Here is a 52,397-nt window from a genome sequence, read left to right as displayed (position 1 = left end):
TGCACGCTGTTGGGTCCTGAGGGACCGGATGCGATCTTCGGATCGTTTCTGTACCTCTGGGCCTCTTGTTGTTTCCCCTGTGGGGGTGGCGAGAAGGGGTACCGCCCGTACTTTGAGAACTACACAGTGGACGCGAGCATCTTGCAGCCGGCTTCGGTCGGTTGCACAAGATGATCTTAAAGATCATTAGTCAATTTCATGCCAGGCCTTCGGGTCTGGTGTCGATTCTGATTCAAACTCATGTGATTTCAAGTCTTTAAGAGCAAACGGTGGATGCCTTGGCATCTGGAGCCGAAGAAGGACGTAGCAATCTGCGATAAGCCTCGGGGAACTGATAAGCAAGTTTTGATCCGAGGGTGTCCGAATGGGGAAACCCCGCTGGGCGGCGTGCCGACCTAGTGACTCCCGCCTGAATATATAGGGCGGGTAGAGGGAACGTGGGGAAGTGAAACATCTCAGTACCCACAGGAAGAGAAAGCAACCGCGATTCCGTTAGTAGTGGCGAGCGAAACCGGAACAGGCTAAACCTAGCGTGTGTGATAGCCGGCAGGCGTTGCACGTTGGGGGTTGTGGGACTTTTCAGTCATCTCTGCCGAGATGGCGGCGTTACACGATGGTATAGACGAACGGTCTTGAAAGGCCGGTCATAGAGGGTGCCAACCCCGTAGTCGAAATGCCAACCGTGGCGCGAAGAGTATCCCAAGTAGCACGGGGCCCGTGAAATCCCGTGTGAATCTGTCAGGACCACCTGATAAGCCTAAATACTCCCAGATGACCGATAGCGGACAAGTACCGTGAGGGAAAGGTGAAAAGTACCCCGGGAGGGGAGTGAAATAGTACCTGAAACCGTTTGCTTACAAACCGTTGGAGCAGCCTTAGTAGCTGTGACAGCGTGCCTTTTGAAGAATGAGCCTGCGAGTTAGCGATATGTGGCGAGGTTAACCCGTTGAGGGGTAGCCGTAGCGAAAGCGAGTCTGAATAGGGCGATTCAGTCGCATGTCCTAGACCCGAAGCGAAGTGATCTATCCATGGCCAGGTTGAAGCGACGGTAAGACGTCGTGGAGGACCGAACCCACTTAGGTTGAAAACTGAGGGGATGAGCTGTGGATAGGGGTGAAAGGCCAATCAAACTTCGTGATAGCTGGTTCTCTCCGAAATGCATTTAGGTGCAGCGTTGCGTGTTTCTTGCCGGAGGTAGAGCTACTGGATGGCCGATGGGCCCTACAAGGTTACTGACGTCAGCCAAACTCCGAATGCCGGTAAGTGAGAGCGCAGCAGTGAGACTGTGGGGGATAAGCTTCATAGTCGAGAGGGAAACAACCCAGACCACCAACTAAGGTCCCAAAGCGCGTGCTAAGTGGGAAAGGATGTGGAGTTGCCTTGACAACCAGGAGGTTGGCTTAGAAGCAGCCACCCTTGAAAGAGTGCGTAATAGCTCACTGGTCAAGTGATTCCGCGCCGACAATGTAACGGGGCTCAAGCACGCCACCGAAGTTGTGGCATTGACATTATTGGTAGGCCTTCGTGGTCCAGCCGTGTTGATGGGTAGGAGAGCGTCGTGTGGCCAGCGAAGCGGCGGTGTAAACCAGCCGTGGAGGCTACACGAGTGAGAATGCAGGCATGAGTAGCGAAAGACGTGTGAGAAACACGTCCTCCGAAAGACCAAGGGTTCCAGGGTCAAGCTAATCTTCCCTGGGTAAGTCGGGACCTAAGGCGAGGCCGACAGGCGTAGTCGATGGACAACGGGTTGATATTCCCGTACCGGCGAAGAACCGCCCAAGCTAATCCAGTAGTGCTAAGTGTCTGAATCCCAGTGACTGATCCCTTCGGGGTGACGCGTTGGGCCTAGCGCACGACCCCATTCTGGTGCGGTTAGCGTATTAACAGGTGTGACGCAGGAAGGTAGTCCAAGCCAGGCGATGGTTGTCCTGGTGCAAGTGCGTAGGCCGAGAGATAGGCAAATCCGTCTCTCACATAGGCTGAGACACGATGCGGATAAAAAGTGGATGATCCTATGCTGCCAAGAAAAGCATCGACGCGAGGTTCTAGCCGCCCGTACCCCAAACCGACTCAGGTGGTCAGGTAGAGAATACCAAGGAGATCGAGAGAATCGTGGTTAAGGAACTCGGCAAAATGCCCCCGTAACTTCGGGAGAAGGGGGGCCTTCGACGTATTAGGACTTGCTCCGAAAGCGTTTGGAGGCCGCAGAGACTAGTGGGTAGCGACTGTTTACTAAAAACACAGGTCCGTGCCAAGTCGCAAGACGATGTATACGGACTGACGCCTGCCCGGTGCTGGAAGGTTAAGAGGACCGGTTAGCCGCAAGGCGAAGCTGAGAATTTAAGCCCCAGTAAACGGCGGTGGTAACTATAACCATCCTAAGGTAGCGAAATTCCTTGTCGGGTAAGTTCCGACCTGCACGAATGGCGTAACGACTTCCCAACTGTCTCAACCGCGAACTCGGCGAAATTGCATTACGAGTAAAGATGCTCGTTACGCGCAGCAGGACGGAAAGACCCCGTGACCTTTACTACAGCTTGGTATTGGTGTTCGGTGTGGCTTGTGTAGGATAGGTGGGAGACTGTGAAGCATGGACGCCAGTTCATGTGGAGTCATTGTTGAAATACCACTCTGGTCACTCTGGATATCTAACTTCGAACCGTAATCCGGTTCAGGGACAGTGCCTGGTGGGTAGTTTAACTGGGGCGGTTGCCTCCCAAAAAGTAACGGAGGCGCCCAAAGGTTCCCTCAACCTGGTTGGCAATCAGGTGTCGAGTGTAAGTGCACAAGGGAGCTTGACTGTGAGACTGACAGGTCGAGCAGGGACGAAAGTCGGGACTAGTGATCCGGCAGTGGCTTGTGGAAGCGCTGTCGCTCAACGGATAAAAGGTACCTCGGGGATAACAGGCTGATCTTGCCCAAGAGTCCATATCGACGGCATGGTTTGGCACCTCGATGTCGGCTCGTCGCATCCTGGGGCTGGAGTAGGTCCCAAGGGTTGGGCTGTTCGCCCATTAAAGCGGTACGCGAGCTGGGTTTAGAACGTCGTGAGACAGTTCGGTCCCTATCCGCTGCGCGCGTAGGAAATTTGAGAGGATCTGACCCTAGTACGAGAGGACCGGGTTGGACGAACCTCTGGTGTGTCAGTTGTTCCGCCAGGAGCACCGCTGATTAGCTACGTTCGGGATGGATAACCGCTGAAAGCATCTAAGCGGGAAGCCGGCCTCAAGATGAGATTTCCATACCTTCGGGTGAGAGGCTCCCAGCCAGACTACTGGGTTGATAGGCCAGATGTGGAAGTGCAGTAATGCATGCAGCTGACTGGTACTAATAAGCCGATGACTTGATAACACACCGTTTGTTGGTGCTACGCGTCCACTGAGTGGTTCTCGATGTACGGTCGAGAACCCTACAGACAACAATGATTTGTCTATAGGTTTGATTGAAACATCAATAGTGTTTCGGCGGCCATAGCGTGAGGGAAACGCCCGGTTTACATTCCGAACCCGGAAGCTAAGCCTCACAGCGCCGATGGTACTGCAGGGGGGACCCTGTGGGAGAGTAGGACACCGCCGGACTTCTTTTAAGCAAATGGCCACCCATCGTTGGGTGGCCATTTTGCGTTAACAACATCTAGAACAGGGAGCATCATGCCGGAAGAGGAAGAGCGCCGTCCGCGTCGCAACGACGACCAGGGATCGCGCAGTAACCGACCTTCCGGAGGACGCTCGGAACAGAATCGCAGCAGCGGTCCGCGTCGCGACGACGCACCCCGCCGCGAGGGCGGTTACAGTCGTGACGGAGGAGCCCCCCGTTCTGGTGGGTACAACCGCGACAACCGCGATGGTGGCGCTCCCCGTTCCGGCGGCTACAGCCGCGATGGTGGTGCCCCCCGTTCTGGTGGGTACAACCGCGATAACCGTGATGGTGGCGCTCCCCGTTCGGGCGGCTATAACCGTGATGGTGGCGCTCCCCGTTCGGGCGGCTATAACCGCGATGGTGGTGCCCCGCGCACTGGTGGGTACAACCGTGATAACCGTGACGGTGGCGCTCCGCGTTCGGGCGGTTACAACCGTGATAACCGTGACGGTGGCGCTCCGCGTTCGGGCGGTTACAACCGTGATAACCGTGATGGTGGCGCTCCGCGTTCGGGCGGTTACAACCGTGACAGCCGTGATGGTGGCGCACCCCGTTCGGGCGGCTACAGCCGTGATGGTGGGGCTCCCCGTACCGGTGGGTACAACCGTGACAACCGCGATGGTGGGGCCCCCCGTTCGGGTGGGTACAACCGTGACAGCCGTGACGGTGGTGCTCCTCGCACTGGTGGGTACAACCGTGACAGCCGCGATGGTGGTGCTCCTCGCACTGGTGGGTACAACCGTGACAGCCGCGATGGTGGCGCTCCGCGTTCGGGCGGTTACAACCGTGACAGCCGTGACGGTGGCGCTCCGCGTTCGGGCGGTTACAACCGTGATAGCCGTGACGGTGGCGCACCTCGTACCGGTGGCTACAACCGTGACGGTGGCGCTCCCCGTACCGGTGGCTACAACCGTGATAGCCGTGATGGTGGCGCTCCCCGTACCGGTGGGTACAACCGTGACAGTCGCGACGGTGGTTCTCCGCGTTCGGGCGGCTACAACCGCGACAGTCGCGACGGTGGCGCTCCCCGTACCGGTGGGTACAACCGTGACAGTCGCGACGGTGGTGCTCCTCGCTCGGGCGGCTACAACCGCGACAACCGCGATGGCGGGCCCCGCACGGGTGGCTACAACCGCGATGACCGCGCGCCGCGGCAGGACCGCGACTCGTCGCGCTCGTACCCGCAGCGTGGGGGAGTGGACCGTGAGCGTCCGGTGCAGGCATCGGGCGATCGTCCTCGCTTCAACGACCCGCACATCCCCGATGACGTCACGGCCCGTGACCTGCACACGTCGGCGCGCAATGAGCTGAAGACCCTGAGCAAGGAGAACGCCGACCTCGTCGCTCGTCACCTCGCGATGGCGTCGCGTCTCATCGACGAGGATCCCGCTCTCGCTCATGAGCACGCTCTCGCAGCATCCCGCCGTGCCGGCCGCATCGCGATCGTCCGCGAGACCCTCGGGATCACCGCCTATGCGACCGAGGACTTCGCTCTTGCGCTGCGTGAGCTGCGCACGTACCGCCGCATCTCCGGCAAGGACGATCAGATCGCCCTGATGGTCGACAGCGAGCGGGGCATCGGCCGCCCCGACCGTGCGCTCGAGACCGGTCGCGCTGTCGACCGGACCGCTCTGACCACGCCCGTCCGTGTCTCGCTGGCGATCGCCATGTCGGGTGCACGTCTGGATCAGGGCGACCTCGAACTCGCGCTCGGCGAACTCGAGATCCCTGAGCTCGACCCCGACCGCGCATTCGAGTGGAGCCCCGCACTCTTCGCTGCGCGCGCCGCCGTGCTCGAGGACCTGGGGCGCACCGACGAGGCAGAGTTCTGGGCGCATCGCGCCGAGGTCGCTGCGGAAGCGCTGGGCGTCGACGAAGCCGGTGATGAGGAGATCATCATCGAAGACGGTCTCATCGAAGGTGACTTCGATGACGACCATGCTGAAGACGGCCGGTCCGATTCTGAGTCCGACGATTCTGAGTCCGACGACTCGGAGTCCGACGATTCTGAGTCCGACGATTCTGAGTCCGACGATTCGGAGTCCGACGACTCGGAGTCCGACGATTCTGAGTCCGACGATTCTGAGTCCGACGACTCGGAGTCCGACGATTCTGAGTCCGACGACTCGGAGTCCGACGATTCTGGCTCTGACGATTCTGAGTCCGACCTGGAGCCCGCCGAGTCCGACGAGACCATGGCGGCTGCAGATGCTGAAGAGGCGGACACCGAGTCCGATATCGAGTCGGAACCGTCGATCGACGACGAGGTGCGTGAGCTTCTCGGCGAGGACGAGGACGAGGACGGCGACCTCGCCGACACCGACGCGAAGCGCACAGCATCCGAGCCCTCTGAGGAGGCGTAGTGGGGCTGTTCTCCAAGAAGCCCGCGCTGCGCACGCCGCTCGACGGTGTCGACGCGGTGCTCGCTGACCTGGATGGCGTCGTCTATGCGGGCCCTGGCGCGCTGCCCTACGCGGTGGAGAGCCTCAACGCGGCCGGTGAGACCGCGAGACTCGGTTACATAACGAACAACGCGTCGCGCACCGACGCGTCGGTCGCCGAGCACCTCAGCAGCCTGGGTCTCGACGTCGCCCCGGCTGATGTCATCACCAGCCCGCAGGCCGCCATGCGGCTGCTCGCCGGGATCGTGCCCCCTCCGGCGACGCTGCTGATCGTCGGGGGAGCCGGGCTCGTGGACGAGGCCGAGAAGGCCGGGTACACGGTGACTCGCAGTGCTGAGGATGCTCCGGATGCGGTCGTGCAGGGCTTCGCCCCTGAGGTCGCCTGGACGGACCTCGCAGAAGCGGCATTCGCCCTGAAGCTCCCCGAAGATGAGGGCGGCATCCCGTGGATCGCCACCAACACCGACTGGACGATCCCGCGCGAACGCGGCGTCGCCCCGGGCAACGGGACGCTCGTGTCCGCCGTGCACACGGCGATCGGCCGGCTCGCGACAGTCGCAGGCAAACCGGAGACTCCGATCTTCGAGGAGGCCACGTCGCGCTTCGGCGCGACGAAGCCGCTGTTCATCGGCGACCGTCTCGACACAGACATTCTCGGGGCGGTCAGGGCGGGTATCGACTCCGCGCTGGTGCTCACGGGCATCGACCGGCCGAAGCATGTGCTCGCGGCACCGGAAGGATCCCGTCCGACGTACATCCTGAGCGATCTGCGGGAACTGCACCAGCCGTACCCGGAGGTCACGTCCAAGGACGGCGTCTATTCGGTCAACGGCGCGTCTGTCCGCGTCAGCGGTGCGGATGTCGAGATCATCGCCGAGGGCGAGGCGCAGATCGATCTGCTGCGCGCCGGGGCAGCCGCGATCTGGGCTTCCGGGACACCGGTGTTCGTGCTTCGCGTCCCTGAGCGCCTCTACGACGACCCCTTCCACCGGCCCTGACGGGCAGCCGGGCCCTCGCCGTGGATCCGCCGACGTGTCGGCCCTGCCGCGTACAGTAGAAGCGTGAGCGAAGAGACGACGAACGCACCGACCGATGGTCTGTGGAGTCGCCTGCGCCTGATCGAGGGGCAGCCTCTCGCTGCCAGAGCAGACGCGTACTCCGGGCTGCATGACGAGCTGTCCCGCCGCCTCGACAGCGGCGCGAGACTCGATCAGCGCGATGCGCCGGGCGCCCGATGACGCGACTTGACGCTGCCCTCGCCGCGCGAGGACTCGCCCGCTCACGCACCCACGCCGCAACCCTGATCGCTGACGGTCTGGTGAGCATCGACGGCCGACCGGTCGTGAAGGCGTCGACGCCTGTCAGCGATGAGGCCGAGATCTCCGTCGCGGGTGCCGACCACTATGTCGGTCGCGGCGCGCACAAGCTGGTCGCCGCGCTCGACGGCTTCGGTATCTCTGCCGAAGGGCGCCTGGCGCTCGACATGGGCGCCTCCACCGGTGGCTTCACCCAGGTGCTGCGTGAGCGCGGAGCGCGCCGTGTGCTGGCCGTCGACGTCGGACACGATCAGATGGCCGCTGCCGTGGCATCCGATCCCGGTGTGGTGCGCGTCGAGGGGTACAACGTCCGATACATGACCCCGGAGAACCTGAGGGACGTGACCGGGGAGGACGCAGCCCCCGACCTCATCGTGGGCGACCTCTCGTTCATCTCGCTCGAGCATGTCCTGCCGGCCGTCGCGAGCGTGGCAGCGGCGGGATCCGACATCGTGCTGCTGGTCAAACCCCAGTTCGAGGTCGGTCGAACGGCCGTGCGCGGGGGACTGGTGACAGATCCCGCCACGCGCGCCGACGCCGTCGCGCGGACGGCGTGGAGCGCTTGGGACGCGCGGCTCGGCATGCTCGGCATCCTGTCCTCCCCGCTTCTCGGGACCCACGGGAACACGGAATACCTTCTGCACCTCGCACCGGGCCGCGGCAGTGATCCGTCAGAATGGTCGGACCGCATCAACGAACTGACAGGGAGACGATGAACGAGCGCAACATCCTGGTCGTCGCCCATGCCGGCAGGGAAGACACGGTCGAAGCGGCCCTCCGCGTGGTCGATGCGCTGCGTGGCGCGGGGGCGCGCCCCGTGCTCGCCGCCGACGACAGCCTCGACCTGCGTGCCGTCGATGCCCGCTTCGCGGATGTCGACGTGCTCGGCGAGACGGTGCAGCAGGAGCAGCTCGAGCTCGCGATCGTCCTGGGCGGCGACGGCACGATCCTGCGAGCCGCTGAGCTGGTGCGCGGCTGCGCGGCTCCCGTGCTCGGGATCAACATGGGCCACGTCGGATTCCTCGCGGAGATCGACCGCGATGACATGGATGCCGCCATGCGCCGCGTCATCGACCGCGACTACGAGGTCGAAGAGCGTCTCGCGCTGTCCGTCCGGGTCAAGGACGTCGACGGCGAGGTGGTCTACGAGACGTTCGCCCTCAACGAGGCGACGGTCGAGAAGGCGAGTCGGGAGCGCATGATCGAGGTCGTGCTCGAGATCGACGGACGCCCCCTCTCGAGCTTCGGATGCGACGGAATGGTCGTGTCCACTCCGACCGGGTCCACGGCCTACAACTTCTCCGCGGGCGGTCCGGTCATCTGGCCGAGCGTCGAAGCCATCGCGGTGGTGCCGCTCTCGGCGCACGCGCTCTTCGCCAAGCCGCTGGTGGTCAGCCCCGATGCCGCCGTGGCCATCGAGATGCTCGAAGGCACGTCCGGCGCCGGCATCCTCTGGTGCGACGGGCGACGGTCCCACGACCTGCCGCCGGGGGCCCGAGTCGTCGTGCGGCGATCATCGCGCCCCGTGCGCCTCGCGCGTCTGCACCCGACCGCGTTCACCGATCGTCTGGTGCGCAAGTTCCAGTTGCCGGTCGCGGGATGGCGCGGGCAGGGGGCAGCCTCATGATCGAGGAGATGCGGATGCAGGGACTCGGCGTGATCGCCGACGCCGTGCTGCCTCTCGGGCCCGGATTCACCGCGATCACAGGTGAGACCGGTGCCGGCAAGACGATGGTCGTGACCGGCCTCGGCCTTCTGCTCGGTCAGCGCGCCGATTCCGGAGCGGTGCGCGCCGGTGCCACCCAGGCCTCGGTCGCGGGCGTGTGGATCGTCCCCGAGACCGGCGACGTCGCGGACATCGTGGCAGACGCCGGGGGCGAGCTGGAACCCGCCGGTTCCGGTGCCGCGGAGCTGTACGTCTCACGCACGCTGAGCGCCGAGGGACGCAGCCGTGCGAGCGTCGGAGGACGCGCGGCGCCGGCGGGTGTGCTGTCGGCCCTGGCCGAGGAGCTGGTCGTCGTGCACGGTCAGTCCGAGCAGCTCAGGCTGCGCTCTGCCGCTGCGCAGCGCGATGCGCTCGATCGCTTCGGAGGAGCGTCGATCGGCCGGGCGCTCGACGCCTACGCATCGTCGTTCACCCGGTGGCGCGAACTGGATTCCGAGATCGCGGACATCACCGAGAACCGTGATCGCCGAGCCGACGAGGCCTCCCGGCTTCGGGAGGCACTTGCTCTCATCGAGGCTGCCGCCCCCGAACCGGGCGAGGACGTCGAGCTGTCGGCACGGGCCGAGCGCCTGGCGAACGCCGAGGAGCTGCGCCTCGCGGCCTCGCTCGCCCACGGCGCGCTCTCGAACGAAGAGGGCGAGCCCGACGCATCCGCGTTGATCGCCGAGGCGCGTCGCGCGCTCGAACGGGTCTCCGACGCCGCGCTCACCGAGATATCCGCAGGCCTCGCCGACATCGGCTACCGGATCGCCGACATCGCCGGACAGCTCTCCGCCTACCTCGCCGATCTCGACGAATCGGGACCGCACGAGCTCGCGGCTGTCGAGGAGCGGCGCGCGGCACTGAGCACGCTCATCCGTGCGCACGGTTCGCTGGACGAGGCGCTCGAGCTGTGGCAGACCGGATCGACCCGGCTCGCCGAACTCGAAGACGACGGCGAGCGGCTCGCACGCCTCGAGGCCGAACGGGACGCCGCTCGTGCAGAGCTGGATTCCCGGGCCGAGGCACTGACCGCGGAGCGCACCGCAGCCGCAGCACGACTGGGCGTCGCCGTGAGCGATGAGCTGCACGAGCTCGCCATGCCGGACGCGACTCTCGAGGTCGCGGTCACGCCCGGGGCGGAGAGCGCTCACGGCCGCGACGACGTCGCCATCCTGCTCGCGCCCCACCCCGGTGCCGAACCCCGCTCCGTCTCGAAGGGGGCATCCGGCGGTGAGCTGTCGCGCGTGATGCTCGCCATCGAGGTCGTGATCGCCGGCACCGACCCCGTGCCGACCTTCGTCTTCGACGAGGTCGATGCCGGCATCGGCGGTGCGGCGGCGATCGAGGTCGGCCGACGACTCGCCCGACTCGCAGAGAAGTCGCAGGTGATCGCCGTGACCCATCTGGCTCAGGTCGCCGCGTTCGCCAACAACCACCTCTCCGTCGTGAAATCCCACGACGGAGCAGTCACCGCATCGAGTGTCCGCCGTCTCGAAGGCCAGGAGCGCGAGGCCGAGATGGCCCGACTGCTGTCCGGATTGACCGATTCGGATGCCGCGATCACCCACGCCCGAGAACTTCTCAGCCTCGGCGCCCTCACCTCCTGATAGGATCGAAGCCCGTGATGAACTCTTCTTCTGCGGGGCCCAAGAACGACACGACCAAGCACATCTTTGTGACGGGTGGTGTCGTTTCGTCTTTGGGTAAGGGGCTCACTGCCGCAAGCCTCGGCAACCTCCTCACCGCACGCGGACTCCGCGTCGTGATGCAGAAGCTCGACCCGTATCTCAACGTCGATCCGGGCACGATGAACCCGTTCCAGCACGGTGAGGTCTTCGTCACGGATGACGGTGCCGAGACCGACCTCGACATCGGCCACTACGAGCGCTTCCTTGACATCAACCTGTCGCAGGCGGCGAACGTCACGACCGGTCAGATCTACTCGCAGGTCATCGCCCGCGAGCGTCGCGGCGAGTACCTCGGCGACACCGTGCAGGTCATCCCGCACATCACCGATGAGATCAAGCGCCGCATGCGTCTGCAGGCGACCGAGGATCCTCGCCCCGACGTGATCATCACCGAGGTCGGCGGAACGGTCGGCGACATCGAGTCGCAGCCGTTCCTCGAGGCCGCTCGTCAGCTGCGTCACGAGCTCGGACGCGACAGCGTGTTCTTCGTGCACGTCTCGCTGGTTCCGTTCATGGGCGCATCCGGTGAGCAGAAGACGAAGCCGACCCAGCACTCGGTGGCGGCCCTCCGTCAGGTCGGCATCCAGCCCGATGCCCTCGTGCTCCGCAGCGACCGGCCTGTGAGCGAGAGCAACCGCAACAAGATCGCACTCATGTGCGACGTCGACGCCGAGGGCGTCATCAACACGGTCGACCTGCCGAGCATCTACGACATCCCCTCGACGCTCAACGACCAGGGGCTCGATTCGTACATCGTGCGCCGCCTCGGACTCGACCAGAAGGCTGCCGACGAGGTGGACTGGTCGCGCTGGAGCAAGGTCCTCCACGCCGTGCACAACCCGAAGCATGAGGTCACCATCGGCCTGGTCGGCAAGTACATCGACCTGCCGGACGCCTACCTCTCGGTCACGGAAGCGCTGAAGGCCGGCGGTTTCGCACAGGAGACCAAGGTCAACATCCGCTGGATCCCGTCGGACCGCTGCGAGACCCCCGAGGGCGCGCGCGAGCAGCTCGCCGCACTCGACGGCATCTGCGTTCCCGGTGGCTTCGGCATCCGTGGGATCGAGGGCAAGCTCGGTGCGCTGAAGTTCGCGCGCGAGCAGGGAATTCCGACCCTCGGCCTCTGCCTCGGCCTCCAGTGCATGGTCATCGAATACGCCCGTGATGTCGCCGGCATCGAGGGCGCGTCGTCGAGCGAGTTCGACCCCGAGACGACCGAGCCGGTCATCGCCACGATGGCGGAGCAGATCGAGATCCTCGACGGTGGAGACCTGGGTGGCACGATGCGGCTCGGCCTCTACAAGGCGACGCTGGCGGAGGGCTCCCTGGCGAGCGAGCTGTACGGCGGCCCCGAGGCGTCGGAGCGTCACCGCCACCGCTACGAGGTCAACAACGCCTACCGTGCGCGTCTCTCCGAGGCCGGTCTGGTCTTCTCGGGTCTCAACCCCGAGCTCGACCTGGTCGAGTACGTCGAGCTCCCGCGGGACGTCCACCCGTACTACATCGCCACCCAGGCGCACCCGGAGCTCCGCTCGCGCCCGACCGACCCGCACCCGCTGTTCCGTGGCCTGGTAGGGGCTGCGATCGAGCGTCACCGCTCGAGCGAGCTCTTCGACGTCGAGGCCGATGCCGAGTTCGGCGAAGCCGTTGCCTGAGCGTGGCGAAGCCCGTGTCTGAGTTCGATGAGCTGAGAGACGAGTCCTTCGAACCGGAGGTTCTGCAGAGCGACCTCGTCTACGAGGGGGCCGTCTGGAATGTGCGCGACGACCGTGTGCGTTACGGCGACGGGGAGATCCGCCGTCAGTATGTCGCGCACACCGGCGCCGTGGCGATCCTCGCGCTCGATGACCAGGGTCGTGTGCTGCTGATCCAGCAGTACCGGCATCCGATCCGTCACCGCGACTGGGAGCTGCCGGCAGGTCTGCTCGACATGCCGGGGGAGGAGCCCCTCGCGGCAGCTCAGCGCGAGCTGGCGGAGGAGGCCGATCTCGTCGCCGCGCACTGGGAGCCGCTCGTATCGTCGTGGACGACCCCGGGTGGCAACGACGAGGTCATCCACGTCTTCCTCGCGAGTGGTATGTCGACGGCGAACGAAGCGCACGCGCGCGTGGACGAAGAGGCTGACATCCGCGTGGAGTGGGTGCCGCTCGATGCCGCGGTCGCCGCGGTGCTCGATGGGCGGATGCGCAACGGCATCCTCAGCATCGGCGTCCTCGCGGCCGCGCAGAGGCTGCGCGACCGGAGCTGAGCATGCAGCTCGACCGAGCGTTGGACACGTATCTGCGCCACGTCACGATCGAGCGCGGTCTCAGCGAGCACACCATCTCGGCGTATCGACGCGACCTCGACACGTATCTGGAGTGGCTCGTGTCCGAGGGGGTGACGGACACCGCTGAGATCAGCGCTGCGGTCGTCGGACGCTTCATCGCCGATCGCTCCGGGGCCGATCCGGCTCCTGCGGCGACGAGCCTCGCCCGTCTGCAGTCGTCGGTGCGCGGATGGCACCGGTTCCTGGCGCGTGAAGGGATCGAACCGGATGACCCGAGCGGCCGTCTCCGTCCGCCCAAGGCCCCGCGGCGTCTGCCGAAGGCCCTGACGATCGACCAGGTCGAGAGCCTCCTCAGCGCCCCCAGCGCGGAGGACCCGCTGGGCATCCGTGACCGGGCCCTGCTCGAGCTGCTCTACGCGACCGGCGCTCGTGTGTCGGAGGCCGTCGGGCTCGACGTCGACGACCTCGCTCATGGCGATGTCCTGCGCCTCCGCGGCAAGGGGTCGAAGGAACGTATCGTGCCGATCGGCTCGTTCGCCCGCGCAGCGGTTGACGCGTACCTCACCCGGGTCCGTCCCGGGCTCGCAGTGAAGGGTCGGGCGTCGGCGCGGCTGTTCCTCGGCGCGCGCGGTGCGCCCCTGTCGCGCCAGAGCGCCTGGCTGGTCATCCGCGCGGCCGCGGAGAACGCGCACATCACCGCCGAGGTCTCACCGCACACGCTGCGGCATTCGTTCGCCACGCACCTGCTGCAGGGCGGCGCAGACGTGCGCGTCGTGCAGGAGCTGCTCGGACACGCCTCGGTCGCGACGACCCAGATCTACACGCACGTGTCTGTCGACACGCTGCGCGACATCTACGCGACGTCGCACCCTCGCGCCCGGTGAGCCGAGCTGCGGCCAAAACGCGGGATCGCCGCGGGCGAGGCGTGGAACCCTCCGGGCGATCGGTAGACTCGATCAAGCACGAAACGAGCAGGAGAATCGGTGGCTGAGAACGCGGCGAAGTCCAGGGCGAAGACGTCGAAGACCGACGACACCCCCATGGGACCCACCGGGCGTCCCTATCACGGCTTCGCGACCCCTGCTCCTCTCGCCTCGCATGGTCCGGCCCGCATCATCGCCCTCTGCAATCAGAAGGGCGGCGTCGGCAAGACCACGACCTCGATCAACCTCGCCGCGGCCCTCGCCGAATATGGCCGGAAGGTCCTCGCGGTCGACTTCGACCCGCAGGGCGCACTGTCGGCAGGTCTCGGCATTCAGACGCACGATGTGCCGACGATCTACGATCTGCTGCTCGACACCAAGCGCGACGCACATGATGCGATCGTGCACTCGGGTGTCGAAGGCCTCGACGTCATGCCGGCGAACATCGACCTGTCGGCCGCTGAGGTGCACCTCGTGAACGAGGTCGCCCGCGAGACGATCCTCGCCCGTGTCCTCCGCCAGGTCGCGGGGGAGTACGACGTCATCCTCATCGACTGCCAGCCCTCGCTCGGTCTGCTGACGGTCAACGCGCTGACCGCCGCTCACGGCGTCATCATCCCGCTCGAGTGCGAGTTCTTCGCGCTTCGCGGTGTGGCGCTGCTGATCGAGACGATCGACAAGGTGCGCGACCGGCTGAACCCGTCGATCACCATGGACGGCCTCCTCGCCACCATGTACGACCCGCGCACCCTGCACTCGCGTGAGGTTCTCGAGCGTGTGGTCGAGGCGTTCGGGGACGACGTCCTGGAGACCGTGATCGGTCGAACCGTCAAGTTCCCCGATGCATCGGTGTCCGGTGTGCCGATCACCGAGTTCGCTCCGGAGCACGCTGCCGCGCAGGCGTACCTGCGACTGGCGCGGGAGCTGGTCGCCCGTGGCGCTGTCGCCTGAGCTCGAGCCGCCAGACACCCCGGCTCAGTCCGTCTCGCCCGTTCAGTCCGTCGCGGACATCGGCTCAGACATCGCTGACACCGCACCGCCGGCGGATCCCGGGTTCCGCGTCTCCCTGTCGAACTTCGACGGCCCGTTCGACCTTCTGCTGAACCTCATCTCGAAGCACGAGATGGACATCACCGAGGTGTCGCTGAGCGCCGTCACCAACGAGTTCATCGCTTACCTCAAGGAACTCGACGACGACGAGGAGCTCGATCAGGCGTCCGAGTTCCTGGTGGTCGCAGCGACGCTGCTCGACATGAAGGTGGCGGGACTGCTGCCTCAGGGCGAGCTGGTGGATGCCGAAGCCGTCGCTCTTCTCGAAGCACGTGACCTCCTCTTCGCGCGACTCCTGCAGTACCGCGCCTTCAAAGAGGTCTCGGCGTGGTTCGCCCGATGCCTGCAGCGCGAGGACCGTCGGCACGTGCGTGCTGTCCGGCTGGATGAGAAGCACAGGCGAAAGACCCCCGAGCTCGTGTGGTCGCTCAGCGCGGATGACTTCGCCGCGCTCGCGCTTCTCGCGTTCGCGCCGAAGGAGATCCCGCATGTCGGCCTCGAACACCTGCACGCTCCGCTCGTCAGCATCCGCGAACAGGCCGCGATCGTGGTCACTCTGCTGCGCGCGGCGGAGTCCGTGAGCTTCCGCGAGCTGGTCGCGGGTGTGAGCGAGCCCGGGATCGTGGTCGCTCGGTTCATCTCCGTGCTGGAGCTCTACCGGCACGCCGCACTGTCCTTCGAACAACTGGAACCGCTCGGCGAGCTCACGCTGCGCTGGGCTGCCGACTCCTGGTCGGACGAGACACTGGCATCCCTGGGAGCCGACTATGACCGATGACACCGTTGACGCAGTGACCGGAGCCGTGACCGAGCCGGCCGTGCGTGACACGCCCCTCTCCGAGCGCATCGAGGCGATCCTGCTGATCATCGACGAGCCGATCGGACTCGTCGCTCTCGCCGCTGCCGTCGGATCACCGGTCGCTGCCGTCCGACAGACGATCGAGACGCTGGTCGACGATTACGACGGCAAGGGTCACGGACCGCGACGGGGTTTCGAGCTGCGTGAGGTCGGCGGGGGCTGGCGCCTGTACGTCCGGGAGGATCACGACGACGTCGTCGCGGAGTTCGTCGGGGGACAAGCGCCGGTACGACTCTCGCAGGCGGCGCTGGAGACGCTCGCGGTGATCGCCTACAAGCAGCCCGTCACGCGCAGCCAGGTGGCGTCGATCCGCGCGGTGAACGTCGACTCCGTCGTGCGGACGCTCCTCGCACGAGGTCTCATCACCGAGCTGTTCGCGGACTCCGAGACCGGCGCCATCAACTACGGCACGACCGACGCTCTGCTGCAGCACCTGGGCATCAACTCGCTCGACGAGCTGCCCCCCATCTCTCCTCTGCTCGACGACGGCGCGGACGGCTTCGACGAAGGGACCATCCGATGATCTCGGTCGTCCTGACGGCGGCGACCGGCCGCAACGGCGCGACGCGCAGAATCAGTTTCAACGAAGGGACCATCCGATGAGCGGCTTCGAGACACCAGAGGGCATCCGCCTGCAGAAGGTGCTGTCGGCGGCGGGCGTGGCCTCGCGACGCGTGATCGAGCAGTACATCGTCGAAGGGCGCATCCGTGTCAACGGCGTGACCGTCACCGAGCTCGGCCGTCGCGTCGACCCGGAGACCGATCTCATCGATGTGGACGGCACCGCTGTTCAGCTCGACGTGTCGAAGCGCTATGTGATGCTGAACAAGCCCACCGGGGTCGTCAGCAGCATGCGGGACGAGAACGATCGCCCCGATCTGCGCCGGTTCACCGAGGACTACGAGGAGCGGCTGTACAACGTCGGTCGGCTCGACGCGGAGACCAGCGGGCTGCTCGTGCTGACCAACGACGGAGACCTCGCTCACGTGCTCGCTCACCCGTCATTCGGGGTGACCAAGGTCTACATCGCCAAGGTCGAAGGCGAAGTGACCGCGCAGACGATCTCGAAGCTCACCCGGGGCATCGAGCTCGACGACGGTCCGATCGCGGCAGACAAGGCGAGGCTGCTCGACACCTCTCGCGGGTCGAGTCTCGTCGAGCTGACACTGCACTCCGGGCGCAATCGCATCGTCCGACGGATGCTGGCAGCGGTCGGCCACCCGGTGACCGAACTCGTGCGCCGCCAGTTCGGCCCGCTGCACCTGGGAACCCTCCCGGTTGGGAAGACGCGCGAACTGACTAAAATCGAACTCGGCGCACTCTTGACTCTGTCGCGCCGTGATTCCGGTGTCGCCGAGGCGCCAGGCGAGCAACAGGAGAACGAGTGACCGATACGACGAGTGCGCCCACGGGGGCTCGGAGTTCTGTCGCGCCACGAATCGCGGCCAGACTCTCGGGAACCGTTCGCGTCGTCGGCGCCGGGCTGCTCGGCGCGAGCATCGGACATGCCCTTCGTGCGAAGGGTGTCGACGTGGTGCTCGCCGACACCTCGCCCGCCCAGCTGCGTCTCGCGATCGACTACGGGGCGGGCCGCTCGGCCGCCGAGGACGATTCGCCGGTGCTGATCGTGGTCGCCGTGCCGCCGGATGTCACCGCGGATGTCATCGAGTCGGAGCTGAGTCGTTTCCCTCACGCTGTCGTCACCGACGTGGCGAGCGTCAAGCTCGAGCCCCTGCACAGCCTGCAGCACCGTGGCGTCGACCTCACCCGCTACATCGGCTCGCACCCCCTCGCCGGACGCGAGCGCGGCGGAGCGATCTCTGCGCGCGCCGACCTCTTCGTGGGCCGCCCCTGGGTGGTGTGCCGGGATGCCGACACGACCGCCACCGATCTCGCGCTCGTCGAAGCGCTCGCCCTCGATGTCGGAGCGATGCCGCTCGAGATGACTCCCGAGGAGCACGACCGCTCGGTCGCTCTCACCTCCCACGTTCCTCAGGTCGTCGCGAGCCTGCTCGCCGGCCGTCTCGCCACCGCCGACGAGGGTGCGCTGCGCCTCTCCGGCCAGGGCGTCCGCGACACGACGCGTATCGCGGCATCCGCACCCGAACTCTGGGTGCAGATCCTCGGCGCGAACGCCGGGCCCGTGGTCGAGATCCTCGACGCTCTGGCATCCGATCTCCGCGAAGTGTCGGACGCTCTGCGCGCGCCCGAGGCCCCCGGGGCTCGGCGTGTGGTCGCCGAGACGATCCGGCAGGGCAACGACGGCGTCGAACGTCTTCCCGGAAAGCACGGGCAGAACCAGCGATTCGAGTCCCTGGTCGTGATGGTCGACGACACCGCCGGCCAGCTCGGTCGACTGTTCGGCGAACTCGGAGAGCTCGGCGTCAACGTCGAGGACCTCCGTCTCGAGCACTCGCCGGGCGCGCAGTTCGGCCTGGCCGAGATCAGCGTCGACCCTGCTGCGCTGCACGGGGCGATCACCGGACTTCAGGAACGCGGCTGGCGGATTGCAGGTACGACCAATGACTGATTTCATCGCGATCGACGGGCCCGCCGGCTCCGGCAAGTCCAGCGTGTCCAAGGCGGTCGCTCGGGCTCTGGGCTTCGGCTACCTCGACACCGGCTCCGCGTACCGCGCTCTCGCCTGGCATGTGCTGGATCGAGGCGCCGACACGGCGGATGCCGCGGCGGTGCTCGACGCCGTCTCCGACTTCCCTGTGCGCCTCGGCCTCGACCCCGACGATCGCACCGTGCTCGTCGGAGAGGTCGACGTCACGGACGCGATCCGCGAACCATCGGTCTCGAGCGCGGTGAGCGGCGTCGCCCGTGTGCCCGAGGTGCGGGACCGGGTCAATCGTCTCTTCCGCACCCTCGTCGCCGAGGCGCCGTACCCGGCGGTCGTCGTCGAGGGGCGGGACATCACCACCGTGGTGGCTCCCGACGCCCCGGTGCGCATCCTCCTCACGGCTGCGCCCGAGGTGCGCGCCGCACGACGTGCCGGCGAGCTCGCCGGCGAGAACGCCGAGGCCGTCGCGGCCGCACTGCACAAGCGCGACGCATCAGACAGCGCCGTCGTCGACTTCCTGAACGCCGCAGACGGCGTCGAGGTCGTCGATTCGACGGAGCTCGATTTCACACAGACCATCGACGCCGTCCTCGCGGTGATCGAACGAATCCGAGGAGTACACCATGGCTGACGACGAATACGAAGGCGGCCCCGACCAGCTCGCCGAGAAGATGGAGTCGCTCGACGAGCAGCTCGCCGAGGCGCGCGCCGAGACCCTGCGCGCAGGCCTCGCCGACTACGACCTGGACGATGAAGATGCCGCCCTTCTCGCCGGCATCACGATGGGCGAGGACGGGATCCAGTTCTTCCCGGCCCTGCCGGTCGTCGCGATCGTCGGTCGACCGAACGTCGGCAAGTCGGCTCTCGTGAACCGCATCCTCGGCCGTCGTGAGGCAGTCGTCGAGGACACCCCCGGCGTGACCCGCGACCGCGTGACGTACAAGGCCGAGTGGGCGGACCGCCGCTTCTCGCTCGTCGACACGGGCGGCTGGGAACCCGACGCCCGCGGCATCGACCGCTCGGTCGCCGCGCAGGCAGAGGTCGCGATCGACCTCGCCGACATCGTGCTGTTCGTCGTCGACGCCATGGTCGGCGCCACGTCGACCGATGAGCACGTCGTGAAGCTGCTGCGCAAGAGCGGCAAGCCGGTCTTCCTCGTCGCCAACAAGATCGACGACGCTCGTCAGGAGCCTGAGGCTGCGGCTCTCTGGAACCTCGGCCTCGGCGAGCCCTACCCGGTGTCGGCGATCCACGGTCGTGGCGTCGCCGATCTGCTCGACCAGCTGCTGAAGAAGCTGCCGGATGTCTCCGCGGTCGCGAAGGCCGAGATCGGCGGGCCGCGGCGCGTCGCGATCCTCGGTCGTCCGAACGTCGGCAAGTCCTCGCTTCTCAACAAGGCGGCCGGCGAAGAGCGCGTGGTCGTGAACGACCTCGCGGGAACCACCCGTGACCCGGTCGATGAGATCGTCGAGCTCGGTGGCAAGCTCTGGCGCCTCGTCGACACCGCCGGCATCCGCCGCCGGGTGCACATGGCGCAGGGTGCTGACTTCTACGCGTCGCTGCGCACGTCCGCTGCTCTCGAGAAGGCGGAGGTCGCGGTCGTCGTCCTCGATGTGTCCGAGACGATCAGCGAGCAGGACGTCCGCATCATCGATCTCGTGCTCGAGTCGGGCCGCTCTCTCGTGCTGGCATTCAACAAGTGGGATCGTCTGAACGATGACGACCTCGAGAACGCCGATCGACGTCGGTACCTCGAGCGTGAGATCGAGCAGGACCTGGCGCACGTCGCCTGGGCGCCCCGAGTGAACATCTCGGCCAAGACCGGTCGTCACCTCGACAAGCTCGTGCCGGCGCTCGAGACGGCGTTGGAGAACTGGGACCGTCGCATCCCGACGGGCAAGTTCAACGCCTTCCTCGCAGAGCTCGTCGCCGAGCACCCGCACCCGCTGCGTGGCGGAAAGCAGCCGCGCATCCTGTTCGGCACGCAGGCATCGACGCGTCCGCCGACGTTCGTGCTGTTCACGACGGGATTCCTCGACCCGGGCTACCGCCGCTTCATTCAGCGTCGTCTGCGCGAGCTCTACGAATTCGACGGAACTCCGATCGTCATCAACATGAGGGTCCGCGAGAAGCGCCAGCGCTGATCGCACCCGATTCGACAGCTGTGCCCGCGCGATTCCGCGCGGGCACAGCTGTTCCCGCGTATGACCCCGGCGGATGCCGACAGCCGGATGCTGTGACAGGCTGAAGGGGTGACTGTCGTACCTCCCGCCGCAGGTGAACCCCGCCGCCCAGATGGGCCGCGAAACCCGGGCGACGCCTGGGTGATCGCCCCCTCGGGGGAGAAGTACTGGGGGCGCTTCGGCGCGGCTGGACTGCTCGCCGTCGATCCGGAATGCGGGATCCTTCTTCAGCACCGGGTGTCCTGGTCGCACTTCGGTGGGACATGGGGGTTGCCTGGCGGCGCCATGCACGAGGGCGAGAGCGCGATCGTGGGCGCAGTGCGCGAGGCGCAGGAAGAGGCCGGGGTTCCGGATGCGGCCGTGCGACCCCGGTTCACCAGCGTGCTCGATCTGGACGTGTGGTCGTACACGACCGTCATCGCCGATGTGGTGCGTCCGTTCGACCCCGTGATCAGTGACCCCGAGAGCGTGGCTCTCGAGTGGGTGCCCGTCGATGAGGTGGACGCACGGCCGTTGCACCCCGGTTTTGGTAGCGCCTGGCCTGCTCTGCGCACCCTGCTCGATGTGCGCCTGTCGCTCGTCGTCGACGCCGCCAACGTGGTCGGCTCTGTGCCGAACGGATGGTGGAGAGATCGTGCCGGTGCGACGGCTCGTCTTGCCTCGCGCCTCGACGGACTCGCTGTGCCCGCGGCTGACCTCGGGGTCGGGGGAGCGACCTGGTTCCCGGAGATCGCTCTCGTCGTCGAGGGACAGGCGCGCGGGATCGTGACTCCGTCGTCGGACGCCGATGCGGAGGTGCCCGAGCTGCTTCCCGCAGGTGGCGTCTCGATCGTCCGCGCCGACGGGAGCGGAGACGATGCGATTGTGGCTGAGGTGGAGCGTCGGACGCATGCTGGGCAGCATGTCGTGGTCATCTCGAGCGACCGCGAGCTGCAGAACCGCGTCGACGCAGCGGGCGCGGCGCAAGTGCGCTCGGCGGGCTGGCTGTTGAGCGTGCTCCCGCAATAGTCGGGGCCGCATTCGTGTCAGCGCGTGCTCCGCTTTCGTGATAGCGCGCGCTCCGCTTCGTGTTGGCTGTGCTGCCTCGCCCGAAGGTGGCTGCGCTCAGCGTGAGGGGTGTTGCGCTCAGCCTGAGGGGTGTTGCGCTCAGCGTGACGCGTGCTGCGCTCAGCGTGAGGATGCTGCGCTCAGCGTGACGTGTGATGCGCTCAGACGAACATCACTCTTCGTCGCGGTGGGTCGACATACTCGCGGCCGAGCGGACTCGTCCACGTGAGCGACCCGTCAGAAGTCTGGCGCGCCGTCCACCGATGCCGCTCATGGATGTCCGGATGCTTGAGCGAGTGGTGCGTCGTGCAGAAGTGGCTGAGATTGTCGACGCGCGTGCGTCCACCACGGGCGTGGTCGTGGTTGTGGTCGATCTCGCAACGATGCACCGGCATCCTGCATCCGGGAAACCTGCAGTGCTGATCGCGCGCTCTGAGGAACCGCCGCATCTGCTCTGTCGGGGAGTAGGAGTCGGTCTCCGTGACCAGTCCCTGCGCGTCGAGGAACAGACGCGCCCACCCGGTGCGATGTCCTGCGAGTCCCCGCGCGACGTCGGGATCGAGCGGCCCGTGTCCGTCGAGTTCAGCGGGACGATCGTCCTCCCCGGCGAGAGTGCTTGCAGCGACGGTGACCTGGATACGGGCGGAGATGTTCTCCAGCCCTGTGCCTGTAGCTTCGCTCGGATCGGCAGTGAGGAGCAGGTCAGCCAGCACATCGGCGCGCATCTGGTCGAATGTGCGAGCGTCGCCGGAGAGGTGCTCGATGTCAGGGCTCGAGGGGTCGGCCATCGGGTCGATCAATCCGGCAAGCGGGTCGGTGACGAACGTGCCGTCGGCGGCGATCACCGCTGTGTCGAAGTAGGACTCGTATCGGGGATCATCGGGCGAGAGGTCGTCGAGGTAGAGCGAGCCCTCCGGTTCGTCCAGCGGCTCGAGGATAGGCTCCTGCTCGTTGCGGGTGCGAGTGATGTGCCGGGCCATCTGCGTGAGTCGATCGGAGATCGCCACCGCGACCCACTCGGGCAGGATCGCCGTGAGGGCAGCAAGCCCGTCGCCGACGGACTTGACGGTGACACACCGTTCCGCGGCCGCTCGGCGATGCTGCTCGACGACGGTCTCGCCGACGAGAGCTGCCGCCACCTGACGTGCATGGGTCTTCGTTCTCGGTGCCGTGTCGTTCTCAGCGACCACCAGAACAGCAGCCTCGTAGAGGCTCATCGTCTCGGCGTCCACCCGCCCATCGCGGATGGCGTCGTCGACGATCTCGCTCGCACGCACGATCTCACGGACATGACGCACGCTGATCGACCCGACAGAGAAGGCGGCCTGCACGGCCGGGAGCGTGCGCGTCAGAGTGCGTGCATCGGTGAAGGCGTACTCGACCGAACCTTTCGGGATGTGACCGGCCGCGGAGTACTCTGCGACCATCGAGCGGTAGATCGCCTCGCGATGGTGCGGGCTCTCCGAGACGTCGCTGTCGTGCATGCCGATCCGCTCGACCAGCAGCGCGTAAGACTCGGCCTCGAGCGCAGCGATCTGGCGGCGCGTGGCGACCCATTCGTCGAGCAGGCGGCAGCGCTCCTCGAGATCGAGGTCGAAGTCGGTACGCCGGGTCATAGGTCCACATTAGAACCTATGTTCGACAGCATCCAGGCTCAACCCTGGAATATGCCGTCATCCTCGTATCCTCGCCCGCGCAGCTTGTCGATGTCGCGACGCTCACGCTTCGTCGGTCGCCCCGCCCCCCGATCACGCAGTCCGAGAGCCGCCTGCGGTTCGCGCTCCGGTGTGCGATCCTCATACGCCAGCGCAGCGAGAGGGGCGCCGACGCGCTTGACGAGCAGCTGACGCACGATGAGAATCCGATCGAATCCGGCGATCCGGATGCGCAGTTCGTCGCCGACGTGGATGTGCTGAGCAGCCTTCACTTTGACGCCGTTCACGCGCACATGCCCCGCACGGCATGCAGTGGTGGCGGCCGAGCGCGTCTTGTAGACGCGGATCGCCCAGAGCCAGCTGTCGACCCGTGCTGCATCCGCCATCAGATGTCTCGCTTTCTCAGTGCGATCAGGGTGCCGGCGATGATCAGACCCTGCCCGAGCGTGTAGGTGGCCATGATGGCGGGGCTGCTCCAGTCCGGCAGGGAACCGGGCAGGAAGAGCCGAAGAGCCAAGAGAGTGTCGCTGGCGAGGAAGAAGGCGCCGCCGATCGACACGAGCCCAGAGCATCGAGTGGCGGTGGCCGCTGTGCTCGCGAGGACGAGACCGTAGACAGCCACCGCGATCAGCAGCCCACCGGCGTGCGGACCGATGAACACCAGCATCGCCACCCACCACGCGGCGTAGACGAGCGCCCACCACGGCATCCGCCGCGCGGCGAGACGGCGGATGAAGAGCGCGATGTATGCCAGATGCGCGATGCCGAAGAACAGGAGCATCAGAGGCACTTCTGGCGCCGCGGGGAAGAACACCCCTGCGCTGTCGCCGAGCCACGAGAACAGGAGCGCCGCGATGGTCAACGCCAGCGCGGAGCGCTCCGCGGCGCGACCCACCGACACGAACACGGGCACGGCGAGCAAAGGCATGAGCAGGAGCTTCGTCGGCCCGGCTGCGGGGCTGCCCACGCTCAGCAGCGCCACGTGAGCCGCCGATGCCGCCGCATAGGGCAGAAAGGCCCAGAGAAGCGGGTCGGACGGACGGCGTCGCTGCATCTCACCATCGTAGGGCGGGATCGAACGCGGTCAGCCTCGCTCAGGATTCGACCGTGACCTGGGTGATCTGACCGTCGGCACCGAGGTGCACGGCGGGCCAGTAGCCCTCGGGGAAGTGCTGGCCGCAGGTGTCGATGAAATGGAGCACGACCGTGCCATCGGACGAAGCTTCGAGCGTCTCGAGGGTGAGGTCGGTCGCCGCGTCGTCGAGCTCGTGCTGCTCCGGGGCCGCATTGCTGAAGGCGGCGACGACCGCATCCGTCGCCAGTCGTCGCAGGACGCCGAGGGCGGCTATGGTCTGATGCACATGGGGGAGCAGTGCGGCAGCCTCATCGGCATCGGTGCCCTCGATCATGAGATCGAGAGGGGCGCCGGCGACGACCGTGCCGCCTGCATACCAGTCATGGGTCAGTACCGTTCCGTCGGACAGCTCGGTCGTGGCGCGCGTGAGGGTGCCCAGTTCGGGATCTTCGATGGTCGGGTTCTCGTCGCTCATGTCACCACGCTAGCGCTCGCTCACGGCCCGAGAGTCGAGCCGCGGGACTCGAGGTGCTCGCGCAGGATGCGAATGGCCTTGGGCCCGACTCCGTGGATGGCGAGCAGCGCCGTCTCGGACGCGCCGTCGAACTGGTCGAGACGGGTGAACCCGTGGAGCGCGAGCCCTCGTCGTGCGACCTTGCCCATGGACGCCGGTAGGTCCGTCTCTTCGTTCATGACGACAGATCCAGTGCGACCAGGGTTCGGCCGGGCTTCATCTCCGCGCGTTCTTCGAATCCCGCCGCCAGGAACGTGGCGAGCGTGCCGTGGAACAGATCGTTGGTGCGCTTCTTCTCGCCACGGGTGTCGACGGGGTACCCCTCGACCAGTCCGGCGCCGGAGCGTCGAGCGAGATCGACGGCGGCGCGCAGCAGCTCGAGGGTGATGCCCGAGCCGCGGTGTTCGCGACGGACCACGAAACACGTCACAGCCCATACCGACTCGTCATCCAAGGGTTGGGTTGATGCCGCCGCGATCATGCGCGTGCGTGGCACCCGCTGCTGCAGAGTTCGCGGCCCGATCCTGATCCACCCCGCGGCCTCGCCGTCGATGTATGCGATCAGACCAGGCGGAGGGCCCGCCTGGATCTCATCGCGCAACATCTCTGTGCGTTGCGGCGTGGTCGTCTCATTCCATTCCTTGTTGCTCAGCATCGGCCAGATGCACTGGCAGCTGGCACCGTCGCCGCCGCCCGTCAGCGCATGCTGAACGTCATCCCATCGGGCGCTGGTCGCCACCTCGGTCGTGATCGTCACCATGGATGCGACCGTACGCCGGGGCTCCGACACCCCGCAACGCCCGGCGCTCACCCGGTTCGCGGAGATCCGTCGAGTGGGGCTAAGATAGGGGAGTTGCCTGCGCGAGAGTGCAGAACAACGGGCTGTGGCGCAGCTTGGTAGCGCACTTGACTGGGGGTCAAGGGGTCGCAGGTTCAAATCCTGTCAGCCCGACCAGAGGGCTGTTGGCAATACTGATTGCAGAACAGCTAGAGAAAAGGGAAGGGCACCTGCTTCGAGCAGGTGCCCTTCCCTTTTCTGCGTCTGCGAGATCGGATTCGGGTTCAGATGGTCGAGTCCGAACGATTCTGGGGACGAAAACAAGAACGCGCCCGGTTTTCGGGCGCGTTCGATTGTCCTGGTGTAGCGGGGAGCGTGCCGGGCGTGCCGCCGGCGGGCGTCGTCAGTGAACGGAGCCGTTCAGGTGCGCATTGGTGTCAGCGCGAGCTGGTCCCGTTGGTCAGGCGGTGTGTTCGTCGGCGACGAGGCTCGACCGCCTCGAGGGATGCTGAGGTCGCCGTTGCCTGTGGTCTTCGTGTAGCGGTTGGCCCAGACGCGGTCGCGGCGGCGGATGGTGTGGACACGTGGAGTCGTGCGCGCTCGTTCGATCTCTTGGTCGCTGAGGAACGCCGCGATCTTCCGGATGTTGTGGGCCACGATGAGGAGTGTGACTAAGATCTGTGCGGCGGCGATTCCGCGGACGCGGCGGCGACCGGCGGTTTCGATGTCTGCGTCGCCTGATGCCTTGAGCTGATGGTTTCCGGACTCGACAGTGTTGCGGGCGTGGTCGTGAAAGGTCTCCCACTCTTCGGTGCCGTAGTCGAAAGCCTGCTGTGGGGCCTGCATCTCAGTGAGGTCGAACGCGGCCGAGTGCTTCTTGCAGATGGTGTCGAGGAACTCTTCTTCCAGCGTCTCGGGCTCGACCTCGGGGCGGGCCTTCTTGGCCGCGCTGAGCATCATCTCGCGGAGAGGACAGACGACGGTCGGACTGGGGCCGAGGGCTGGGCAGCGCAGCATCACCTTTCCGTCAGGCGTCTTCGCCTTGTCCTTGACGTGCAGCTGGAAGGCCTTCCGCTCTTCGATGCGGGCTCGATGCGTTGCGACGTCGATCACGTCGCCGAGACGATCCGGCGTGGCGTTCAGCAGGGGCTTTGGCGTGCTCGGGCAGTACGCGTCGCCTTCGACGAACAAGGCGCCGTGCTGGCCACCCTTGACTCCGACGCGGTCGGATCGGTAGTCCGTGGACGGAGTGAACCCGGTCTTCAACGCCGGCTTCAGGAGTCGGAAGGGCTTGGCGTTGGCCCAGTACTGCTTGTCCGCGTCGGCGACACCAGGGGCGAGGTCGAGCATCGCTGCGGCTTGAAGGAGGTGCGCGGCTTCTTCGGCGACCTCCATGTTCGGGATGCTGAGCGACGCGGCGACCACGAGGCTCGGGAACCTCTTTGAGCTGGGCTGCTCAGCGTCGACGCGAACGGCCAGGTTCGCCACCCATCCCCAGTCGTAGTCCGCCGACTTTCCGCGTTCAGGTGCGGTCTGGTCGACCTCGCCCTTCTGGTTGTCGACGCGCTCGGCTTTGCCGCTCTTGACGTGCCACCCGGCGAAGGCGTCCACGGGGCCAGGGGAGAGCTCGCCGAGGTTGGCGCTCCGCTCGGCCTTGACCTTGCTCGCGAGGTGCTTGCGGCTGTACCCCTTGGTCGTGGGGGTGCCGATGTAGGTCTGGTCGAAGGAGAGATCCAACTGCTTTGAGGCCCGACGCACATCTCGCGACTGGAGCATGAACGTCATGCGAATGAACAGTCGGGTGTACTCGTCCAGACGCGCCTTGTACTTCTCCGCGCGCTCCGCGTCGTGATTGCGAAGGATCTCCTGGATCTGAGTGTGGGTCTTGGCGGTGTAGAGCTCCTGCGGGAACGGGTCCATCAACGCCTTCATCCGGTGGAACGCGCGAATCGTGTTCGTGTACCAGCGCTTCGTCGAGGCGACATGGGTAGCGAAGCTCGTCGGCGTCTCGGGCAGGTCGAGGAGCTCACTGGACTTCGTTGAAAGCCTGTGCTGCAGCACGTACGCGGCCCGCCTGATGTGCAGAGGCGCCCCCTCCTGGGCAAGAAGGAGAAGCGCGGTGAGCAGCGCGCGGTATGAGATCCTCGCGGGTCGGCCGCCCATTCCGTCGCGGTTGGCATCCTCGGCGGCCCAGCGGTCGAACTGCTCGAGGATGCCGGACTGCCGCACGCGGGTTTCTGCCAAGGTCACAGTGGCGTCGTCGAACTGCTGAAGGTCGCGTCCGCGGCCGAGGACCTCACGCTCGGTGATACCGCATTCGTCGTTGTCGTCGAAGGCCCGGTAGTAGTCGATGTCGATGGAGGTCATCGGGTGACCTCCGCTCCGACGAGCTGGGCGGTGAAGTCAGCGACATTGAGAACGTTCGCGTGCTCGTAGTAGCGGACGAGGGTCGAGTAGTGCTCGAAGCCCGCCACCTCACGAAGAACGGGCAGCGGCACGTTGTTGTTGATGTGGTGCAGCAGCCATGCCGCGCGAAGCGCTGCCGGGGTAGGACGGACGGGCGCGGGATGGTCGGTGAGGAAAGACTGGATGATGCGGGGCGGGTACTCTGCGATCCACGGGCCACGGAACACCCGCGCACTGGCATCGACGCGGCCGTCGATGCTACGCAGCAGTACGCGAGCCCAGGCATGCCGCACGGGGACCCGTCGAGCCCTCTTGCCGACAACATCTACGAAGACGACATCACCGTCCCGGTGGATATCGCAGACGCGGACCTCGACGATCTCGGCCGCAGTCAGCCCGGCACCGCCGGCCAACCCAAGAAGCGCCTGAGCGTTCTGACGCTTCTTCACGGTGGTGAGCGAGTTCGCCCAGCTGTGCATCGAGGCGATCTGCTTCGTCGTGAACGGGGAGCGGACCATCCCGTGTGGTGCTGCGATGGCGACGAGATCGGCATCGGCGAGCTCGCGGCCGATCTTCACGAGCTGGCGAGACACGCCCCACCGGTGACCCTCGGAGCGGTTCTTGTGCACCGTCGCGAGGAACCGGTCGATGTTGCTCTGGGTGTAGACGCGAGGGATAGTCAGCTGGCTGCCTGTGCGCGCCCAGACCCACATGTGGAAGGAGGCGGACATCGTCATCAGGCGACGGGTCACATCGAACGAGTGCGGCAACATCAATGCGGCGGTCTCGACGGTGAAGGACCGTGTGGCCGCCCAGGCGCCAGCCATCGTCGCACTGTTCGGGCGGAATTTGACGATGATGGGCGCTGCCAGCTCGGGCAGCTGCGGGTTAGCGGCGAGCAGCTCTGCAGTCTCGGCGACGATGTCGCTGAGTCGGTGGTTTGAGTTCATGACCACCCTGTACGCGGCCAGTCGACAGAGTGTGCGTACGGCGTGTCGCACTACCCGACGCACAGCGCACCGACCTAGTCCAGAGAGCGTTCGACGTCGGACTTCGATGGCGGAAGCGGTGCCCTCGAAGGGAGGAACAGTCGAATCCGATCCAGCGCCGCGAGGTGCTCGAGTCCGGCGATGCGGAGCAGATCCCGCGGCGGTGTTCCGGACTGCAGGTGGGCAAGCAGCCAGGTGGTCCGCATCCGCGCTGGCCGAACATCCAGCTCTGTCGTGTGTCCGCGATGGAGGAAGTCGGTCACCTGCGCTGACCGCACACCAGTGCGTCCGACACGGAACACCCACTGGTCGTCGCCCAGTTCTCCTATCGCTGTGCGGAGTCCGGGTTGCCACGCGGGGAGCACCGGGACGAGCCGTGGTCGCCCCGACCAGACGAGGATGTGAATCTCGTCTCCGCGGATGTCGATGTCCCCGGTACGCACGGACAGCAGTTCCCGGGTCGCGAGTCCTGCTCCGAATCCCAGGGCAAGGAGGACGGCGGCGTCACGACGGCGGACAGTCGACCCCTGAGCGCCGGCCCAGCTCCGGAGGGCGGCGATCTCGGCTGCCGTGTATGGCGGGGTGGGATCGGACCGAGGGATAGGGAAGGGGGCCTCTGAGGGCGGGGTCACGGCGTCGACGATGGTGAGGAGGACGGACCGATAGGTGGCGCGGCTTCCGCGCGTGAAGGACGCCATTCCCCGGTGGACGTACTCTTCGACCACTCGACGCCGGAACATCCGCGCGACGTCGAGTTCCAGGCCCTTGGTCTGCCACGCCCAGAGCACGAACGCCGTCGCGACCGGATACAGCGAACGTGTCTCTCGACCGGTCCTGTGTGCGGTCTTTGTGACCGCGGCCGTCACTACCGGCGCGAGCGTGGTCCAGTACCGCGCCGCCTTCTTCGGCGCGAAGGTTCCGTTGCCCGCATCGTCTCCGTCGCCGGGATGAGTCATCGTCAGGCCGCTCCTACCGCGGCAGCGGTTTTCGTGCCACCTGGTTGATGCCCAACACCGTGGCGGACGCACGGCGAGTCAACAACACTCCGGGGATGTCGCGGTCGATGAGGAGAACCATTGGGGCGCCGACTCGGCAGGTCGCGACGGCGACCAGCGCGGCGGATTCGGGATCGAGCACCGCACGGACCCCTGTGCCCACCTCTACCGTGCGGGTGACCTGACGCTTGTTCATGTCGAGACGATAGGCGACACCGTCCTCCGTGGTCACGACGAAGACGCCGTCCATCTCGTCGAGCACCCGGTCCTGCGGCTCGTCGTCGATCTGCACGATGGCGCCTCCCTTCAGGTGCCAGCAACCCTACGAAGCCGTCGACGGCGACTCCGCCGACTCAGCGACACTGCCGCGTGCACTCGGCGTGGTCTGACAGCAGGGGCACACCGCGCATAGGTGCATTGGGCGAGCCGTCTCGCCCATGAAAGGACCCTGTGCGCGCGTCGACCCCTGCAGAACTTCACGCTGAAGCCGAACGACTACGACGGGCCGAGGGGCCCATCGATCCCGTGGCCGACCGGTTCGCCGCGGTCGTTACCCTGGTCCTCGACGACCAGGTCGTAGCTCAGCGTCGCGCCCTGAACTGGATCAGCTCACTCCACGCGTACGAAGATCACTGGCGAGAACTCGGCCGCGCGCCCCGCGAGAACACCCGGGCGAGGACGACCCTCACGGATGAGGAACGCCACCTCGGCGAGTGGGCTCGATACCAGCGTCGCTTCGAAGGCGGCCTAAACGCGTACCAGCGCGCTCGGCTCGATGTCTCACCCGCGTTCGAGTGGGACCCCCTGGACCGCGTGTGGAACGAAAGGTTCGAAGCATGCGAACGATTCGTCGCCGCCCACCGCACGCTCCCTCGACTACACGCGGCAGATCGAACGGAGTTCCTGCTCGCACGCTGGCTTGGCCGCCAACTGCTGAGACTACGAAGCGGTCGCCTGGAACAGGTTCGTGCTCATCAGCTGCACCGACTCCTCCGAGAAGCGCGACGAGATTAGCTAGGTCGCACCGTGTGGTCACTCGCCGCTGGAGGTCTCTTCATGAACTCCAAGACCACGCGTCGTGCGTCGCCTCGAGCAGTATCTCGTCGAGCCGACCGGCGAGCATTTTCTCAATAGCGGTGGGTTCGCCATGAGGGTAGGGCGTGTTCAACCACTGCGCCCATGTCCAGCGGCCCTGAGTCCCGGTCTGGAGAACGCGAAGAACGTTAGTCAGCCCTTCGATGACCCTGCCGTCGCGTAGCTGGAACGCAGGGAAGAGGTAGACGTCGTCGTCTGTGAGCAGCATTAGAAGTCGGAGCGTGTGTCCGGCTTCTACAACCTCGGCCTCTGTCCATCCGAGGGTGCGGGCCATGCTCGCCACTGTGTAGCAGGGGCCGATGATCCGAGCCCAGGGGTTCGGTTCATCTTCGGTCACTTCTCATCCTCTGGGTTTCGAGTGTGGCGCTGGCGGACGTCCTCGATGATGTCCTCGAGGCTGCGGAGTCCGTCGATGTAGTCCTGGGCATCACGAAGCGCTTGAGCCGAGGGCCTCAATCCGTCCAAGACTCCCGAGTGCAGGGACTTGGCCACGCTCTTCATCCGCTGCTCCCGCGCTTTACGAGAACCGTCGTCGTCGGCAAGTCCGCGGAGGATGGCCAGGCTCGGCGTCGCCATCCTGAGGTTCGTCATGTCGAGGATCCCGAGGTTCCACTCGTGACCTTCGCGCCCGAGACTCGCCACGCGACGACCATCTGAAGTCTGTCCGCCCGCCCCGACATGCAGGTGCCCATGAGCGAGGAGTTCGGGATGCACAGCATCCCAGACCTTGCTGACCCGCGCACGCGACGCCGCGGACGCCTCCAACGCCGCCTTCGGGAACCGATGCGGGTTCGTGCGGAGGATCTCACGGACAGGGCGGACAGGGGTGTTGGCTGGTGACTCGTGGGCGAGCATCAGGTCGGCGGGGCCGCCGGCGATGGCCTCGGCGACACTCTGGTCACTGATTGCCTCTTGCGGCCACCAGGTCAGCCCTTCGATCCTCGACTCGCGGTCGACAGAGGTGGCGCCACCCAGTGACAGCACGGAGCGCCCACCGATGGTGAGGCGCGCAGGCCGCGGGAGCAGCCACACGAGCTTGGAGACCCGCACGGCTTCGCCGGGGTACTTGTTCATGAGTGGGGTGATCTCACCCCACGGCTCATGATTCCCTCCGGTCACGTAGATGCCTGTGATGCCCGTCTCAGTGAGCGCCTCGTCGACCTCGTCCGGGGGCATCCACCAGTCGCCGAGCTGCAAGATAGTCGTCACGTCCGGCGCGAGGTGGGGGAGTGCCCTCGCCAGCATCCGGATCCAACCGACGTTGCCGTGAACATCCCCTAACACCGCGACTCGTTGATCTGGCAGCGTGACCTCTGCTGCGTGTTCCAAGGCATCCACGGCGTCTCCCATCTAGATAGCGACGCGATACATCCCTCTCGCGCGCACGATGACGACCAGCGTCACATGTGGGTGGAGTGCAAGCACAGAACCGCCGCTCAATCTGTCGTTGAGTCGGCGAATCGAGGACAGTTCCGACGTCTCCTAATCGCGCGTGTCATCGTCCTCTGCCGGAATCCAACACGGGGCGCGTTTCGGCAGTGCCTGCCTACGGCGTGAGGTCTGACGCCAACCCGGTCTCAGTGGAAGGGTGATCAGACCGTCGAAGCCGACTTCTTCGGAGAGGCGTCGATGATCACGACCTCCATGGCTTCCGGCTTGTTCAGCCCGAGGTCCAGAATCGCATCCTCGGTCTTCTCAATCTCCTTCGTCGTATACGCGATGACGACGAAGACCGCCGAGTCGGTGTCGTTTGCCTTCTTGTAGACTTCGACCTGGTTCTTCATGTTGCGCTTCAGGGAGCTACTCTTTGCGAGCTTGAACTCGATGAGGCTCTTGTCGAGCCCCTCCGAGATCTTGAAGTCGACCGCACCGCTACCGTTGTTGACTTCGCGATTGATGTCGAACCGGGACTCTTGAAGCAGGAGCCCGAAGAACAGCTGAACATCCTGCTCGCTGGAGAGGCCCTTGCTATCGCCCTTGTTGAGCAGACGCCAGCCACCCTTGTCCTCGACGTAGTGCTTGAAAGTCTCCACGGCTTGACGTGCCTCCTGAGCAGATGTCCAAGGCTTTTCGTAAAGGTCCGTCTTCTGAGCGATGTCGTGAGCGGTTCGTTGAACCTGGTCGCGCAGGAGCGCCTGTGTGTCGTCGACTTTCTCGCGGCTCTTGGAGACGGCCTCGTCTCCGGCGTCTTCCTTCAGTTTGATGTAACAGTCCACAAGGTCGGGGAAGTAGCGCAGGGCCAGCAGACGAGCCTCCCGCTGTTCCTTGTCAGAGGACTGCTTCGTCAGCCGCTGCGCCAGGTAGTTGTTCACGTCGGCCCGGAGCTGAGAGTTCTCCACGGCCTCGAGCACCGCGTCGAAGGAGCGTTCCATATCGGACCGGTTGATCCAGGTGTCGTCCTTGGTGAGGAGGTCGACTGGGGTCAGGATGACGAAGTCGCCGTCCGTGTAGGGAAGCTCGTATGACTGGGCGGCCCAGGTCTGAGTGTTGTAGTTGAACTTGGCACGCGCAACCGGAATTGTCTTCCGGTCCTCCTCGGCGAGGTGCTTCAGCGCGAAATCGCTCGTGTAGCGCAGCAGAAAGTGTTTGATCAGGTTTGTTGTGAGATCCGAGATCGTATCTCTGCCGACACCGTTACTGATGAGCGCGAGCTTCTCCATATGACTGGAGTCGGTGATTGGCTCACGACCGATGTCTCTGAGTAGCCCGCCGAGCGCATCGTGCAGGGCGACCGCGAACTTCTTCCCGAGACCATGTCCGGCGTTGCCGTCGACCGTGAAGCCGAGCCAGTTCTGCCGCACCTCGCTGAATGTGTACCAGCTCTTGGTGCGCCCGGGGGTGAGGGGCTCGTGTGCGTGGTCTCGCAGGAATCGAAGGTAGTCAACGATCTGTTCGTGCAGCGCTAGGGACTCTTCCTTGTCGCTGTTGAAGAGCAAGAACGGGTCGATGAAGACGGGGAGGTCGGTGACCACGGAGATGTCAAACGCGCCCCAGTCTTCGAGCACCTGTGGGGCGACATTGAAGCGGTCACTGAAGTAGATGCCGGCGGGGTCAGCGGTCCACGACGTCAGCGGGTTAGCCACGTTCAACCAATCGCTTTTGTGCTTGATCGTAGACGTAGTCCGTGATCTCGCCGGACATGATCATGGCGACGGCCTGGTTGATCACATCGCGAGGCGCGATGAACCATTCGGAGGGGTCGTATTCTTGACCGTTTCGGCCGATCTGCGTCAGGTCGAGACGAACATCGGCGAAGACCCGGTGCAGCAGTGCTTCCAATCCTGATGCCTTGAGGTTGTATACCCTGTAGTCGGCGACGATCTTGACCGGGGCCATGAGGTATGTCGGAGACCTGGATGCGCCCTTCACACGCTGCTCGACGCTCGTGGTCGAGAAGCCGATCTTGTGTAGGTCGTCGATGTTCGCGATGAGTGGGTCGGTGCTCATTGACTGCAGCACGTAGATGTGGCCGCTCTCGATGTCCGCGTCCAGAATATCGCTCTCATTGTGCCCTGTGCGCGCCAGCACCTGTCCCTGTGCCTCGTACATGCGCGTCATCAGACTCTGTTTGTACATAGCCGACTCGGTGCCATTCTCGAACACCACACGCAGTCGCTGCTTCTGCGTGCGCTTCCCGCCCACAACGAGGTCGACATCCTCACCGACCTCGGCGACGAAACACATCACACCATTGAGGACGAAGAACACACCCTCACGGATCAGGTCCATGCCCGTGAACGGCTTCAGCGCGTAAGTGTCATCCTTCAGCTCAGCGTGCTTCGCCTTGAAGAGCGGCTCGAACTGCTCGAACTCCGTCGCCTTCACGCGCTGCGCTACGGACTCGGCCGACTCCGGGCGCTTGACCACGGGCAGGTCCGACACGTCGAGGATTCCGGACTCGTCCCCCAGTAGCTCGTCGAGGTCGTTGCTCTCCAGCAGATCGTCAATGGACGTCGGTGCCGCCGGAGAATCCAGCAGGCCGAACTCGTCCAGGTGCCTAACCGCCTCGGCTTTGGCTTCATTCGCGAGGAAGCCATCCAGGCGCGCCCCGAGCTTGCGTTCGGCGATCTCGCGAGTCTGAGAACTGGGCACCCGGTCCTCGGCGCGCCGGAACTCGACGATCTCAAGGAATGCCCGCTCGAGGCGGTCCGACGGGGTGAGCTTCTTCGGTTTCTCCGGCGCTGCGAGCAGCTCATCGTCGAGGATATCGTCGAGGGTTAGCGGCGCTCCGGCTTCGAATGGTTCGTTCTCGCTCATTCGACCACCGTCTCCGTCGCCGCCTTCTCCGCCTTGCGCTGTGCCGCGAGCTTCTGCAGAAACAGCAGGGCTGCGGCCAACCGCTTCTCCGCCGGGTCATCGGAGCGGATGTCAGGGCTCTTGCCATGGACCTGCTTCCATGTCTTGATCTTCGGGAACAGCACCAGTGCCTCTTCTTCGGAGAACTCGATCTTTGTCGACGTGATGGTGTCCTGAATTAAGCGCAGCACCGAGGGGGTGACGGTTTTAGACAGCACCTCGAACGCTCGTTGGAACGGGTTCACCGAGTCGATGAGGTTGATGTTCAGCTCGTCGATGTTTACGAACTTCTCTGCCATCTTGATGATGCGCCTGTCGCCGACCTCCCGTACCTCGCCGTTCTTGATGACCGAGTCCACAACAACCTGTTGGCGCACCTCCTCGACCTGCTCCTCAGAGAGGTCCGGGTACTTCTCCCTGATGATCTTCGGGATCAGTACCTTGTTGGTCGTCTCGGCGTCGACTGAGCCGGCCGCGGCCCGGGCGAAGGTATCGTCCTGAAGAATTGTCGCCTTGAGATCGTTCAGGTCCGTCGCGACAATCTGCCTCACGCGGTCGCTCGAGGGCTCCTTGAAGCCCTTGATCTTCAATTCGCCCTTCTTCGCCGGCGCGTCGTCATCGAACTTCTTCGTCTTGAAGTTGAAGTTCGGCGCGAGCACCTGCTCCATGAGCAACGAGGCCGTGATGGCCTTCAATATGTTGTTCACCGACACCTTCACCTCGCCCTGCGACGCGTCCGGCTCGGCGATGAGGTTCGTGAACTGCGCGTGCGACTTGCCGGGACTGTCACGAGTCACGCGCCCGATGATCTGGATGACCTCGGTAAGTGACGCCCGGTAGCCGACTGTCAGCGCGTGCTCCGCGAAGGGCCAGTCGAAGCCTTCCTTCGCCATGCCCAGCGCGATGATGATGTCGACGCCGTCGCGGTCCTTCGACGCAGTGTGGGACAGGTAGTGCAGAGTGTCGCCGCGCTTCTTCTGGTCGGCGTCGTCGACAAGGTCCGCGACGCGCACGATTTCGCCGGTGTCCTGGCGGCGCACGCTGATGATCCCCGTGTCCGGGTCCGTCGACTCGACGTGGCCGATGACGTCGATGATGCGTCCGACTTCTTCGATCTTGTCTTTCGTGGACTCGCCGGAGTTCACGCTCGGGATGTGCACGATGGTCTTCTTGTCGAGGTCGAGCACTTCGTGGATCGCGTCGGTGTACCGGCCTTGGTAGAAGTGGTGTCCGATGCCCAGGGACCGCAGGTGCGCGTAGCCGTTGAGCTGGTCGTAATAGTTGAAGGTCACGGGTGTGAACTTCGCCTCATCCTCGGGAGATAGCACTGGCACCGAGTCGCCGCGGAAGTACGACCCGGTCATGGCCACGATGTGCACGTCTGAGCCATTCATGACGTCACGCAGTAGCGCGCCCAGACGTGACGTCTCCGTGTCGGCCGAGACGTGGTGGAACTCGTCAATCGCCAGCACCGTGCCGTTGAATGACTCCGGGGCCAACTTCTCGAACGCGAACCGCAGCGTCGCGTGAGTGCACACGAGGACGGCGTCGGGCCCTTCCAGGAATTCGATGAAGGCGTCGACCTTGCCTGCCGAGGAGCCCGGGTCGCAGAGGTTGTGCTTGTCCTTGACCTCCCAGTCGGCCCAGAAGCCGTATGTCGTCAGGCTGGTCGAGGCGAACGAGGCCCCGATTGAGCGCTCGGGCACGGCGACGATGACCTTCTTGCGGCCCTGGTTGTAGAGCTTGTCGAGTGCCACGAACATCAGCGCGCGGGACTTGCCTGATGCCGGCGGAGCCTTCACCAGCAGGTGCTGGGCATCGCGCTGCTCGAAGACGCGTTGCTGCATCTCGCGCATGCCGAGCTCGTCCGTGTTCACAGACGCCTTCGTCTGCGCGTATGTTACGTCGACCATGTTCACGGGCTTGTTGATCGAGTTCACTTAGCTGTCCTCCGTGTTTTCTTCGCGGACGTCTCGGCGGTCATGCGCTCGTAGAGCGCGAACAGATCCGACAGACGCTGCTCATCGAGCTCGTAGGGCCTCTTCGCATAGATCGAGTCGACCAGCGAGTCGACCGCCGCGTGGGCTTCGCGCAGGTCCTGCGGCATCTTGTCCGGGTCGTACAGCTCGGCGAGCGTCCGCTCGCAGTGGTACTCGCGGACATCGAGCACGCGTAGCGCCGCGATTGTGAGCTTTTCCTTCACCGTGTCTGAAAGTGGCGGGACCGGAAAGTTGTTGTAGATGATGGTGCCGGAGTATCGGTAGTCGGTCTTCATCTTGCCGCCTACAGCGCGCATCCAACACATGTGGGCACGGGAGGTGAGAAGAGCAAAGGTCCAAGGCTCGACGCCATATGCGGCGTTCGCCGAGTTTGAGATAACTGTGGAACCTGTTAAGTATCCGATTGGAATGTATTCGCGACGCTCCGACGAAGTCGCGGGGACGATGATTGATTCAATATCCCGGTGCGCCCAGAAGTAGAATCGATTCGGTACATTAGCCATCTCGCGGGTTGATTTTTCACTGCTCTTAGCCCGATGAGTCCGCACTGCGTCAAGGCGTCGTGCGATAGTCGGGTTTTGTGAAGCCTCGCGCACGCTCTCATCAGGGATGACGAGACACCACCGTGTCTTGCCATTGATAAACTCATCCGAGCCGCTGAATCCTCGAAAGTATTCGCTCGTCCACGGCGCCGATGCGACTAGTTCGTCCCTCTCCGCGTTGCTGAAGATGAGGTGGCCACCATCATTGGGCATGGAGCCGAACCCGAGCTTCGGTAGCGCGGGTGACAGCGGCGAACTACGCCGCCCGATCCAAATATCAGGGCCGTCTGAGAGATATGGGTTGATCCGTAGGGCGTCGATACGAATGTCGTCGGTAAATATGTACTTCGACTCTGAGCTAACATTTCGAATACCAAGCACGACGCACGTCACCCCCGCAGCGTTCTTTGCGTGATTAGACCATTTGAACGAGGTGTACGCGTAGCCGATTTCCAGATCAGAACCCAGAACCGTCGGCCAGAGCATCCCTACTTGCTCGCCTTGCGTGATGGAATTGGTTGTGACGAATGCCAGCCGCGCTCGAGTCCCACGGATATAGTCCGCACCTTTCACAACCCACGCAGAAACGTAGTCCAGGCTCCGAAAATTATCCGTAACCGTCGCGAGGTCACGCTTCTGTGCCGCGGACTGGTTGCGGCTTCCGAGGTACGGCGGGTTACCGAGAACGTACACTTCAGAGTCCTCCGAACGAGGGCAAACGACCTGCCAGTTGGCGAGGATCGCGTTGCCCGCCTTGATCTGCCCTGTCTCCTTCAGCGGGATCAGAGGAATCTCGACCCGGAACTTCTCGCGGAACTCCCGGTTCATCTGGTGCTTCGCGATCCAGAGTGAGAGGACCGCGACCTCGACGGCGAAGTCGTCGATCTCGATGCCGTAGAAGTTCTCGATGTTGATCTTCGAGTCGGCCCAGAGCACTTGGTGTGAGGAGCTCAGCTCGGCGAGCCGCTCGAGGATCGCGTGCTCGATCTTGCGTAGCTCTTTGTACGCGATGACGAGGAAGTTGCCCGATCCACAGGCGGGGTCGAACACTTTGATTCCCGCGATTCGGTCCAGCAGTCGGGCAAGTCGGCGCTCGCTGTCCTGAGCGTCATTAAGTTCCGCCTTTAGGGCGTCCAGGAACAGCGGCTCGATTGTCTTCAGGATGTTCGGCACTGAGGTGTAGTGCTGCCCCAGGTCGCTGCGTTTGCCGGGCGTGACGATGGCCTGGAACATCGAGCCGAAGATGTCGGGGTTGATGTCGCGCCAAATGAGCGTGCCCGAGGCGATGAGTTCCTCGCGCGCCTGCTTTGTGAAGCGGGGCACGGTCTGGTCATCGGTGACGGTGAACAGGCGACCGTTCACGTAGGGGAACTCGGCGAGGTGCGTCGGCTTGTCGTCGGGGTCGGCCGTGTCGAGGGCCTTGAAGAGGTCGGTGAGGAACTCTGCCATGTCTGAGCCGTCGGGCTGAGTCTGGGATCCGACGGCGGTCGTGAACTGATTGTTCGTGAAGATGCCGGTGTCTTCGGCGAAGAAGCAGAACAGGAGGCGTGTGAAGAAGATGTTCAGCGAGTGGCGGCCGTGCTCGTCGTCGAAGATCCCGGGGTTGGCGTTCAGCAGTTCGTCGAAGAGCTTGCCCATGCGTTCGGCGGCTTTGACGTCGGCGTGGGACTCTGCGACGTACTGTGCCTTCTCCATGCCGGCCCAGGGCAGGAAGAACGTGAAGTGTTGGTCGATCTCGCGGATGGGGAACCCGATGGTCTCGTTCGTCTTGCTGTCGTGCGCGACCACGTCGACGTAGTCGGTGACTATGACGAACCGGGTGCTGAAGCGGACGACAGCTGGCGACGCTTTGAGTTCTTCGAGGACCGTCAGTGGGTCGCCGTTCGTCTCCTTGAAGTACACGACGTTTTTCTGGGCGACCTCGGTGGCAAGGTCGAGGGCGACGTTCAGCGAGCCGTTGCGTAGCCGCGTGACGTTGCCCTGTGGCTTGCCGTAGGCGAGCAGAAGATCGAGGATGAACTCCCTGTCGTACGTCTCTCTGCGGGCCAGAGGAGCGACGCGCTCCTCGACTGCCTTGAGGCTGAGCCTCGCCATATAGATCTCCTACCCTCACATGTGCAGCGCCGAAGAGAACGGCAAGTCAGAGCGCGGTATGACTCTTCAATGAGGCAACGCGATACATCGGTCTCATCCTATCGGCGGGCTATGACACCGCTCGGCGGGCTATGACACCCCTTGTGTTCGTGAGCGCAGGTGCGAAGGCTTCGCATCCATGTTCCGGGCAAAGAATGTCAACTCGTGTTGTGCATCTGAGGGCTCGACAGCTACGCAAAGCGCTGCCGAGACCCGAAGCATCGAAGCTCGCAAGGCCCGCAAGCGTCGCTCCGGCGTAGAGCTCGGCGATCCCCGCGGATTCTCCGGCTAATGCTGCCAGCCGAGATTCGGCGTCGGTCAGTCGCCACCCGTGGGGTCGGCGCGAATCTCCAAGCGCCTTGGCGCAGGAAGTGCCAGCGCAGGCGGCTGGCCTCCGTGCTGCCTTCTATCGTCGGTCTGGTCCGGGCCGGTCCACCGTTGTGGCTAGGCTTCATCCACAATGTCTCCTGAGGTCGTCATCGCCATCCCTGTCGCCATCGCCGTCATCATCGCCGCGTGGCAGCTGTGGCGTTTCTCGCGGCGCTCCTCGTCGTCTCCGGCGTTGGTTGAAGCTGCACCGGCATTCCCGGAGAGCGGTGTGCTGGTGTCGGAGGAGTTGCTGCGAGCTGCGGGAACTGACCCGGAGGCCATCTGGGGAGCACTCGAAACCGCAGTTGCACCGATTGCCGTCGAGTACTTCCCGGTTACCGACGTCGAACTTTCGAAGCTGCGAACGGCGCCCGTCGTGAACGCGACAGCCCAGCAAGCCATGATCGATCTCATCAAGAAGGTCGATCCGAAGAGCCCTACGCTCTTTCGCGCCGTTCTTCCCGAAGGTGCGAAACTCGTCAAGGCCGCAGGGGCAGCCGGTTTCCGCGGTTTCTCGCGCACCGGCGGCAAGACCGCGCATGCCGTGTTGAAGCCTGTCGCGGTCGGTGGGGCGGTCGTCGCAGGATGGCCAGCGCTGGCCGTCGCAGGTACGGTGATGATGGTTGATATGGTCGCCCAGCGCGAGCAGCGTCTTCATCAACGGCGGGTGACGTCTCTCCTCAACCGCCAGGAGGAGCGTCACTATAGGACGCGTATCAGCGCGCAGCGCGTTGCAGATGACGCTCTATCGACGGCGATCAGCCTTATGCTCGACGGCCGCGAGCCAGCGATGGAGCTCGCGGTCGATAGCGCGAACATTGAGTTTCACCTCAGCCGGCTGTTTCTGGAGAAGTACGCCGGAGTTATCGACGCACTGGCAGATGACCAAGGCAAGGTCGACTACCGGAAGCTAGAGTTGGCACTCGGCGGCGCGGAGAAAGATATAGACAATTTCGTGCGCGAGTTCCACCTAGCGAGTGCAGCTGTCGCGATCAAGCGCAAAGCGCTGGTGGCTTACGCTGCATCTTTTGCACTAGCTGATCGTGAGAACCCCTACGCAGCCCTCCGCGAGGTGTTTAAGTCCCAGGCGAAGCAGTTGGAAGAGACCGAGGTGGCGCTCGCTCAGCTGAACTCGAACCTCGGCAATGTCGCACTCAAGGGGCGGTGGCATGACCGGATAGTGGATCGGGTTCGCAGTTCAGACAGATCCGTCGCCGCGCGCGAGGACCGGTTCCACGCAGAGTTTGCGGAATTGCCCAAGGCCGAGGGGGATGCTGAGTTGACCTTCATCATGACGCCTACCGGCGATTTGCTGCAGGTTCTTCCCGCTGAAGACGACTTGATGAAACTGGATTCGAGCGAGCCGCCGGTCTCTGGCGACCGGTGAAAAGAATGACCGACTAGATCAGAGAGGTCGCGAGACGTATGGAGGCGAACGTGTCCGGGGCCCTCATATATGCCAACGTGAACTACCTCACGCGAACTCAAGCAGCCGGTACGTAGACCAGTTCCCCGAAGTTGCGGACGCTACCGTTGCGCTGGCTCGGACCACACATGACCGATCCGGAGCGTTGTGGTTGGTGTCTATGGTGACGTCCATGTGGTGGCGCGGACTTTCTGCAGTTCTCAGATTTTTTTCGCCCGCTGCGGCCGAACTGGAACGGTCTTTTAGCGAAACGACAGGTGAAGTGCCTGGGCGCCACCGTGGTCTGCTGGGAGGTCTTTGGCGATCCTCGCGTATTGCTTCCTGCAGTGCGGGCGTGCAACTAGGGGCCCGCCCACGAGGCATCGGGGTCGACCACTATCCCGAGGCAGCCTGTTGGATCGCCGCGGCGAGTTCGTCGTAGCCGACGACCGCGGTGGCGAGCTGCTGTGCTCGCACCCAGGTGAGAGTTGACTGCCCGGTTGCATCGAGATCAACCCGCGAGAGCACGGCGAATCGCCAGTTCCCGATGTCGAGTTGGTTGAACTGCTCTCGCCCGGCGAGATTCACGGCGAGAACGTAAACATCGGCGTTGTAAGTCGACTCGACCGCGTATGTGTTTGTCAGAGGGTCGAGGAGCTTTCCGCGGAGACCTGAGAACGCGAGCGTGGACGGCTGGCGCTGTGCCCACCGCTGCACGAGTGCGCTGGACTTCACCTCAATGCGGATATCACCCCACAGCACATCGAACGCATCCCACTCGACGCGCACCGGCCGCTCGACCCCAGTGGCACGCCAAACAAGGTACTCGGCCAGCCACCCACGAACATTGTTCGTCGTCACGTCCGGCAGCGCGAACCGCCAGAAGTCAGAGACCGACGCGTCGACTCCGAGTAACCGCTCGCCACCGGTCAGCGGATCCAGAGGAGGAGGCTCGACCATCGTCATGCCGTGAGCCTACCGGCCGTTCTGAGCCACCGGGACTGGCCTCCGGGCGCCACCCGATTTCGAGGTGACAGGTCCGTGCGATGACGGCGAGTGCGGCGCTGTGCAGTGCGTCGGAGGCATGCAGGCGTGCTGCCGAACCGTATGCGCCAGTTTCAAGTGCTTCACATGTGCTGGTCCGACTCGGCGATTGCTTCGTCGAGCTCGCGCATGCGCTCCTCGATCCGGAGTCGCGCGACGACCGATACGGAGTGCTCGCTGCACAGCCACTGGCCATCGAAGTTCTCGCCTGTCCGCGTCCGACACCGGCTCCCGAGGCTCACGTGCTCACACCTCGCACTTGGCGCTGGACGGAGATGCTCGGGGGCGTTCGCGGCGTACGGCGAACTCTCCCATCTGTACGCGTGTCGGGGGCATCGCCATTCGAACCAGCCGCCGTTGTCGGGCCCGTCGAGGTTGGGAGCCCAGATGCTGTGTTCACGCCAGCGGCGGACCACGATGATGTCCTGCGTGCTGTGCTTCTGCCCCCACTCTTCACGGCGGCAGTAGGTGCATTCGCTCGTCAGCGGATCCTTGTCATCGCCGCGGTCTTCGATGTCGAGGATCGGGTAGGGCGTGTCGACGAGCATGTCTTTATAAAGGACCATCAGGACTCCTTTCTATCGAAGATGCTCGTTCTCTCGATGCCGTCGCGCAACCGCGTCCACTGCTCAGCGCACGCGGGGCTAATGCGGTAGTAGACCTCACGTCCTCGGGCCGGACGGAGATCTTGGCCGGTTGCCCTCGTGAACGGCGCAAGAGTTCCCTCTGGCAGGTGCGCGTTGATATAGCGATAGAGGTGTGTGCGGAAAGTTGAGATCACCGAAGGCGTCTGCTCGGTCCACTCAGCCAGTTCGGCGATGCTGAGCCACTGGCCCGCTGCGCCGTGCTCTACGACGGCATCCATGATCCTGACGTAAACACGTGCCGTCGTTGTGGGTGCTGATGCGAACCGCTCGACTTGTTCGTCAGGCCATAGCGGGTAGTCCGGAATCCCGTCGTCAGGAACGGCTGTTCGTGAGAGGCGGTTCGGCTGATCGGCGATGAGAAACGCCGCGAACCTACGCACTTCGTCGACGATTTCCGACGGTACATCGATGGTGATGAGGTTGCTCATGTCGCATAATCTACCTCAAGTACTGCACTCCATCAATATACAGTGCAACATACGGTGTGATCCGTTCGGGGATTCGCTACGTCGATGCCGATTGCGCATTGCGCATTGCGCGTGGCGAGCTCAGCGCCTATGGGTGCTTTCTGGCATCACACAGTGCGCGTCTGTCGGGCGACGGGCCGAGCGGAGCAGCTTCTTCTCCGGGTGAGGCAGGCCGCGTCGATACGATGTGGGAAAGCATCGCGTCGGGTGAGGGTTCATCGTTGGCCGACGGCACACCTGGAGGGGCGACATGGGCACTACCACTGAGACTCGTGCTGCGTTGAAAACATGGCGCGAGGGGCTCATCGGATTGGATCGACGAAGCCGTCTCCTTCGTTTCAAGGCTCCCAAGACATCGTCGCTGAGCTTCGATAGTCCCTCCGCGGATGCCATCCTCGATCTGCTCCGTTCCGGAAAGCTCCAGAGTTTCGTCGGCGACCTCATCGACCCGGATACCGGCCAGGCGCGACCTGCGCGCGCGGGAGCTTTCCTTCACGTTCCTCGCGCGGACGGGGAGATCGGTCCTGTGGTCCGCACTCTGATGCGCCGCGCGAACGAAGAGTTTCTCGACCGCGGTCTCTCCGTGCTCTACGTCGCTTTCGGCATGCTGAAGTGGCAGGACGTGGACAAGACGGACATGAGCAGTCCGATCTACCTGCTCCCCGTTGAGTTGGTGCCAGAGGGTCCTCGAGCTACCCCGAGGATCAAGGGTGGTCAGGACGACGCCGTCCTGAATCCTGCCCTTCCTCTCCGCCTCAATGAGTTCGGGATCACCCTTCCGACGTACGAAGAGGTTGAGGGGCTGACCTTGTCGGAAATCCTGACCCGCTTCACCACGGAACTCGGCAAGGCGAAGGATTTCAAGGACTGGAGCTTGGACCCGGAGGTTCACCTCGCGACGTTCTCTTTCGCCAAGGAGGCGATGTACAAGGATCTCCTCGACAACGAAGCGACCATCCTCGAACACCCGGTGGTCCGCGCCCTGGCGAATGGTGACCCCACGGCTCAGAGCGATGAGTTCCAGTTCGACCCTGTTGATCCCGCCGACATCGACGAAGTCGCGCCGCCGGAGCGCACACCACTCGTCCTTGACGCGGATTCCTCTCAACGCGCCGCTGTCGCAGCGGCCTTGGCCGGACGCAGCTTCGTCATGGACGGGCCGCCAGGAACCGGCAAGTCTCAAACCATCGCCAACATGATCGGCGCGCTCATGCACGCCGGCAAGTCGGTGCTCTTCGTCTCAGAGAAGATCGCCGCACTCGATGTGGTGAAGAACCGCCTCAAAGACAGTGGTCTCGAGAGTTACCTGCTCGAGCTGCACTCTCACAAGACGAACCGCAAGGACGTCGCTTCCGAACTCCTTCGCACCCTCGACAACGTCGCTCAGCCACCCCACGCGATGACCGCCCCGTCTCGCTCAGCCCTTGAAGACCGTCGCCGCCGACTCAATTCTTACGCGTTGGCGATGAACGAGCACCGCTCACCGCTGCAGGCATCGCTTCACGATGTCCTCGGTGAACTCGCCGAGCTCGTCCACGTGCCGGTTGCTCCCGCTCCCGGGCGCCCACCTCTCCAGCTGTCAGAGGAGGGTCGCGCAGCACTCGGCGACACTCTCGCTCGCCTTGAACGAACATGGCGCCCCGCTGCGCAAGGCTCGACTTTCCTGTGGCGTGCCGTCACGGATCCCTCCTCGCTCGAATCTCGCCTCTACTCCGCGGTCAGCGCCCTGGAAGAGTTTCAAGGCACGATTCGCCTCAATGACGATGTCATCGATTCGTTCGGCCTCCGCACACCCCGCCAAACGACGACGTTGATGGAGCTGTTGGATCTCCAACACGTTCACCGTCCCGGCTTCGTGAACGACGCGTGGCTAACCGCAGTCGACCAGACTTCCATCCATGCAGATCGTCAACGCCTTGGCGATCTCGTCACCACGTATCAGCGCGCTGCTGACCTCGTCATCGAGCTGGCGGGTGTCGGCCACGACCAGCTGCCCGGTGACTTCCCCGCGCACTCCGAGGCCATCACCGTTCACGGGGCAATTGACCTCGCCGGGCTCACCGTGCAGACGCTGAGGGGCACCGCAGACGCGTTCGCAGCCAGGGCAGCATCGCTCACCGCCGCGACCAACGCCGTCGCCAACCTCGCCCACCTCGCCGGCGTCGCCGCCCCTGCCTCCTTCGCTGACGCGGACCGTGTCGTGCGCATCACTGATGTACATCGCGAGTTCCCCGGCATCGAAGCCGCTTGGCTCACGCCCTCCGGTCTCCACGCGGCCCGTGAAGCCGCAAGCGCCCTTCGTCTTGAAGCTCTCGCGCTCGTGCGCAGCGAATCACAAGCGAGCGGGCTCTTCACCTCGAGCGCTCTCACGGCGCCGCTGCGGGATCTCCAGGACCGCTTTGCCAACCTCCACACCGGACTCCGAAAACTGTCCGGCGCGTATCGGACAGACAAGAAGGCGCTCGGAACGCTCCTTGCCGACGCGAAGGAGGTGAAGTCAGGCATCGCTCACCTTTCGGATGCCATCGCCTGGTCCGATGCCGTGGGAAGGTTCGAGGCCGCCGGCGTCGCCTCCGGACACCTACTTGGACGTTGGTGGCAGGGACGGTCTACCGACTGGGAAGCAGTCGACCGCTACCTCGGAGCGGCCGAGGAGGCCATCACACTCAGTGGCGACGCGGTCTCCCGCTCAACGGTCACCTACCTGGCTTCCATGACGGTTGACCCCGCAGAGGCGGCAGTTGCAGACTCCGTGCGTCTCGAGCTCGCCAGCTGGCGAGCAAGTGTTGCGTCGCCTCCTGCCCTGGCCGGGCGACCGGAACTGCTCGTCGAGCCACCGGCGGCCTCTGTCGCCTGGCTGTCCGCTCACATCGCCCCTATGAGAAGCGCCGCTGAGCGGATCGAGTCCGTGTCGGCCCGCACCGGCAGAGACCACACTCTTGGAGATGCTGAAGCGGTCATCGCTGCAGCCCAGGATGCGCACGCTTGTGCGCGAGAACTGGACTCGGCGACTACCGACCTGAGCGCCCAGTTCGGAGACCTCTACCTAGGCGCCCGCACCGACCTCACCGTCGTAGACGTGGCCCTCGGCTGGGCGGAGAGAGTTCGCGAGCTCGCGGGCGGCACGCTTTCGGCTCACCAAGTTTCTGCTCTGGTCCAGTCCTCTGCCGTCGGCAGCCTTGAGTCTGTCCTCCGGAAGTGGGAGAGCGCGCGCGACGAGATCTTCAACGCGTTCGACTCGTCGCGGACGGACGAGCTGAGGGAGGATTTCGGCGACTTCGTGACTGCCTTCGAACTTCTAAGCGACTTCCAGTCCGACACCATCGGACAGCAGGAGTGGTTCGACTATCAGGCAATCCGTGCCGAGCTTCGCGAACTCGACCTCGATGAGACCGTCAACTTCTGTATCGAGCAGCGCTTGCAGGCTGCGGACGTTCCGAAAGTCATTGAGCGTGCCTTGCTGCGCGCGTGGGCGGACGAGCACATTCGAACTGACACCCGCTTACATCCACTGCTCGCCGCAGACCGAGAAGCTCTCGTCGCCGAGTTCCAGAAACTCGACCGAGAGATCGTCGCAGCGGCCACCAGCGACATCGTCCAGGCCGCGAACACGCGTCGGCCGGCGAACACCTCGCTGGGTGAGCCCGCCCTCATTCGGCGGGAGGGCATGAAACAGAAACGCCACATGGCGGTTCGCAACCTCATCACCCAGGCGCGCACGGCGATTCAAGCCATCAAGCCGGTCTTCATGATGTCTCCGTTGGCGGTCTCGCAGTACCTTCCGCACGACCTGAAGTTCGACGTCGTGATCTTCGACGAGGCCTCGCAGGTCACGCCCGGCGACTCCATCAATTGCATCTACCGCGGCAGATCGTTCATCCTCGCTGGGGACGACAAGCAGCTCCCGCCCTCGCAGTTCTTCGAACGGGCGGTGGAATCCGACGACTCCGACGAAGGCGACTCTGACGTCAAAGACTTCACTTCGATCCTCGAACTCGCCAAATCCTCCGGCGCGTTCCGGAACCTTGGCCTCCGGTGGCATTACAGGTCACGTCACGAAGCCCTCATCGCGTTCTCGAACTACCGGTTCTACGAGGGGCATCTCGTCACCTATCCGTCCGCGCAGGACGAAGGAGCGGATGTCGGAGTCGAGTTCTTCCACGTAGACGGGATGTATCGCCGAGGCGGGGGAGCAGACAACCCGAAGGAAGCAAAAGCCGTCGCCGAGAGAGTCATCCAGCACTACCGGACGAGACCCGGTCTCTCCCTCGGCGTCGTTACCTTCTCCGTTGCGCAGGCCGACGCCGTTGTCGCGGCGGTCGACGAGCTTCGCACGCAGCACAGAGATCTCGACCCTCACTTTGACAAGAGCGACCGACTCAACGGATTCTTCGTCAGGTCTCTCGAGTCGGTTCAAGGTGACGAACGCGACGTCATCGTCTTCTCCATCGGGTACGGCCCAGATGAAGCGGGCAAGATCTCCACCAACTTCGGCGTCCTCAACAAGGACAAGGGATGGCGTCGCCTCAACGTGGGAGTCACCCGCGCACGGCAACGCATCGAGGTCGTCGCATCCATGGACGCAGGCGACATCCCGCCCTCCTTGAACGAGAACGTCGAAGCCCTCCGCGCGTACCTCGACTTCGCACGCAGAGGCATCTCCACGCTCGGCACACAAGCCTCCGTGACAGGCCTCATGCCCGACTCCCCGTTCGAAGAATCCGTGATTCGGGCCATACAGTCCTGGGGCTACGTCGTTGAACCCCAAGTCGGAGCAGCCGCCGGCTTCCGCATTGACATCGGTGTGCGACACCCCGCCAAGCCCGGCTCCTTCGCCCTCGGCGTCGAGTGCGACGGCTACCAGTACCACTCGGCACCGGCCGCACGCGACCGGGATCGACTCAGGGACCAAGTGCTCTCGGGCCTCGGGTGGACTCTTCACCGGATCTGGGGCACTGGATGGTACCGAGATCGTCAGCAGGAAGAAGATCGCCTCCGCGCGGCCATCGAAGCCGCGGTCGCGGGAACGGCGACGCGTGAGCGCAACTTCACCATTCCGCGCGCGACGGTGGAGACCGCCGCAGCAGTAGTCGACGTTCCCTTCACCTGGGCTGTCGACTACATCGAAGCGGAGCCCATCGCGTTGCCCTACTGGGTCCAGCCCGCAGAACCCGGCAACCACCTCCACCTGGTCGAACCCCTCAAAGCGCTCGTCCAGGTTGAAGGTCCTGTTCACCTCGACACGGTCAGCGAGCGGATCCGAGAGTGGTGGTCCGTCGGTCGAGTGACGGCCCGACTCAAGGACAACATCGACCTAGCAATCACCAAAGCGGGCCTCGCCCGGGACGGCGATTTCGTCGATGTGCAGGGCCGCACAGTAACGAAGGTGCGGTCACGCGACCACAATCGCAAGCCAGACCAAGTCCACCTCGATGAGTTCGCTCTCGCCGCCGAGATGCTAGTACGAGACGTCGGCGGAGCATCACGTTCAGAAGTGGTGAACGCCATCGCGCGCCAGTTCGGCTGGACACGGACGGGCGCCATCGTCGACCAGCGCGTGAATGCAGCTGTCGACCGCGCTGTTGCCCGCGGGGTTCTCGCCGAATCCGGAGATGCCTTGTCGGCAGCACCTTCTAAGTAGCGTCATCGTTCGGTACTAGCGAGAACGAAGAGAGCGCAGCCGTTCGAGGCGACAGTTTGCGGCGTCACATCGATCTGGTCGCGATGGTTGGTGCGCGGGAAAAAATCAGCGTGCCTCCTCGCGGTTGCAGACCAAGTTCGCTCGTCGAAATTCACGAACCTGCCCCGGCGTCCAGCATTTCCTCGGGGTCACGGCCGCCGTGCGCCGGCTGAGACGACACGAAATGATCACGGACCACGTCCAAAGCGGACCAGTGAGATGCCGGAGCCTCCGCACGGGTGCCACATCCCCCGCCACCATGCGGAGGAGAGTGCCGATAGCATCAGCGCGTGGAGGAATCGGATTTCTACGGCATCAGCGGAATGAAAGAGACGGTCTGCCTAAGCCACATCACAGACGGCGTGTTGCGCGACGCTCTCGGCGAAGTCGCCGACCAGTTCGAATGCTCGTTCTGCCAGCGAACGTCCGGGCGCTCCGAGGAGCCTTTTGCCGTCGCCATGGACGAACTCGGATCTCGGGTGTGGGACGTGGTCACGTGGCTGTACTAGTGGACGGATGGGGGCGGGGACCCATGGCAGTACGACGACGAGTACGACAACACCTACGTGGTCTACGAGACCGTCGAGGAAGCCATTGATCCTGCATACGCCATGCAAGTCGTCGAATGTCTGATTGCAGCAACCAGCTCTTCGGATTCCTGGATTCCGAGTGAGACCATCGACCCGTCGATGCTGGGCTGGGACGCCTACTCCGCTACGGTCCGAACGGAGAGCCGGTTCGTCGTCATCGGAGCATCTGATCGGCCTGGCTTCGAGGACGAACCGCCCGCGAGAATCGGACGGTTCCTCGAATCGCTGCTCGCGTACGTCGAGTCCGACCTGGTGGTGGAGCTGTCGGCAGGATCGAGGCTGTACCGCGGACGCATGACCGACGATGCTCGCCGTCTACTCGACGAGGTGCGCGCTGAACCAAGTACCCAGCTAGGGTCCGCTCCATCTAACCTCGCGAAGAACGGTCGCCTTTCGCCGCCCGGGATCAGCCTTTTCTACTCAGCCGATGACCTACAAGTCGCAATCGCTGAGATCGCTCTACACTCCGAATACGACGAGGCCATCATGGGCGCGTTCAGAACTACGAAGGCACTGAGGATACTCGACTTCACTCGGCCGCTGACGACGTTGCCGAGCATCTTCGCAACGGATGACGACAGCCGGAGACGATGGATGTTCGCGCGCTTCAAGAAGCACTTCACAGACATGATCACTGCCCCTGTAGTGCTCGACGGAAGAGAAGCGTTCGACTACACGCCTACTCAAGTCGTCGCCGAGTGGCTGCGATGGGTTCCGGCCGATCACATCGACGGCATTGCGTGGCCGTCCCATCTCACAGAGAAGCTCAACCCCGAGGCCGGACCAGGCAAATCGTTCCTCCAAGAGGAGGGTGACGACGACAGTACAGGCCCCCGCAATATCGCGCTGTTCTATGGCCACGGCACAGACTTTCAGTCAGATCCACCGACTACAGCCGAACTGGCTCGTCTGAATCAGCGGCATCCGACGCTCACGCTATCGGCGGATGACATCACCATGCACAGGGTTGTCCGCAGCGTTCGAGCGCAAGAGATCGAGCAGGTCGATGAGGAGGGGGACGATCCCAATCCGATGTTCATGACTTCTGGCTGGTAAGCACGTAGCCACGTCCCCCGAACGTGCCAGTCGAAGGAGTTGCTCCGGCCGGTGTAGTGACTGGTTGGACGGCAGTAGGAAAATCGTTGAGGTCGTGCAGGAAAGCCGTGCGCGGGTGCGGGGACAGACGGGCACCACAACGGCTTTTGCCAACAGCCCACCAGATAAGGCCCGGAAACTCGCGAGAGTCTCCGGGCCTTCTGCATGTCTGGAACGTGGTGGGACTCCGAAAGGACTCCGGCGTGTCGAACCGTTGGTTGGCATCGCTGCGGAATAATCCGGAGTGTCGAGGGGAGACATTCATGCCTGCTGATTTTCCAAAGGTGACGCTTGAGACCGTTCTGGCCTATCCAAATGCGCTTGTCCGTGCAGGCGGGCAGCCGCTCGACAAGGTAGACATGGCTGCCGCGCTCGGCATCAGCCCGGGCAGCTCGAATCTGCGGACCCAGGGCTTCGCGTCGAGCGCGTACGGGCTGACGGGTGGCAGCTATAAGACGACGTTCTCGATGGCGCCGCTGGGTGAGGCGATCACTTCGCCAACATCGCAAGACGAGCACGACGAAGCCCTTGTGAAAGCTGCACTGAAGCCGGAGCTCTTCACTAGAGTGTTCGAGGCGTACAAGGGGAAGAAGTACCCCGAGACGCAATTTCTGGTGAGTGCGCTGAAGAGAAACTTCGACGTGGCGGATAGTCAGGCCGAGACGTGCGCCGACATATTTACCAAGAACATGAAGTTCGTCGGGTTGCTTCGCGAAACGAAGGGCGGCGACTGGCTCGTTGAGCGTCCTATCGCGGGTGCGGCTGGCTTGCTCGGCAATCAGAACTCGTCAGAGGACGCGGAAGACACCGAGGACGAGGCGGCATCGTCCGATGACGCGATCGAGATCTCGCGCGACGTCCTGACTCCTCCGCCTTCCGCCGAGCCGCAACGCTCGAAGCGACCTAACAAGCTCTTCATTGGACATGGTCGAAACAAGAAGCCGCTGGAGCAGCTGACGAAGACCCTCCGCG

The 52,397-nt window shown here is 64.3% G+C and carries 41 protein-coding genes, 1 tRNA gene and 2 rRNA genes (1 of these 44 running past the window's edge); 25 read left to right on the top strand and 19 right to left on the bottom strand.

What is annotated here, in order from left to right; all coding sequences use genetic code 11:
* Positions 1–246: 246 nt before the first annotated feature.
* The 19 genes from BEP68_RS10065 to BEP68_RS09975 all read left to right on the top strand — a co-directional run bounded on the left by BEP68_RS10065 (position 247) and on the right by BEP68_RS09975 (position 21,611).
* Positions 247–3,351 (top strand): 23S ribosomal RNA (locus BEP68_RS10065).
* A 109-nt stretch (positions 3,352–3,460) separates the two neighbouring features.
* Positions 3,461–3,578: ribosomal RNA gene (gene rrf, locus BEP68_RS10060) — 5S ribosomal RNA — on the top strand.
* 1,257 nt (positions 3,579–4,835) lie between these two features.
* Entirely contained in the window at positions 4,836–6,002 is a 1,167-nt protein-coding gene (locus BEP68_RS10055; protein WP_315985297.1) for a hypothetical protein, read from the top strand.
* The gene (locus tag BEP68_RS10050; protein ID WP_187249865.1) at positions 6,002–7,039 is read left to right on the top strand and encodes an HAD-IIA family hydrolase; all 1,038 of its coding nucleotides are present in this window, start codon (positions 6,002–6,004) and stop codon (positions 7,037–7,039) included. Before BEP68_RS10055 ends, BEP68_RS10050 begins: the two co-directional genes overlap by 1 nt.
* Before the next feature lie 63 nt (positions 7,040–7,102).
* On the top strand, positions 7,103–7,279 hold the full coding sequence (locus tag BEP68_RS10045; protein WP_171821925.1) for a hypothetical protein: 177 nt from the start codon (positions 7,103–7,105) through the stop codon (positions 7,277–7,279).
* On the top strand, positions 7,276–8,073 hold the full coding sequence (locus BEP68_RS10040; RefSeq protein ID WP_187249864.1) for a TlyA family RNA methyltransferase: 798 nt from the start codon (positions 7,276–7,278) through the stop codon (positions 8,071–8,073). Before BEP68_RS10045 ends, BEP68_RS10040 begins: the two co-directional genes overlap by 4 nt.
* Positions 8,070–8,984 (top strand): NAD kinase, encoded by a 915-nt coding sequence (locus BEP68_RS10035; protein ID WP_053096854.1) that lies wholly within the window; start codon positions 8,070–8,072, stop codon positions 8,982–8,984. The genes BEP68_RS10040 and BEP68_RS10035 overlap by 4 nt, the downstream gene beginning before the upstream one ends.
* Positions 8,981–10,672, top strand: a complete 1,692-nt coding sequence (gene recN / locus BEP68_RS10030; protein ID WP_187249863.1) for a DNA repair protein RecN — start codon at positions 8,981–8,983, stop codon at positions 10,670–10,672. The genes BEP68_RS10035 and recN overlap by 4 nt, the downstream gene beginning before the upstream one ends.
* Before the next feature lie 17 nt (positions 10,673–10,689).
* On the top strand, positions 10,690–12,408 hold the full coding sequence (locus BEP68_RS10025) for a CTP synthase (protein WP_187249862.1): 1,719 nt from the start codon (positions 10,690–10,692) through the stop codon (positions 12,406–12,408).
* 14 nt (positions 12,409–12,422) lie between these two features.
* Entirely contained in the window at positions 12,423–13,001 is a 579-nt protein-coding gene (locus BEP68_RS10020) for an NUDIX domain-containing protein (RefSeq protein ID WP_187249861.1), read from the top strand.
* 2 nt (positions 13,002–13,003) lie between these two features.
* On the top strand, positions 13,004–13,906 hold the full coding sequence (gene xerD / locus BEP68_RS10015) for a site-specific tyrosine recombinase XerD (RefSeq protein ID WP_187249860.1): 903 nt from the start codon (positions 13,004–13,006) through the stop codon (positions 13,904–13,906).
* Between the two features lie 156 nt (positions 13,907–14,062).
* Positions 14,063–14,896, top strand: a complete 834-nt coding sequence (locus BEP68_RS10010; RefSeq protein ID WP_053099169.1) for a ParA family protein — start codon at positions 14,063–14,065, stop codon at positions 14,894–14,896.
* 58 nt (positions 14,897–14,954) lie between these two features.
* A complete protein-coding gene (locus BEP68_RS10005) occupies positions 14,955–15,773 on the top strand; it encodes a segregation and condensation protein A (protein ID WP_187249894.1) in 819 nt (272 codons plus the stop codon).
* Positions 15,763–16,377, top strand: a complete 615-nt coding sequence (gene scpB, locus BEP68_RS10000) for an SMC-Scp complex subunit ScpB (RefSeq protein ID WP_222839262.1) — start codon at positions 15,763–15,765, stop codon at positions 16,375–16,377. The genes BEP68_RS10005 and scpB overlap by 11 nt, the downstream gene beginning before the upstream one ends.
* A 76-nt stretch (positions 16,378–16,453) precedes the next feature.
* Entirely contained in the window at positions 16,454–17,242 is a 789-nt protein-coding gene (locus tag BEP68_RS09995; RefSeq protein ID WP_056278993.1) for a pseudouridine synthase, read from the top strand.
* The gene (locus BEP68_RS09990) at positions 17,239–18,384 is read left to right on the top strand and encodes a prephenate dehydrogenase (protein ID WP_082297845.1); all 1,146 of its coding nucleotides are present in this window, start codon (positions 17,239–17,241) and stop codon (positions 18,382–18,384) included. The genes BEP68_RS09995 and BEP68_RS09990 overlap by 4 nt, the downstream gene beginning before the upstream one ends.
* Positions 18,377–19,051: a (d)CMP kinase gene (cmk, locus tag BEP68_RS09985; protein ID WP_187249859.1), complete on the top strand. Its 675-nt coding sequence runs from the start codon at positions 18,377–18,379 to the stop codon at positions 19,049–19,051. Before BEP68_RS09990 ends, cmk begins: the two co-directional genes overlap by 8 nt.
* Positions 19,044–20,564 carry a ribosome biogenesis GTPase Der gene (gene der, locus BEP68_RS09980; protein ID WP_053096842.1) on the top strand — a complete coding sequence of 507 codons (1,521 nt, stop codon included), beginning with the start codon at positions 19,044–19,046 and terminating at the stop codon, positions 20,562–20,564. The genes cmk and der overlap by 8 nt, the downstream gene beginning before the upstream one ends.
* A 108-nt stretch (positions 20,565–20,672) precedes the next feature.
* A complete protein-coding gene (locus BEP68_RS09975; protein ID WP_187249858.1) occupies positions 20,673–21,611 on the top strand; it encodes an NUDIX domain-containing protein in 939 nt (312 codons plus the stop codon).
* Positions 21,612–21,811: 200 nt separating this feature from the next.
* Here the strand turns inward: BEP68_RS09975 and BEP68_RS09970 are convergent, their stop codons facing one another.
* The 6 genes from BEP68_RS09970 to BEP68_RS09945 are packed head-to-tail and all read right to left on the bottom strand — an operon-like array spanning position 21,812 to position 25,654.
* Positions 21,812–23,266 carry an HNH endonuclease signature motif containing protein gene (locus tag BEP68_RS09970; RefSeq protein WP_187249857.1) on the bottom strand — a complete coding sequence of 485 codons (1,455 nt, stop codon included), beginning with the start codon at positions 23,264–23,266 and terminating at the stop codon, positions 21,812–21,814.
* Between the two features lie 38 nt (positions 23,267–23,304).
* Complete coding sequence (locus tag BEP68_RS09965) at positions 23,305–23,691, bottom strand: RNA-binding S4 domain-containing protein (RefSeq protein ID WP_187249856.1); 387 nt, start codon at positions 23,689–23,691, stop codon at positions 23,305–23,307.
* Complete coding sequence (locus BEP68_RS09960; RefSeq protein ID WP_187249855.1) at positions 23,691–24,359, bottom strand: lysoplasmalogenase; 669 nt, start codon at positions 24,357–24,359, stop codon at positions 23,691–23,693. The genes BEP68_RS09965 and BEP68_RS09960 overlap by 1 nt, the downstream gene beginning before the upstream one ends.
* A 40-nt stretch (positions 24,360–24,399) precedes the next feature.
* Positions 24,400–24,855 (bottom strand): hypothetical protein, encoded by a 456-nt coding sequence (locus BEP68_RS09955; RefSeq protein ID WP_053096834.1) that lies wholly within the window; start codon positions 24,853–24,855, stop codon positions 24,400–24,402.
* 20 nt (positions 24,856–24,875) lie between these two features.
* Positions 24,876–25,073 carry a hypothetical protein gene (locus BEP68_RS09950; protein WP_053096832.1) on the bottom strand — a complete coding sequence of 66 codons (198 nt, stop codon included), beginning with the start codon at positions 25,071–25,073 and terminating at the stop codon, positions 24,876–24,878.
* A complete protein-coding gene (locus BEP68_RS09945) occupies positions 25,070–25,654 on the bottom strand; it encodes a GNAT family N-acetyltransferase (RefSeq protein WP_187249854.1) in 585 nt (194 codons plus the stop codon). The genes BEP68_RS09950 and BEP68_RS09945 overlap by 4 nt, the downstream gene beginning before the upstream one ends.
* A 118-nt stretch (positions 25,655–25,772) precedes the next feature.
* Here BEP68_RS09945 and BEP68_RS09940 point away from each other — a divergent pair.
* Positions 25,773–25,849: transfer RNA gene (locus BEP68_RS09940), tRNA-Pro, on the top strand.
* A gap of 243 nt (positions 25,850–26,092) precedes the next feature.
* On the opposite strand, the gene BEP68_RS09935 is transcribed toward BEP68_RS09940, so the two are convergent.
* From BEP68_RS09935 to BEP68_RS09890, 10 genes are all read right to left on the bottom strand, one after another.
* Entirely contained in the window at positions 26,093–28,039 is a 1,947-nt protein-coding gene (locus tag BEP68_RS09935; RefSeq protein WP_187249853.1) for a hypothetical protein, read from the bottom strand.
* Positions 28,036–29,028 (bottom strand): tyrosine-type recombinase/integrase, encoded by a 993-nt coding sequence (locus BEP68_RS09930; RefSeq protein WP_187249852.1) that lies wholly within the window; start codon positions 29,026–29,028, stop codon positions 28,036–28,038. Before BEP68_RS09930 ends, BEP68_RS09935 begins: the two co-directional genes overlap by 4 nt.
* 74 nt (positions 29,029–29,102) lie before the next feature.
* Positions 29,103–30,023: a hypothetical protein gene (locus tag BEP68_RS09925; RefSeq protein WP_187249851.1), complete on the bottom strand. Its 921-nt coding sequence runs from the start codon at positions 30,021–30,023 to the stop codon at positions 29,103–29,105.
* Between the two features lie 13 nt (positions 30,024–30,036).
* Positions 30,037–30,354 (bottom strand): hypothetical protein, encoded by a 318-nt coding sequence (locus BEP68_RS09920; protein ID WP_187249850.1) that lies wholly within the window; start codon positions 30,352–30,354, stop codon positions 30,037–30,039.
* 762 nt (positions 30,355–31,116) lie between these two features.
* Positions 31,117–31,494, bottom strand: a complete 378-nt coding sequence (locus BEP68_RS09915) for a hypothetical protein (protein ID WP_136042251.1) — start codon at positions 31,492–31,494, stop codon at positions 31,117–31,119.
* Positions 31,491–32,507 (bottom strand): metallophosphoesterase, encoded by a 1,017-nt coding sequence (locus tag BEP68_RS09910; RefSeq protein ID WP_222839261.1) that lies wholly within the window; start codon positions 32,505–32,507, stop codon positions 31,491–31,493. Before BEP68_RS09910 ends, BEP68_RS09915 begins: the two co-directional genes overlap by 4 nt.
* Before the next feature lie 242 nt (positions 32,508–32,749).
* Positions 32,750–34,240, bottom strand: coding sequence for a hypothetical protein (locus BEP68_RS09905; protein WP_261987786.1), 1,491 nt, complete (start codon positions 34,238–34,240; stop codon positions 32,750–32,752).
* The gene (locus BEP68_RS09900; RefSeq protein WP_187249848.1) at positions 34,233–35,414 is read right to left on the bottom strand and encodes a GIY-YIG nuclease family protein; all 1,182 of its coding nucleotides are present in this window, start codon (positions 35,412–35,414) and stop codon (positions 34,233–34,235) included. Before BEP68_RS09900 ends, BEP68_RS09905 begins: the two co-directional genes overlap by 8 nt.
* Positions 35,411–37,393, bottom strand: a complete 1,983-nt coding sequence (locus tag BEP68_RS09895; protein ID WP_187249847.1) for a DEAD/DEAH box helicase — start codon at positions 37,391–37,393, stop codon at positions 35,411–35,413. The genes BEP68_RS09900 and BEP68_RS09895 overlap by 4 nt, the downstream gene beginning before the upstream one ends.
* Positions 37,390–40,089, bottom strand: coding sequence for a DNA methyltransferase (locus tag BEP68_RS09890; protein ID WP_187249846.1), 2,700 nt, complete (start codon positions 40,087–40,089; stop codon positions 37,390–37,392). The genes BEP68_RS09895 and BEP68_RS09890 overlap by 4 nt, the downstream gene beginning before the upstream one ends.
* A gap of 499 nt (positions 40,090–40,588) precedes the next feature.
* On the opposite strand from BEP68_RS09890, the gene BEP68_RS09885 reads away from it, so the two are divergent.
* A complete protein-coding gene (locus BEP68_RS09885) occupies positions 40,589–41,884 on the top strand; it encodes a hypothetical protein (protein ID WP_187249845.1) in 1,296 nt (431 codons plus the stop codon).
* Positions 41,885–42,298: 414 nt separating this feature from the next.
* Here BEP68_RS09885 and BEP68_RS09880 read toward each other — a convergent pair whose 3' ends face one another.
* The 3 genes from BEP68_RS09880 to BEP68_RS09870 form a co-directional block, all read right to left on the bottom strand.
* The gene (locus BEP68_RS09880; protein ID WP_187249844.1) at positions 42,299–42,868 is read right to left on the bottom strand and encodes a hypothetical protein; all 570 of its coding nucleotides are present in this window, start codon (positions 42,866–42,868) and stop codon (positions 42,299–42,301) included.
* A 161-nt stretch (positions 42,869–43,029) separates the two neighbouring features.
* On the bottom strand, positions 43,030–43,512 hold the full coding sequence (locus BEP68_RS09875; protein WP_187249843.1) for a hypothetical protein: 483 nt from the start codon (positions 43,510–43,512) through the stop codon (positions 43,030–43,032).
* Positions 43,512–44,021 (bottom strand): hypothetical protein, encoded by a 510-nt coding sequence (locus BEP68_RS09870; RefSeq protein WP_187249842.1) that lies wholly within the window; start codon positions 44,019–44,021, stop codon positions 43,512–43,514. Before BEP68_RS09870 ends, BEP68_RS09875 begins: the two co-directional genes overlap by 1 nt.
* 289 nt (positions 44,022–44,310) lie before the next feature.
* Here BEP68_RS09870 and BEP68_RS09865 point away from each other — a divergent pair, with 289 nt between their 5' ends.
* From BEP68_RS09865 to BEP68_RS09850, 4 genes are all read left to right on the top strand, one after another.
* On the top strand, positions 44,311–49,701 hold the full coding sequence (locus BEP68_RS09865; protein ID WP_187249841.1) for a DUF3320 domain-containing protein: 5,391 nt from the start codon (positions 44,311–44,313) through the stop codon (positions 49,699–49,701).
* 329 nt (positions 49,702–50,030) lie between these two features.
* Entirely contained in the window at positions 50,031–50,249 is a 219-nt protein-coding gene (locus BEP68_RS09860; protein WP_187249840.1) for a hypothetical protein, read from the top strand.
* A 57-nt stretch (positions 50,250–50,306) separates the two neighbouring features.
* A complete protein-coding gene (locus tag BEP68_RS09855) occupies positions 50,307–51,386 on the top strand; it encodes an RES family NAD+ phosphorylase (protein ID WP_187249839.1) in 1,080 nt (359 codons plus the stop codon).
* A 302-nt stretch (positions 51,387–51,688) separates the two neighbouring features.
* Positions 51,689–52,397: the 5' portion of a TIR domain-containing protein gene (locus BEP68_RS09850; RefSeq protein WP_187249838.1), read on the top strand. It continues 371 nt past the right edge of the window; only the first 709 of its 1,080 coding nucleotides appear in the window; the start codon lies at positions 51,689–51,691; its stop codon lies beyond the right edge, outside the window.

It is taken from the genome of Microbacterium sp. 4-7 (assembly GCF_014332665.1).
Classification (GTDB): Bacteria; Actinomycetota; Actinomycetes; order Actinomycetales; family Microbacteriaceae; genus Microbacterium.
Note: the sequence above shows the minus strand (reverse complement) of the source record. Positions and strands in the feature narration are given on the sequence as shown.

What these genes read in the sequence shown, in the direction of transcription:
- BEP68_RS10040 (WP_187249864.1), top strand. Translation starts at nt 7,276, where the DNA reads ATGACGCGACTTGACGCTGCCCTCGCCGCGCGAGGACTCGCCCGCTCA.
- recN (WP_187249863.1), top strand. Translation starts at nt 8,981, where the DNA reads ATGATCGAGGAGATGCGGATGCAGGGACTCGGCGTGATCGCCGACGCC.
- BEP68_RS09870 (WP_187249842.1), bottom strand. Translation starts at nt 44,021, where the DNA reads ATGAGCAACCTCATCACCATCGATGTACCGTCGGAAATCGTCGACGAA.
- BEP68_RS09880 (WP_187249844.1), bottom strand. Translation starts at nt 42,868, where the DNA reads ATGACGATGGTCGAGCCTCCTCCTCTGGATCCGCTGACCGGTGGCGAG.
- scpB (WP_222839262.1), top strand. Translation starts at nt 15,763, where the DNA reads ATGACCGATGACACCGTTGACGCAGTGACCGGAGCCGTGACCGAGCCG.
- BEP68_RS09885 (WP_187249845.1), top strand. Translation starts at nt 40,589, where the DNA reads ATGTCTCCTGAGGTCGTCATCGCCATCCCTGTCGCCATCGCCGTCATC.
- BEP68_RS09900 (WP_187249848.1), bottom strand. Translation starts at nt 35,414, where the DNA reads ATGAGCGAGAACGAACCATTCGAAGCCGGAGCGCCGCTAACCCTCGAC.
- BEP68_RS09935 (WP_187249853.1), bottom strand. Translation starts at nt 28,039, where the DNA reads ATGACCTCCATCGACATCGACTACTACCGGGCCTTCGACGACAACGAC.
- BEP68_RS09950 (WP_053096832.1), bottom strand. Translation starts at nt 25,073, where the DNA reads ATGAACGAAGAGACGGACCTACCGGCGTCCATGGGCAAGGTCGCACGA.
- BEP68_RS10010 (WP_053099169.1), top strand. Translation starts at nt 14,063, where the DNA reads ATGGGACCCACCGGGCGTCCCTATCACGGCTTCGCGACCCCTGCTCCT.
- BEP68_RS09890 (WP_187249846.1), bottom strand. Translation starts at nt 40,089, where the DNA reads ATGGCGAGGCTCAGCCTCAAGGCAGTCGAGGAGCGCGTCGCTCCTCTG.
- BEP68_RS09970 (WP_187249857.1), bottom strand. Translation starts at nt 23,266, where the DNA reads ATGACCCGGCGTACCGACTTCGACCTCGATCTCGAGGAGCGCTGCCGC.
- BEP68_RS09875 (WP_187249843.1), bottom strand. Translation starts at nt 43,512, where the DNA reads ATGGTCCTTTATAAAGACATGCTCGTCGACACGCCCTACCCGATCCTC.
- BEP68_RS10035 (WP_053096854.1), top strand. Translation starts at nt 8,070, where the DNA reads ATGAACGAGCGCAACATCCTGGTCGTCGCCCATGCCGGCAGGGAAGAC.
- BEP68_RS09960 (WP_187249855.1), bottom strand. Translation starts at nt 24,359, where the DNA reads ATGCAGCGACGCCGTCCGTCCGACCCGCTTCTCTGGGCCTTTCTGCCC.
- BEP68_RS09865 (WP_187249841.1), top strand. Translation starts at nt 44,311, where the DNA reads ATGGGCACTACCACTGAGACTCGTGCTGCGTTGAAAACATGGCGCGAG.
- BEP68_RS09945 (WP_187249854.1), bottom strand. Translation starts at nt 25,654, where the DNA reads ATGGTGACGATCACGACCGAGGTGGCGACCAGCGCCCGATGGGATGAC.
- BEP68_RS09995 (WP_056278993.1), top strand. Translation starts at nt 16,454, where the DNA reads ATGAGCGGCTTCGAGACACCAGAGGGCATCCGCCTGCAGAAGGTGCTG.
- BEP68_RS09910 (WP_222839261.1), bottom strand. Translation starts at nt 32,507, where the DNA reads ATGGGAGACGCCGTGGATGCCTTGGAACACGCAGCAGAGGTCACGCTG.
- BEP68_RS09965 (WP_187249856.1), bottom strand. Translation starts at nt 23,691, where the DNA reads ATGGCGGATGCAGCACGGGTCGACAGCTGGCTCTGGGCGATCCGCGTC.
- BEP68_RS09955 (WP_053096834.1), bottom strand. Translation starts at nt 24,855, where the DNA reads ATGAGCGACGAGAACCCGACCATCGAAGATCCCGAACTGGGCACCCTC.
- BEP68_RS09925 (WP_187249851.1), bottom strand. Translation starts at nt 30,023, where the DNA reads ATGACTCATCCCGGCGACGGAGACGATGCGGGCAACGGAACCTTCGCG.
- xerD (WP_187249860.1), top strand. Translation starts at nt 13,004, where the DNA reads ATGCAGCTCGACCGAGCGTTGGACACGTATCTGCGCCACGTCACGATC.
- BEP68_RS10025 (WP_187249862.1), top strand. Translation starts at nt 10,690, where the DNA reads ATGAACTCTTCTTCTGCGGGGCCCAAGAACGACACGACCAAGCACATC.
- der (WP_053096842.1), top strand. Translation starts at nt 19,044, where the DNA reads ATGGCTGACGACGAATACGAAGGCGGCCCCGACCAGCTCGCCGAGAAG.
- cmk (WP_187249859.1), top strand. Translation starts at nt 18,377, where the DNA reads ATGACTGATTTCATCGCGATCGACGGGCCCGCCGGCTCCGGCAAGTCC.
- BEP68_RS09930 (WP_187249852.1), bottom strand. Translation starts at nt 29,028, where the DNA reads ATGAACTCAAACCACCGACTCAGCGACATCGTCGCCGAGACTGCAGAG.